The sequence below is a fragment of the Gemmatimonas sp. genome, assembly GCF_044344655.1.
Taxonomy (GTDB): domain Bacteria; phylum Gemmatimonadota; class Gemmatimonadetes; order Gemmatimonadales; family Gemmatimonadaceae; genus Gemmatimonas.
In genome coordinates this window covers 1-57,671 of sequence record NZ_JBIJCN010000013.1, presented here as the reverse complement: position 1 = coordinate 57,671, position 57,671 = coordinate 1, and the positions used below count along the sequence as shown (strand labels likewise).

Sequence of the window (57,671 nt, the reverse complement as noted above, 5' to 3'; positions counted from 1 at the left end):
GCTCTGGACGTACGCCAGCGCATCCTTGCGCTGGAACGCGTTGTTGTTCGTGAGCTGGATGCGCTGGTTGTCCGTGGTCAGCGCCCGATTGGCGGTGCCTTCGTAGTCGCGCCAGGCGGCATCGCCGATGGCGTCGGCTGCCTGTGCGAGGAGCCGGGTGTCACGGGTGGTGGTCGCCGCCTTCAGGGCATCGTCGAACTGCCCGCGGGCCGACGCCATGACGGAGGCATACCCGCTGCGCAGGTTGAACGCGGCGAGGGTGAGCAGGTAGCGCGCGCTGTCGGGCGCATACTGTGCGGCGAGCCGGAGGGACGAATCGGCGGCCGCCACGCGGCGCACCAGCTTCTGGTCCTTGTAGCGCCCGGGACGCATCCCCACGCCGGTCTGGTTCCAGAGCAGGGAACCGAGGTAGTACCACGACACGGCGTCGCGCGGATTGCGGCGGACCGCGTCCTCGAGCAGCGCGAGCGCCTGCGTGGTGTCACCCTGACCCGCGATCGAGTCGGCGCGGGCAGCCACGGACCCCGACGCCGCGCCAATGGGAGTGACCTGGCTGACCATCTGCGCCTGCACGGCGCCGGGCAGGCCGACGATGATGCTGCCAACGACCACGGCCAATCGGGGAAAACGGCGGGCAATGCTCACGGTGACGCTCGAAAAGCGCCGGTCATTCGCCGGCATTGAAAGAAGGGGATGCGGCTAGAACAGTCCTGGTTGCTCGGCGGCACCGATCGGCGGAACGAAGCCAAGGTGCCGATAGGCGTGCGCCGTGGCCACGCGCCCTCGCGGAGTGCGCTGGAGAAAGCCGTGCTGAACGAGGAACGGTTCATATACCTCTTCGATGGTCCCGGGATCCTCGCCGATGGCCGCAGCGATGGTGCCGAGGCCCACCGGTCCACCGTCGAACTTTTCGATGATTGCCTTGAGCAGCCGCGTATCCATGTCATCGAGCCCGAAGTGGTCCACGTCGAGGAGGGCCAGTGCCGCCTGCGCGACGTCGAGCGTGATCCGACCGTTGGCGCGCACCTGGGCGTAGTCGCGGACACGTCTCAGCAGGCGGTTCGCCACGCGCGGCGTGCCCCGCGACCGCTTCGCGATCTCGTGTGCCCCTGCGGCGTCCATCTCCACGCGCAGCACGTCACCGGTGCGGCGCACAATGACTTCGAGTTCCTCGACCGGGTAGAACGCCAGCTGGTGCACGAGCCCAAAGCGCGCCCGCATGGGGGCGGTCAGCATGCCGAGCCGCGTGGTCGCGCCCACCAGTGTGAACTTCTCGATGTTCATGGTGACCGTTTGCGCCTTCGGCCCTTCCGAGAGGCGGATGTCGATCTTGTAGTCCTCCATCGCGGGATAGAGGAACTCCTCGATCACCGGGCGCAGGCGATGGATTTCGTCGATGAACAGCACGTCGCCTTCGCGCAGGTTGGTGAGCGGGCCCACCAGATCGCCGGGCTTTTCGAGAGCGGGGCCGGAGGTGGTGGTGAGGTTCACTCCCAGTTCCCGCGCGATGAGGTCGGCGAGCGTCGTCTTGCCCAGCCCCGGGGGGCCGAAGAAGAGAATGTGGTCGAGCGGCTCACGCCGCGCCCGCGCCGCGTCGATGGCGATGGCGAGGCTTTCCTTGACCTTCTTCTGTCCGATGAACTCGGCGAGCCGCTGGGGGCGCAGCGAGAGCTCAACGAGGCCCTCCTCGGCCAGGGCTTCGGGCGTGGTGATTTCGGCGCGGGACATGACCCAATATATCCCGAAGAACCGAATGCTCCGATGACACCCGTTTTCTGTGAGCGCCCACCTAGCAACATTTGGGCACCCCGGGCGTATCTTTAGGTATCCCGTCCCAACCGAGAGCTTTCATGACGCGTCGTTCCAATTCGCTGTGGTCCATTGCCGGTCTGGCCACCCTCGTGGTGGTGGGGTCGGCGTTCACGTCGCCGGGCAAGCCGCTGCCGCGGGTGGTCAGGGTCACGACGCCGGCCACGTCGGCCACGGCGGAGGCGGGGGTGTCGCAGGCGCCGTCGAACATCGATTGGCGCGTGCTCGCCGGGCTCGATTACACCAACGGGAAAGCCACCGATACCCTCAAGAAGCTCGAGGGGAAGACGGTGCGCATTCCGGGGTTCGTGGTGCCGCTCGACGACTTCCAGGAGGAAGGGGCGGAGTTCCTGCTGGTGCCGTACTACGGTGCCTGCGTGCACACGCCGCCGCCGCCGCCGAACCAGATCGTGATGGTCGAGATGACCGGGAAGAAGGCGGTCAAGCTGAACCTGTTCGACGCGGTGTGGATGTCGGGCAAGCTCAAGATCGCGAGTGTGGAGAGCCCGTACGGGACCGTGGGCTACACACTCGAAGGGCTGAAGGTCGAACCGTACTCCTCCAAGTAAGGGCGCATGGTCACATCGTCGACGGCGCTGGCCGTCGAGCTGTCCAAGGTTCGTTTCGCCTACCGCACCGGGCATGACGTGCTGGCGATCGAGGCACTCGCGATCGGCCGAGGGGAAACGGTGTTCCTGCACGGGCCGAGCGGCAGTGGCAAGACCACGCTGCTCGGCCTTCTTGCCGGGGTGCTGCCGGCCACGTCGGGGCAGGTGAAGGTGCTGGGCGAGGATTTCGCCCGTATGTCGAGCGGCGCGCGTGATGCCTTCCGCGCCCGCCACCTGGGCTACGTGTTCCAGATGTTCAATCTCATCCCGTATCTCTCGGTGCAGGAGAACATCCTGCTCCCCATCCGCCTCGAGGCGGCGCGCCGCGAGCGGCTGCAGGGCCGTTCGTTCGACGACGCTGTGCGTGACGTGGCGTCGCAGCTCGACATCGAGCGCTATCTCGCCACGCCGATCGGCGAGTTGAGCGTGGGGCAGCAGCAACGTGTGGCGGCCGCGCGCGCCCTGATCGGCAGCCCCGACGTGGTGATTGCCGATGAGCCCACGAGTGCACTCGATACCGACCGGCGCGAACAGTTTCTCGAACTGCTGTTCCGCTCGTGCGAGAAGGCCCGCGCCACGCTGGTGTTCGTGAGCCACGACCACACGCTCATGCCGCTTTTTTCGCGTATCGTGGAGCTGGCGGAGATCAATACGGCGGCGGAGCGGTGGCGTCGCCCCACGGCGTCGCACGCGGCGCGCGGGGGGCGCGACTGATGCTCATCCTGCGTCTCGCCCTCGCCTCACTCCGAAGCCGCAAGCTCACCACGGCGCTTACGGTCGCGAGCATCGCACTGTCGGTCACGCTGTTGGTGGGCATTGAAACGGTGCGTGCCGGTGTGCGCGACAGCTTTGCCGGCACCATTCGCGGTGTGGACCTGATCGTGGGCGCGCGCGGCGGGACGCTGCAAGTGCTCCTCAGCAGCGTGTTCGGCATCGGCAGTCCCTCCGGGTCGGTGCAGCGGCGCACCATGCAGCGCTGGCAGCAGCACCCGGCGGTGAAGTGGGTTGTGCCGTATTCACTTGGCGACAGCCATCGCGGCTTCCGTGTGGTGGGTACCAGCACCGAGTTCTACGAGCGCTACCGGTTCCGCAAGGACGGTCGCATCACCTTCGCGGCCGGCCGTGCCGCGCAGGCCGACAGCGAGGTCGTGGTGGGGAGCGAAGTGGCCGAGCGTCTCATGTACGCGGTGGGGACGCCGGTGGTGGTCACGCACGGCTTGCGTGACATCGGCACCAGCAACCACGACGCGCATCCGTTCCGTGTGGTCGGGATCCTCGCGCGCACGTTCACCCCGATCGATCGATCGGTGTACGTGACGCTGGAGGGGATCGAGGCGATGCACGAGGAGGGAGAGCTGGGCGTCGCCCCGGCGGGCGGCGTTCAGGGCGCAGGGACCGGGAAGCAGGCAGCACGTGGCAGGAACGACGCGATCATTGCGGCCAACAGGCGGCGCGCGGCGGCGATTCCCACGGCGCCGCCGGCAGGTGTGCCAATGGCGATGCCGGGGGCAGAACCGCCGCCGGGGACACCCACGGTGATGCCGGGAGCTGCGCCGCCGCCGGGCACACCACTGGTCATGCCGGGGGCCTCCCCGCCGCCCGCCGTGGCGCCGTCACCGCCGCCGATTGCGCCGCCCGAGGCGCCACCCGAGGCGCCGCCCGTTCCCGACGACGCCGAGGTGGAGCACGACCACGGCGACGACCAGATCACGGCGTTCTTCGTGGGGACCAAGAATCGCTTCGAAGCGCTGATGCTGCAGCGCGAGATGAACACCGACCTCGTAGAGCCGCTCACCGCGATCATTCCCGGCGTGGCACTCGGTGAGCTGTGGCAGAATATCGGCAGCGCCGAAGTGGGGCTGCGTGTGATTGCCATCTTCGCCGTGGCGATCAGCATCACTGGTATGCTCGTGGCGCTCTATTCGTCGCTCGAGGCACGCCGCCGCGAAATGGCGATTCTGCGTGCGATCGGCGCCGGCCCGCGCACGATTCTCTCGCTGCTCGTGCTGGAAAGCACGTTGCTCGCGTTCCTTGGCTGCGTGATCGGCGTCGTGATCGTGTACGGCGGGCTGGCGATCGCGCAGTCGCCGATTGAACAGCGTTTCGGCATTCACCTCGCCTTTCGCGCTCTCGGCGAGACCGAATATGCGTACCTCGCGATGGTGATGGCCGCCGGCATGCTGATCGGCTTCGTGCCCGCGTGGAAGGCGTACCGGACCAGCCTCGTGGATGGGTTGTCGCCGCGGGCGTGAGATGGAGCGCCGACGCCAGCAGTCCCTCACTCGAAACCCGTCACCCGACACCCGACACTCCCCCATGGCCCGCCTCTCCCTTCTTACCCTCTCCCTGCTCGCGGCCTCGGCGTCTGCCTCCACGGCCAACGCCCAGCGCCCGGGTGGTCCCCAGCGTCCGCCGTCGGCCCCCAATCCGCAGGGGCTCCCAGTGTCGCTCGCACCCGAGTACGTACGCACGTCGGCGCCCACCGATCCGAACATCGTCACGCTGTTCGAGGAGGGGATGCAGCGATCACAGGCGCCGCGCTTCGCGCAGGCGCTGCTCGACTCGATCGGGCCGCGACTCACCGGCTCGCCCAACATGAACCGTGGGCAGGACTGGTTGCTGGCTACATACAAGCAGCTGGGCGTGAGGGCACGCAAGGAACAGTATGGCACGTGGAACTCGTGGAAGCGTGGCGCGGCATTCGCGCAGCTCACCGCGCCCCGCGTGAAGCCGCTCGAGGTCACGATGCTCTCGTGGAGTGGCAATACGGCGGGCAAGTGGGTGGACGGCGCCGTGGTCACCCTCGAGCCGTACCGCACGCCGGACGAGTTCAAGGCCTGGCTGCCCAGTGTGAAGGGGAAGGTGGTGCTGGCCAGTGCGCCGAGGCTGTCGTGCCGCATGGCGCAGCAGGTCGCGGAGTTTGCCACACCGGCCACGGCCGCAGCGCTTGATTCGGCCCAGCGCGACCTCACGGCCACATACCAGGGGCTCACACAGCGTGTCTCCACCTTCTACGCCGATCTCAAGGCGGCGGGTGCCGTGGCGGTGTTCGAATCGAACTGGTCGCAGTATCCCGGGGTCGACAAGATCTTCGGATCGCCGCGCAACAGTGCACTCCCCACGTTCGACATCGGCTGCGAAGACTACGGCATGCTGTTCCGTCTGGCGCAGAACAAGCAGGGCCCACAGGTGCGCCTGATGGCGGAGAGCGAGTTCCTTGGCGAGCAGCCGGTGTTCAACGTGATCGCCGAGATCAAGGGGTCGAAGAAGCCCGATGAGTACGTGATTCTGTCGGCGCACTTCGACAGCTGGGAAGGCCACAGCGGCGCCACCGATAACGCCACGGGTACCGTCACCATGCTCGAAGCGCTGCGACTGCTCAAGAGCGTGCTCCCCAATCCGTCGCGCACCATTCTCGTGGGGCACTGGAGTGGTGAAGAGCAGGGGCTCAACGGCTCCGGCGCCTTCGCCGCGGATCATCCCGAGGTCGTGAAGGGACTGCAGTTCGCCTTCAATCAGGACAACGGGACTGGCCGTATCGTGAGCACCGGGCCGAGCATCCTGCCGGAAAACGGACCGCGTCTCGCGCAGTACATGGCGCAGATGCCGTCGCAGCTCACGCAGTACATCCGCCTCGGCGGCCCCAGTGGCATTGGCGGTGGCAGTGATCACGCCAGCTTCCTCTGCTACGGCGCGCCCGCCGCCAGCCTCGGGGCGCTCTCGTGGGACTACAGCAATAGCACGTGGCACACCAATCGTGATTCGTACGACAAGGTCGTGCTCGATGATCTCAAGCACAACGCCACGCTCACGGCGATGTTCGCGTATCTCGCGAGCGAAGATCCGCAGCCCAGCTCACGCACGCTCATGACCCCGCTGCCGAACGGCCCGAACGGCCAGCCAATTACGATCCCGAGCTGCGGCAAGCCGCAGCGGGAGTCGACGGGGTACCGGCGGTAACCGTCTGCACTGCGTACTGACAACGTGTACGGAAAACAGAAAACTCCCTGCGCACTGCGGGGAGTTTTCTGTCTTCAATGACAGGGGTGAGTGGTCCGTGCCGACGGCCGTTCACCGTCCCGTCAGCTTCCCCAGCGCTGCCCTCACCACCACGCTCACGTCTCCGCCGCCACTCTCGAGCACGGCACGTACGGCGCGATCGGCCTCGGCCTGGTTGTAGCCAAGGGCGATGAGTGCGCGGATCGCATCATCGGCCACCGGGCTGCTCGTGCCGCTGGTGGCAGGTCCGCTGCCCACGCTGTCGACCTTGTCGGCGAGATCGAGGATGATCTGCTCCGCCTTCTTTCGCCCCACGCGGGGGACACGCATCAGGGTGGTCACGTCCTTCTCGCGCAGGGCCTTCACGACGCGCTCGGGGGTGAGGGCCGAGAGAATGCCGAGGGCGAGCGCGGGGCCCACGCCCTTGGCATTGAGCAGCTTCTGGAAGACCGCGCGTTCGTAGCCGTGTGAGAAGCCGTAGAGGTGCCACGCATCTTCGCGTACCGAGAGATGCGTGTGTAGCGTGACCTTCTCCCCCTCGGCGGGAAGCGCCTCGAATACGGAGAGGGGAATGAGGCATTCGTAGGCCAGTCCGCCCGCGGTCATGATTTCCACGCGGTCGAGGGCTTTCGAAACGATCGTGCCGGACACCTGGGCGATCATGGGCGGGGCTTCGGGGTGCGCAAGGCGTTCCTGCCACGGACATCGGCGAGCGTGGGCAGTGTGAAGTGCGGGAGCGTGGGGAGCGACGCGGAGAGACAGGCGCAGAGGGCAGCGGCCACCCCGTCGGCCGCATCGGCCGGCTCGGGGGCGGCCTTGAGCCGCAACAGCCGCGTCACCATGAACTGCACCTGCTCCTTGCTGGCGCCACCGCGTCCGGTGATGGCCTTCTTGATCTCCGAGGGCGGGTACTCGTGGATCGTGAGCGCCGCCTGCTGCGCCGCGAGGAGGATCACGCCGCGCGCATGCCCGAGCACGACGGTGGTGCGCACGTTCTTGGCGTAGAACACGTCCTCGATGCTGAGCGTATCGGGCCGGTGGCGGGCGATCAACTCGGTGATCCCCTCGTGTACGTCGTGCAGGCGCTGCGGCAGCGGATCGCGCGCCGTGGTGCGGATGACGCCGCACTCGACGAGGGAGGTGGCGCGTCCATCGAAGGCCACCACCCCGAAGCCCGTGACGGCCGTGCCCGGGTCGATGCCGAGCACCAGCCTCACGGTAGGTGCCTCACGCGCCGGCCATCGCGTCTTCATCCATCTCGAAGTTCGCATCGACCTTTTGCACGTCGTCGAGCTCTTCGAGCGCCTCGAGCAGCTTGAGGAGGTTGACGGCGTTGTCGCCTTCCACTTTCACGCTGCTCTTGGGAACCCACGCCAGTTCCGCGTCGTCGATCTTGTATTGCTTCGACTCCAGCCCTTCCTTCACGGCGTGGAGCGAGGCGGGTTCGGTCGTGATGACGAACACGTCGCCTTCATTCGCGACGTCGTCGGCGCCCGCCTCGAGGGCGGCCTCGATGAGCGTGTCTTCGTTGACACCGTCCGCCGGCACGGTCATCTGCCCCTTCCGGTCGAACATGAACGCCACCGAGTTGCTGGTGCCCATGTTGCCGTTGTTGCGCGAGAGCTTGTGGCGCACGTCGGCAACGGTCCGCGTGGGGTTGTCGGTGACCGCCTGAATCATGATCGCCACGCCGCCGGGTCCGTACGCCTCGTACAGCACCTCGGTGTAGTCGGCGCCTTCAAGCTCGCCGGTGCCCTTCTTGATGGCGCGTTCGATGTTGTCCTTGGGCATCGACACCGCCTTGGCGTTGTCGATGGCGGTGCGAAGGCGCGGATTGCCGCCCGGATCACCGCCGCCAAGTTTGGCGGCCATGGTGATTTCGCGAATGAGCCGCGTGAAGAGCGAGCTGCGCTTCTTGTCAGTCGCCGCCTTGGCGCGCTTGATCGTCTTCCATTTACTATGGCCTGCCATCGCTTGCCTCAGGGTCGTGGTCCGGCGGGAAAAATAACTGGACCGGGAGGTGGGCTGCAGGGTGCGGCGGATCAGGTCCCTGCGAGCTGCCGGGCGAGTTTCTCGAGCTCCTGAACGGACGGGCCGTCGAGGTGGGCGCCGGCGGCGGCCACGAGGGCGCGCAGGGCGCCGGCCACCTGCAACGTGGTGCCGGTGGTGGCCTCCACGCACCGCGCAAAGGGCACGCGCGTGGCGGCCGGCAGCGCCAGCGAGGCGAGCCACACCTTGGCTGCCGTGGCGCGGGTGGCCCGGTCGGCGGGAGGCAGCGCCTCGCCACTCGCCACGCCCTGCGACAGACGGGCCACGAGCAGCGCGGCCAGCGCCACTTCGCGGCCACCGCCCAAAGGCAGACGCCCGGCGAGGGTCGCCAGGGCAGGGAATGGGAACCGGAGGGATTCCACAGCGTAGGGGAGGGGATCGCTCAGCACGGGTGAAAACTATCACCGAACGGGCCCTCTCGAAATCGTGTATCTTCCCGGGATATGGCGCAACCGGCAAAGACCATCCTGTGGGTAGACGACGAGGCCGAGCTCCTCGAGCCGCATCGGCTCCTGCTGGGGGACAAGGGGTATGTGGTGCAGACCGCCACGAACGCCGACGATGCGCTGGAGTTGTTGCGCCGGCATCCGTACGATCTGGTGCTGCTCGACGAGCAGATGCCGGGCACCCGCGGGCTTGACGCCTACAAGGACATCCGGGAGCTGTGGCCCACGCTGCCCGTGGTCATGGTCACCAAGAGCGAGGAGGACGCCACGCTGAAGGAGGCGATCGGCGCCAACATCCGCGACTACCTGGTGAAGCCGGTCACACCGCGGCAGGTGCTGTCGGTCATCACGAAGATTCTCGATGGCCCCCTCATCCGCTCGCAGGCCATGGCGCGCGCCTTCGTGGAGCGCTTTCGGGCCATCGAGAGCGAGCGGTACGCCGCGCTCGACTGGCGCGGCTGGATCGACCGGTTCGCGGAGCTGATGCAGTGGGACGTAGATCTCGCCGAAGCGGGGGAGCTGGGCCTGCACGAATCCCTGCGCGGGCTCTACCCCGACATGCACCGCGCCTTCGCCGAATTCATGCGCACCGGGTATCCGCGCTGGTTACGTGAGCTCGATGGGGACCGGCCGCCGTTGTCGGTCGATGTCTTCCAGGAGTTCGTGTTGCCGGTGCTGGGGCGGGAGCGCAAGGTGATCTTCGTGGTGATCGATTGCCTGCGCCTCGATCAGTGGCGGGTGCTCGAGCCGCTGCTCGCGCCGCTGTTCGACGTGGAGACCACGCACTACTACTCGATCCTCCCCACCGCCACGCCGTACGCCCGCAACGCGTTGTTCAGCGGACTCTTTCCGGGAGAGATCGCGGCGCGCTTCCCCGATTGGTGGGGCGAGCGCGACGACGAATCGCTCAACGCGCACGAGAAGGATCTGTTGGTGGCCCAGCTGGAGGAGCTGCAGGTCCAGGCGCCGGTGCGCTACCAGAAGATCACCACGACCGCCGACGCCGATGATCTCGAACGGCATCTCCCCGCGGCGATCGCCGGCGACGGCGTGCATGCCTTCGTGTTCAATTTCGTGGACATGCTCACGCATGGCCGATCGGAGTCGATGGTCCTGTATGAAGTCGCGCGCGACGAGATCGCGCTGCGTGCGCTCACGCGGCAGTGGTTCGAGCGGTCGTCGCTGCTGTCGTTGCTCAAGGAGGCGTCGCGACGCCACGTGAGCGTGGTGGTGACCAGCGACCATGGCGCCCTGCACTGCAACACACCGGCCACGGTGTTTGCCAAGCGCGATGCCACGGCCAACCTGCGGTACAAGTTTGGCGAGGACATCCGCGCCGAGCGGAGCGAGCAGGCGTTGCTGTTCAGCAATCCCGATGACCTCCGGTTGCCGCACCGGGGGCCGGGCAGCAACACGCTGATGGCGGCGGGTGACACGTTTTTCGTGTATCCCACCAAGTTGCGGGAGTATCAGGGGCGCTATCGTGGCTCGTTCCTGCACGGGGGCGTGACGCCGGAGGAGTGCATCCTTCCGGTGTCGCTGCTCACCCCGCGGCGCTGAGCGCGAGCGTGTCGCCTACCGGAACCCATCGCGCACCGGCCTCCGTACTGTGGCGGCGGCTGTGGCGCTTCGTCGGACCGCATACGGGGAAACTGGTGGTGGTCGTGCTGCTCAACGCGGCCGCCGCCTTCGCCGACGTCTTCTCCTTCGCGCTGCTGGTGCCGTTCTTCAACGCCTTCTTCAAGGCGGACCAGCTGCTCCCCGCGAGTGGCACCATCGGCCGCGTGCTCGACGCCACCATCGGCTTCCTGCTGAACGAGCAGGACCGCATGGGCTCGTTGCGCAACGTGATGCTGATCGTGATCGGCGCCGTCACCCTCAAGAACACGCTGATCTGGCTCAGCGGGCAAGTCGGCGTGCAGCTGCAGGAGTACGTGGTGCGCGACCTGCGCAACGCGGTGTACTCGCACCTGCTGCGCCTGCCACTGCCGTGGTTCACCCGCAACAAGGTGGGACAGGTCATTTCCCGCGTGCTGTCCGATACGGCGACGGCCAAGACGGTGGTGACGGAGCTCGTCACGCGCACGATGTGGAGCGGCGCTCAGGTGATCGCCACGCTGGTGGCGATGTTCACCACGAGTTGGCGGCTCTCGCTGGCCGCGCTGGTGATCGCGCCGGTCACGATCGGCGCGATCCAGCCAGTACTGCGCAAGCTGCGCCGGGGGTACCGCCGCCTCGGCGACGAACAGGGCGAGATGACGAGTCTCGTCCAGGAAGTGGTGAGTGGGGTGCGGCTCGTGAAGTCGTACCGCGCCGAGGCGCGCGAGGAGCAGAAGTTCCACGAGCGCAACGGCGCGTTCGCGCGCGGGTTCGTCAAGGTGGGGCGCCTGGCGCTGCTCTCGGGCCCCGTGACGGAAACACTCGGCACCTTCACGGCCGTGGCGATCCTCTTTTACGGGGCGCAGCTGGTGTTGGTGCAGGGCACGCTGACGGGCGCGGAACTGCTGGTATTCCTCGTGCAGGTCATGCGCCTGCTGCAGCCGCTCAAGCAGCTCTCGCAGGCGCCGGCAGCGGCGCAGCAGTCACTCGCCAGCGCCGAACGGCTGTTCGAGATTCTCGACGCCGGCACCGAAACGGACACCGACCGCGGCACCCGCACCGACGTGCGCTTTGAGCGCGAGCTGGTGTTCGATCGGGTCACGTTCGCCTACGATGCCGATGCCACCGCACTGTCGGAGATCTCCTTCGTCGCAAAGAAGGGCGAAGTGGTGGCGCTGGTGGGGGCGAGCGGCGCGGGCAAGAGCACACTCGTCGATCTCATCCCACGCTTCCTCGACCCCACGGGGGGACGCGTGCTGGTGGATGGCGTGGACCTCCGCGAGATCCGTCTCGAGGCACTCCGGTCGCTCACGGGGATCGTGAGTCAGGACACGGTACTCTTCAACGACACCGTGCGCGCCAACGTGGCGTTCGGTCGGCCCGACGCCACGCGTTCGCAGCTCGACGCTGCGGCGCGCGCCGCCAATGCGCTGGGCTTCATCGAGGCGCTGCCGCAGGGGTGGGACACCAACCTTGGCGAGCGCGGCACCCGACTCTCCGGCGGGCAGCGTCAGCGCCTCGCGATCGCGCGTGCACTCGTAAGCGATCCACCCATTCTCATCCTCGACGAAGCCACCAGTGCGCTCGACGTGGAGAGTGAGCGGCTCGTGCAGGAAGCGATCGACCGTCTGCTGGTGGGTCGCACCGTCTTCGTCATCGCTCACCGATTGGCGACCATTCAGCACGCGGATCGGATCCTCGTGCTGGACGGTGGGCGGCTGGTGGAGGAGGGGACGCATGCGGCGTTGCTCACGAGCGGCGCCGTCTATGCGCGCCTGCATGCGCTGCAGTTCGACCCTCGCGGCGCCGACGAAGCCGCGCCGGCAGTTGACGCCGAACCCACGGGCTCGCCCAGCTGATGATGCCGTCGCTTGCTGCCGCCTCGCCCGCTCCCGCTCCCGCTCCGACGGCGAAGGACGGCTGGTCGCGGCTCCGCCGTGACGGTCGGAGTTGGGTCGGGCTGGGGGTGGTGGCGGTCATGATGCTGCTGGCGCTGGCCGCACCGCTGGTCACGCGGTACGAGCCGTCAGCGATCGACCTGCGCCACGCGCTCGAGGCGCCGAGTGTGCGTCACTGGCTTGGCACCGACGCGCAGGGCCGCGACGTGTGGGCGCGCCTCGTGTATGGTGCGCGCGTGTCGCTGCTGGTGGGTGTGGCCTCGCAGGGGATTGCGCTCCTGATCGGCGTGGCACTGGGGCTCGTGGCGGGCTATCGCGGTAAGTGGACCGACGACGCGGTCATGCGCCTGGCCGATGTCACGCTGGCCTTCCCGTCGCTGCTGCTGCTGATCGCGATGGCGGCGGCCTTCGAGCCCTCGCTCACCGTGGTGTGCGTGGTGATCGGCGTCGTTGGATGGGCGGGGATGGCCCGTCTCGTGCGCGGGCAGGTGCTGGTGGTGCGTGAGCTCGAGTACGTGCAGGCGATGCGCGCGCTCGGGGCGCGTGATGTGCGCATCCTGCTGCGGCACGTCCTGCCCAACGTGGTGGCGCCGGTCGTGATCGCCGCGACCCTTGGCATTGCCGGCGCCATCATGGCCGAAGCGGCGCTGTCATTTCTCGGACTTGGCGTGCAGCCCCCGACGCCCAGCTGGGGCGCGATGATCGCCGACGGCCGCGACCTGTCGCAGCTGCGCAATGCCCCCTGGACGTCGCTCGCGCCCGGGCTGGCGATCGGCGGTGCGGTCCTGGGTTTCAATCTGTTGGGCGACGCGTTGCGCGACGCGCTCGACCCACGGGGCTGAAGGCGGTGCGGCAGCGCGCCTGATGTCCCGCGCGCTCCCATGCGGCGTGCGCTCCGGTAAGTTCCTCGTGACGTCGGACAGTCAGGGTGCGGTTTCGGGTATCGGACCGTGATCGCCGACCGTCCCTGTGCGTCGGTTCTTCGCCCTTTGCCGTCCGACTCTGATTTCCGGGCCGTTTCCATGCGTCACGTCGCCGAGCTCCGCACCCGTGAGTTTCCCGGGCTGGTCGCCGATTCTGGCATTTATCTGAATGCCGCGTCGGTGGGCCCCATGCCGCAGTCGGCGGTCGAGGTGGCGAACCGTTGGAGTGCCCTGCGCGCGCAGCCGGATCGCATTCCGTTCCAGGCGCTGCTCGATGCGGCGGCCACGGCACGCGCGCAGTTTGCCGCGCTCGTGGGGGCAGAGGCGACGGAGATCGCGCTCATGCCCAACACCACGTACGGGCTGAACCTCGCGGCGCGCGCGCTGCCACTGCGCCCCGGCGTGATCCTCTCGTTCGACGGCGAGTTCCCGAGCTGCGTCTACCCGTTTCAGGCGCTGGGTTCGCGTGGGGTAGAGCTTGAGCTCATCCCGCGCGTAAACGGACTCCCCGATGAAGACGGGCTGGTGCAGGCGATCGAACGACGGACCGACGTGGTGGCCGTGGTCGTGAGCTGGACGCAGTTCGCCACGGGGTTTGTGGCGGATCTCGAGCGCATCGGCCGCGCCTGCTGGGCGCGCGGGGCGTTCTTTATCGTGGACGGTATCCAGTCGTGCGGTATCCGCCCGATCGACCTGCCGACGCTCCCGGTGGACATTTTCGCGAGCGGTGCGCAGAAGTGGCAGCTTGCACCGTGGGGGACCGGCTTCGTGTACGTGCGCAAGGGTCTGGTGACCGCGCTCGACCCGCACGACGTGGGATGGGCGTGCATGAAGAGCACGACCGACTACACCCGCCTCACCGAGTACGAATTCGATTTCTTTGACGACGCCCGCCGCTTCGAGGTGGTGACGTTGGCGTACCACGACTTCGCGGTGGCCAACGCATCGACGAAGATGCTGCTCGACACGGGGGTGACCAATGTCGCCGCTCATATCGAGGCCCTGGGTACTCGCATCGTGGACTGGATCGCTTCCCGTCGTGACGTGCGATTGGTCACCCCGGCGGACCCGTCGCGCCGGGCGGGTGTGGTGTCGTTCACCTCGACGACACTCGATGCCATGGCCGCGCGCCTGCAGGCGGCTCGCGTGAGTCACACGGTGCGCGAGGGCGCCATTCGGCTGTCGCCGCACCTGTACAACACGGTCGAGGAGATCGACGCCGTGCTGGCCCGTCTCGACGCCTGACCGGAAGCAGGGCGGACCGGGGCAATCGTGCGGCGGCACTGGTTCTGGCGGCCGGATCTTGCATGATTAAGGAGCGGACGTGTTCCTCTTCCCCCGCTCATGAGCCGACTCCCGAAGGATCGCCACCCGATGGCCCTGGCCGAGCGCACCGTGGCGGAAGCGCTGCGGTTCTTTGCGCGCCAGGCCCCCCGTGATGGGCATGGCCACGCGCCGGCACCGCTGCCACGGGAGTCTGACGACGGCCAGTTGATCGTGATGGCGGACGAGCGTACGCTCACCGCGACCCCACTCGCCCGCGCCATGCTGGTCCACGAGCCGGCCGCCATGCTGCTCGACATGATGCGCTTCGATGTGAGCCACGAGGAGTGGGCCCAGTACGCCACGGGCGGTGATCGCCACGTGGGCGCCATGCGCGGTGGTGTACTTGTGGCGCTGGCCACCGCCGATCGCGCTGAGGGGTGTCTGTCACGCGTGCGCGTGCTCGTGACCCCCACCTTCCGGCAGAAGGGATTCGGGCACCTCGTGCTGCACCGGGTAGTACAGCAGCTGCTGCGTGACGGCCTGCTGCCATACGCGCGCATGGCCGCCATGGATCTGGGAGCGAGAGCGCTGGCGAGAGCCGCGGGGTTCGTGAACGTGACGCGGAACCTGACGATGCCGCTCCAGTTCGCGCCGCTCTGAACGGCTCAGATCTCAGAGCTCACGGCACCCGCACCAGCCCGAATTCGCGCTGGCCTTTCTTCACCAGCAGGTGCCGCCCTCGCAGCAGCCGTTCTTCGCTGATTACGCGATCGGCTGCGGTCAACTTAGCGCCGTTGACGCTCACGCCACCCTGCTCCAGCAGGCGCTTCGCCGCCCCCCGTGAGGCGGCAATCCCCAACAGGGTGAGGCACTCGTACACGTCGATCCCCGACTCCGGGGCCTGCTCGGCTGGCGGGACGTAGTCGGCGAACGGGATCTCGGCGCGCAACGCGGCGAGCGCGGCCTCGGAGAGCTGCTGTGGGTCTCCCTTCTCGAACAGCAGCGCCGACACTTCCTGTGCCACACGGGCAGCCTCGGCGCTGTGCACGCGGGTCGTCACGTCGTGGGCGAGCGCGCGTTGCGCGGCGCGCTTTCCGGGATCGGTGCGCACCGCCTCGTCGAGCGCCGTGATTTCTTCCGGCGACAGCAGCGTGTAGAAGCGCAGGTAGCGCGACACGTCCCGGTCGTCGGCCCCCATCCAGAACTGGTAGAACTTGTACGGCGAGGTGCGCTCGGGGTCGAGCCACACTGACCCACCGCCGGTGCTCTTGCCGAACTTCGTGCCGTCGGCATTGGTGATGAGCGGAAAGGTGAGCGCATGCGCCTCCGTGCCCGAGGCCTTGCGAATGAGCTCGAGACCGGCGGTGATGTTGCCCCACTGGTCGCTACCACCCATTTGCAGCGTGACGCCCTCGCGCTTGTGCAGTTCGAGGTAGTCGTATGCCTGCAGCAGCATGTACGTGAACTCGGTGTACGAAATGCCGTTCTCGAGACGGCTCTTCACCGAGTCCTTTGCCATCATGTAGTTCACGGAGAAGTACTTCCCCGTGTCGCGCAAGAAGTCGATCAGCGACACCGCGCACAGCCAGTCGGCGTTGTCGACCAGTTTGGCCGCGTTCGGACCTTCGAAATCGAGGAACTTGGCGAGTTGACGGCGGATGGCTTCCGCGTTGACGCGGATGGTGTCGAGGTCCTGCAGGTTGCGCTCGCTGCTGCGGCCGCTGGGGTCGCCGATCATGCCGGTCCCGCCGCCCACCAGCGCGATGGGACGATGGCCGGCGCGCTGCAGGTGCACCAATCCCATGATGGGAATGAGGTTGCCCACGTGCAGGCTCGACGCGGTGGGGTCAAACCCCACGTACGCGGTGACCTGACCGGCCAGAAACGCCGCAGGCAGCCCTTCGGTGTGCTGGTTGAGGAGCTCGCGCCAGGCGAGCTCCGCGAGTGGCGCGGGGGGATTGGTGAGCTCGGACATACCTGCAAGATACACGGACCGGCGACCGGTACCGATCCCTCGCCTGAGGTGTAGCTTGCACAGGTTATGGCATTCCTTTCCGGCCTGATGCGCCGCCCCTGGGTGGGGTGGCTTCTGATTCTCGGGATTTTCGGCGGCGCGCTGGGTGCCGGCACCCTCGTGGGGGCCTGGGCCGTCATCTGTCGCGACGGTCGCTGCCCGTCGATCGCCTCGCTCGAGGCCTACGTGCCGCGGCAGACCAGCAAGGTCTACGCGGCCGATGGCCGCTTCCTGACCGAGCTTGGGCTCGAGCGCCGGACGCTCACCAAGCTTTCCGACATCCCCAAGCACGTGCGCGACGCGGTGATCATCACCGAAGACAAGCGCTTCTACTCGCACGACGGGATCGACTACTTCCGCATCTTCGGCGCGCTGGCCCGCAACGTGAAGGCGGGGAGCTACGTGCAGGGTTTCAGCACGATCACCATGCAGCTCGCCCGCAACGTGTTCTCCGACCGCATTTCGCGCGAGAAGACGCTGCTGCGCAAGATCAAGGAAGCGCGCGTCGCCCGGGCCATCGAGCGTCGCTACAGCAAGGACAAGATCCTCGAGCTGTACCTCAATCAGGTCTACCTCGGCAACGGTGCGTACGGCGTGGAGACGGCGTCGCAACGCTATTTCGGCAAGTCGGTCCGTGACGTGACCGTGGCGGAGGCCGCCGTCCTGGCGGGGCTGCTGAAGGGCCCGGAGCGGTACAACCCGCGCCGTTTCGCCGACCGCGCCATTCTGCGTCGCAACACCGTCCTGGAGCTCATGCGCCGCGGCGGGGTCATCACCAACGCCGACGCCTCGCTCGCCAAGGCCTACCCGCTGCAGCTCGCCGAGCGCACCGAGTCGGGCGACGTGGCACCGTACTTCGTGGAGTGGGTGCGGCAGGAGCTCGAGCAGCACTTCGGGAAGCGGCTCTACGACGAAGGGCTCAAGGTGTACACGACGCTCGATGTCGACATGCAGACGGCGGCCGAGCGTTCGCTGGAGAACCAACTGCAGGCGATCGAGGCTGGCCGGCATGGTGTCTTCAAGCACCTCACATACGAGGCGTATCTGGCGCGCAGCGCCGAAGGGGGCGAGACCGGGGCGGCCAACACCCCATATCTGCAGGGCGCGTTCGTGGCGCTGGACCCCCGCACCGGTGCCGTCCGGGCGATGGTCGGGGGGCGCGACTACGGGGACAGCAAATTCAACCGCGCCACCCAAGCGATGCGCCAGCCGGGCAGCACCTTCAAGCCGATCGTCTACGCGGCCGCGGTGCACGAAGGCTTCGGCCCGGCGCAGGTGGTGGATGACTCGCCGATCTCGCTCGATCAGGTGAGCGGCGAATCGTGGACCCCGCAGAACTACGACATGAAGTTCCAGGGCGCGATGCCCATGCGGAAAGCGCTCTATCAGTCCCGCAATCTTGCGGCCATCCGGACCGGCCTCGCCGTGGGCAGCGACGCGGTGATCGCGATGGCGCGCCGTTTCGGCATCACCACGCCCATCCCGCCGTATCCGTCGATCTTCATCGGGTCGGCCGACACCTACCCGGTGCAGATGATCGGGGCCTACTCGGTCTTCGCCAACCTCGGACTGCGCACCACGCCGCACAGCATCAGCAAGGTGGAAAACGCGCAGGGGAAAGTGGTGTGGCAACCAGAGCTCGTGCGCGAAGCGGTGCTCTCGCCCGAAGAGTCGTGGCTGATGGTGAACATGATGAAGGACGTGGTGATTCGTGGCACCGGCGCGCGCGTGTGGAGCAGCGGGTTCCGCGTGCCTGCCGGCGGCAAGACCGGCACCACCAACGACGGCGCCGACGTGTGGTTTATCGGGTACACCGCCGACCTCGTGGCCGGCGTGTGGATGGGGTTCGACAAACCGCAAAAGATCAAAGCCAACGCGCAGGGGGGTGAACTCGCCGTGCCCGCATGGGCCGCGTTCATGACCGAGGTCTACCGGCGGAAGCCGCAGCCGCCAGATTGGCCACGCCCCGACGGGGTGGTGGTGCGCGAAATCGATCTCGCCACCGGTCGCCTCGCCAACAGCAGCTGCATGGGCAACATCGCCACGGAGTTCTTCGTGCAGGGGTACGAACCCACGAAGACGTGTACCGATGCGCCGGGCCCCTCGCCGTTTGGGTTGGATAGTGCGCGCGCGATGGTGAAGCGCGACACGGCCAATCCCTTCCGTCTGCCGCCGCAGTAAGGCGTCCACCGACCGGCCCGCTCGCCTCGTGCCCCTCCACGCTCCGCGTACGCTGTATACGGCAGACTGGGTGCTGCCCATGAGTGGCGCGCCGATCGAGTACGGTGCGGTGCTGGTGGAGGGCGATCGCATTGTCTGGGTGGGGCGCGCGGTGGACTTCCCGACCGACGCCCCGGTCCACGCAGACGCGTCCCTGCGGACGGAGGCGCTGGGGTGTGCGGCGCTCATGCCCGGGCTCGTGAATGCCCACTCGCATCTCGAGCTCACGGTGATGCGCGGCTTCCTCGAGGGGCTGGAGTTCGGCAGCTGGCTGCGCACACTCACGGTCGTGCGGCGTGACCTGCTCTCGGAGCAGGACCTGCTCGATAGTGCGCGCCTCGGCATCGTGGAGGGGCTGCGGCATGGCATCACCACCTACGCCGATTGTACCGATTCCACCCTGCCAATCGCCGCCATGCGCGAGTTGGGGGTTCGCGGCATCGGCTACGTGGAAGTATTCGGCCCTGATCCGGCGCAGTGCCGCGACTCGCTGGCCGGTCTGCAGGCGCGGGTGACGGCCTGCCGCGCCGAAGACACCGAGCTGGTGACGACCGGCGTCTCGCCGCACGCGCCATACACCGTGTCCGCACCGCTCTTCCGCGCCACGGCCGACTATGCGCGCGCCGAGCAGTTGCCCATGGCGGTGCACGTGGCGGAGAGTGCGGCGGAGACGGCCTTCGTCTGCGACGCGGGAGGGCCGTTTGCCGAGCGCCTGCGTGCCCGCGGCATTGCGGTGGCCGCGCAGGCCCGCTCGCCCATTGCGCTGCTCGAGGAGGCCGGCGTGCTCGCGGCGCACCCGCTCCTCGTGCACGTGATTCGCGCCGATGAGGACGACTTTGCGCGGATCGCCGACCATGGCGCGACGATCGTGCATTGCCCCATCAGCAACGCCAAGCTGGGGCAGGGGATCGCGTCGCTGGACCGCATGCTGGCGCACGGCATTGCCGTGGGGCTCGGCAGCGACTCGGTCGCGAGCAACGATCGAATGCATTTGCTCGACGAAGCGCGTCAGGCCACGCTCTTTCACGCCATTCGTTCCGGCATCCCGGATTCATTGACCGCACACGACGCGCTGTGCCTGGCCACCCGGGGAGGCGCGGCGAGTCTCGGTCTGTTGGGCACGACCGGCACACTCGAGCCGGGAAAGGCGGCCGATCTAGCGGCGTTTCCGCTGGGGGGGGCCGATGCGCAACCGGTCCACGATCCGGCCGTCGCGCTGGTCCACGCGCTCGCCGGGCGGGCGCGGGCCGTGCTGGTCGCGGTGGCGGGGCGGGTGCTGGTGCGGAACGGCGTGGTCCTGTGCGACGACCCGCTCTGGCACGAACGAATCGGTGTGACCGGCGCCCGCTTGAGGGAGTGGCGGCGACGAGGTCACTCATGATATGCTTCGATATGCGCACCCGTGATGAGTTGGCCGTCTTCAGGAGTTGCAGATCCCGCAGGGTGAGCGGGCGGCCTGCCGTCGTCTCCAGGACCCAGCGCATGTGACGTCGACAACTTCCCCGCTGCATGCAGACCGACCTCGCGTCGGCGCATCAGCGGGGATTTTGTTTGCCGTCAGGGGTAGCACGAACGTACCACGGTCCCGTTTGGTCTTTCACGATTCAGCGGAGGGTAGGGCGTGATTGCCGGATGTCTCGCACTGAATGCGTCGTACGAACCCCTTACCATGGTGCCGCTGCGGCGCGCCCTGCGTCTGGTCATCGACGGCAAGGCGGAGATCGTCGAGGCCGATCGGCACGCGCCGGTGCGCTCCGAGCGCCAGGCGTTTCCGCGGCCGGCGGTGATCCGCCTGACGCGCTATGTGCATGTGCCGCGGCGCTTCCGGCGCCAGGTGACCAACACCTTCCTGTTCGCGCGCGACGACTATCAGTGCCAGTACTGCGGGCGCAAGGCGAATGAGCTCAAGCCGCGTGAGTCGCTCACGCGCGATCACCTCATTCCCATGTCGCGCGGGGGCACCAACGAATGGTCCAATGTGGTGACGGCCTGCAGCTCGTGCAACACGCGCAAAGCGAACCGCATGCCCAGCGAAATCGGGATGCAACCGCTGCATGCACCCGTGGAACCGCACTTCGTGCACCTCTCGTGGGCGGTGCGCCGCCTCACCCCCATCCAAGCGCAGTACATCCGCACGTTCTACGGTGAGGACACGCTGCGGGAGCTGGAGAAGATCGAGAGTAGTGGCGTCAAGAACTGACGCTAGAACACCATCGTCCCACTCCGCGCCTCGAGCTGCCGCACTTCCCCTCCCAGGATTCTCGACGCGAGCGTGCGGACGCCGCGGGTGAGGGCACTGGCGGGACTGCGCTTGCCACGCACGGCGGGTTGCGCTTCGCCACGGAGCCAGCGCGCCACTTCATCCAGATCGCTCACCTCGAGCGTCTGCAGCTCGGCCTGCACCAGCACGTACCCCTTCTGGCCGCGACGCGGGGTGGGCAACACGGGGAGGAATGGCAATTCGCTCGCCGCCCGTGCATCGGCGAAGCGCAGGTAGCTCCCGAGCGGCGTCACGCGGTCCCCCACGAGGCGCGCCACGTCGTAGCTCTTCTCGAGCACGTTGTACTGCACGATCACGTCCCACTCGGCACGGCCACGAATGTCGTCGAAGTAGCGGCCCACCGTCCAGAGCTCGGCGCGCACATGCAGGCGCGCCGGGAAGCCGTTGCGCAGCAGCTCGTCGAATTCGCGCTCCAGCAGCACGTTGCGCACGGCCACCAACGGCGGGTACGACTGCGCGGTCACGCGGATATCGATTTCCGGTCGCGCCGACGCCGGTGTTTGTGGCTGCGTTTGCGTCTGCACCGGCGTCTGTGCCCAGGCGACGCGGCCGCCGCTCATGATGAGCGGCAGCGCGATGCACCAGGCGATCAGACGGCGGCGTGGCATGGCGGGACGCCGGGTCAGAAGCGACGGCCGAGGCGCACGTAGACGTTGGGCTTGAGCCCGCGTTGCGAGACGGCCTGTGCCACGTACACGCCGAAGTCACCGAAGTCGAAGCCCCCGCCGATGTCGGTGCGCCACGTATTGAGGTCGGGGACGCGGTTGCGCCCGAACCGCAGCGGATCTGCGGATATCACTTCGGCGGACCGCGGGCCTGTAAAGCGCGGCGGATGTTCCATCAGCCAGCCACGACCGGAATTGGCGAACACCACCCACGTGCCGTCGGCGTTGTCGCGGCCGAGCCGCCAGCGACGATCATCATCGCCGTCGTCGTTGCCGAAAAGATTGATGCGGAAATCGCCCTTCCACTCCACCTGCAGCAGCGCCATGCGTTCGCACTGGGCGGGGCGGCCCAGCGCCACGTATGCGGCGGCGTCGCCCGTGGCGCACGTCCCCACATCGTTGGCCGCGAGTGACCGCCGGAAATCGAACCCCGGAAGCGCATCGATGCCGCTCACGGCGAGACGCCGCTGCGCGGGCAACGGATCCCCGTGGACCCAGCCGCCAGTCACCACGCGGAAGTTGAGCTGGGCGTTGGGGCCGAGGCGGTTGTAGCGGCGCAGGTCGAAGAGCGCGCGGCCATACGCCAGCGAAAGCTCCGCGAGGCTGTTGGTGGTCACGGGCACGGGGCGGGCGCCGAGGGTCAGGGAGCCCGTGGGGGAGAACTCGTTACTGCTGCCCCGCTCGTACTCACCGCGCAGATACCACCCCGAACGCGGATGCTTCACGTTGGTGCGCGTATCAAAGGTGCCGCTCAGCGTGAACAGGCGCACAACCCCTTCATCGCCCAGCGGGTTGTTGCGCAGTGTGATGTCGTCGTTGAGGCGCCACACATCGCGCGCACGGCGGGCATTCCACCGTTCCTCGCCGAAGGAAGCGCGCAGTTCACTGCCGCGCCCTGCGAAGAGTGACACGTATCCCATCGCCCCGTGCCGCTCCCAGTAGTCGCGGTAATCACGCGAGAACAGGAAGGTGTTGAGCCCCACTTCGGCGTCGGTCAGCTGCCACTTCTCCACCGCGTCCACTTCGTCGAAGTGGCGGGCACCCACCACAACGCCCCGGCTGTTGCCATGGCGGACTTCGATGAGGGCACGATGCCCAAGGTTCTCGTCGCGCCACGTGAGCCCGTCGCCGGTCCGGAAGATGCCGAACAGCTCGGTGTAGACGCGCGTGTCGCCGCTGCGGGCGCGAAAGCGCGGGCCGATGAAGATCGGCAGCCCTTCCACCCGGTTGTAGGTATGGGCCGTGGTCACGAAGAGCTGGCTCAGTGAATTCCCCCTGTCGTCGTCGCGCACCCACTGGGCGAAGCGCGTGCGGAGGTCCGTCTCGGCAACGAGCGTATCGCTCTCCTCGCGGTAGTGGTAGCGCGCACTCCAGACGCGGATCTCGCCAATCACGACCGGACGATCGGGCGCTTCGAGTGTGCCACCCAGGACAGTGAGGTTGCGCTCCACGCGGGCGCCGTCTGCGAGGAAGGCGTCACCATTGAGTACGACCACCTCGCCGTTGACCACGCCGGCCAGTCGTACGTTGCCGTTCAGGACGGCGAGGTCACCCTTGACGGTGTCGGTGGCGGCGAGCGCAAAATCTCCGCGCACGCGCCGCGTGCCGGCGGCATTGAAGAGGCGCGTGACGTCGAGCGAGACCTCGCGAGGCACACCGCCCACGCGGCGGTTCTGGTCGCGTTGTGCGCCGGCTTCCTGCACGGGTCCCGCCGCGAGCATGGCCAGCCCGATCGCTGCCATGGCGCGCCGCGCCGCTGTGCCGAGTGTCACATGACCGCGCGCGGTCATGGGTGCCTTCATCTGGAGACTCCTGCTGAAGTTCGCGCCCCGGGAGGGCAGGTCACGTCACACGCGTAGTCACCCGTCACCATTCGCGGCCAGTCCGAGCCGGCGCATGCGGCGGTAGAGGTTGGGGCGGTCGGTCTGCAGGCGGCGAGCCGCCTCCGCCACGTTGCCGTCGCTCAGGGCCAGCGCCGCCGCGATGAGGCGCCGCTCGTAGGCATCGAGCGCATCGCTGAGCGGTCGCGCGTCGCCGGGATCGGCGGTGCCGTGGCTCCCGGTCTCGGGGGTGACGGATGGCAACCCCCCAAGGGTGGCGGCGGGGAGGACCTGCAGCACCTCGACGCGCGTGACTTCACTGCCGGCGTGCAGGATGGCCAGCCGCTCCACGACATTGGCGAGTTCCCGGACATTGCCGGGCCAGCGATAGAGGGCGAGGGCTGCGAGCGCATCGGCGTGCCACGACACGAGCGGTCGTCCCGTGCGTGAGCGGTGACGCGCCGAAAAGTGCCGCACGAGTGCCGGCAGATCACCGGGGCGATCACGCAGTGGAGGCAGCTGCATGGGAATCACGTTGAGCCGGAAGAACAGATCTTCGCGGAACGACCCGTCGGCTACGGCCTTGGTGAGATCCTTGTTGGTGGCCGCGAGGATGCGCACGTCGATCTTGATTGGTTTGCCCCCGCCGACCCGTTCGATCTCGCGCGCCTCGATGGCGCGCAGCAGCTTGGCCTGCGCCTCGGCGCCAAGGTCGCCGACTTCGTCGAGGAGGAGCGTGCCGGTATGCGCGAGTTCGAAGCGCCCGAGTCGGCGATCGGTGGCGCCGGTGAATGCCCCGCGCTCGTGCCCAAACATCTCGCTCTCCACGAGATCGCGCGGAATGGCGGCGCAGTTCACGCGCACGAATGGCTTGTCGCGGCGCGGACTGGCCTCGTGTAGCGCGGCGGCCACGAGTTCCTTGCCGGTGCCCGATTCGCCGGTGATGAGCACGCGCGCGTCGCTGGGGCCCACGCGGGCGATGAGCGCGCGCACGTCGCGCAGGACGGGCGAGTCGCCCACCATTTCACCGGAGATGCCGAGGTCTTCGCGCAGCGTGGCGGCGGTGCGGCGTGCCTGGCGTAGCTCGAACGCCGACGCGAGCGCCAGCAACACCCCTTCGGGGGTGAGCGGCTTTTCGAGAAAGGTGAAGGCGCCGAGCTTGGTGGCGCGCACGGCATCGGTGAGTGCGGCGCGGCCGCTCATCATCACCACCGGGACGTCGGGGCGGCGCTCGCGCAGCTTTTCGAGCAGCCCGAGGCCATCGAGGTCACCGGGCATCATGAGGTCCACGAGCGCCACGTCGGGTTCGATCGTTTCGGCGAGCGCCAGGCCGGTCCTGCCGTCAGCAGCATCGCGCACGTCGTAGCCTTCGGCGCTGAGCAGCGCGCCGACCATGCGGCGGATGTTGGGTTCGTCGTCGACGATGAGGACGCTGGGCATGGCGCGGTTGGCTCGGTGACGGCTAGTGCTGCTGCACGTTCACGGGCACGCGGTCGGCGCGCTCGGCGAGCAGTTTCGTGGTGAAGCGCTGTGCCTCGGAGAGCTTCTCGACCTCGATGGCGACGGTGTCGATATTGCGCTCCATCGCGGCGAAGCGGTCCTCGACCTGCTGCCCGAGCGCGTTGGTGCTGCGGCCGATCTGCGCCCTGCGATCGATCCAGCGGGCAATGGCACGCGCAATGGGCCACCCTACCACGAGGAAGAAGATCGAGGCGGCCACGGCCTGCGCCACGTCGACGGCGCCACTCGGCACCACCCGATCCCATGGGATCTGCTTGGTGGTGCCATCCTGCGTGATGATCAGATTGCCGTCGCGGAAGTCGATCGTGACCGGTTGGCCGTTGTCTGTGGTGAAGACAATCGGCGCATTGCCTCCCGCGCGCGCCGGCCCCACGGCCCGCTCTGCGTCCTGCATGGCGGTCTCGATGATGCGGTCGGCGTTGGTACGCGCCTGCTCGGCGTTCTGGCTCATCGTACCTGCTCCATCTCCGCCGGCGCACGGTCGGCCAGCAGCTTGGTGGTGAACCGCTGTCCCTCGCTGATGCGCTCCACTTCCACCGCGACCGTTTCGATGGCCTGCTCGATGGCGGCGAGGCGCTGTTCGATCTGTGCGTTCTGCTGCACCTCGTATCGGCGCTCGAACCGGCGGGCCCACGCCTTCACGAGGGGTGTGCCGAGCGACATCACGGTGACGGCGCCGAAGATGATGCCCATCATGTCGACGAGGCCGTCGGGGAGCTGCTTGCGGCGCACGGGGGCTGGGATCGGCGGCGGCACCAGCGTGGCCGTTGCGCCCTGTGCCGTCGACGTGATCACGTCGCCGGCCTCCGAGAGCTCGATGCGCTGCTCGGTACCATCGCTCTTCCGGATCAGGATCGACTTGCCTCCGTCGGCCCGCGGCTGGATCTGCATGGTCGCTTCTTGCTGCTGCATCGTCTCTCCCGTCATGCCGTGACCGGCAGTCGTAATGTCATCGTGGTGCCGCGTCCGACGTTGCTTTGCACCTCGATCGTGCCCCGATGCGCCTGCAGCGTCTGCAGGGCGATCGCGAGTCCCAAGCCGGTCCCGCCCGGCTTGGTGGTCACGTAGGGATCGAAGATGTGCTCGAGCGCGTCGGGGGCGATGCCACACCCGCTATCCCGTACGGCGATGACCACCTGGTTGGTGTCAGCATCGGGCGGGGAATTTTCCGGGGTCCCCACGGTGACCGCGATCGTCCCCCCGGTTGGCGTCGCGTCGACGGCGTTGAGGAGCACGTTGGTGACCGCCCGCACGAGCGGTTCGTGGTAGCCGGTCACCAGCGGCAGCCCTGGTTGGCAGCGGAGCTCGAGGGTCAGCCGTTCGGGGACGGTATGGCGGGCCACCCGCGTTACGAGCTCCGCCACATCGATCTCGGCGGCGGGACCATCGGGCAGACGGCCGAACTGGGCAAAGCTCTTGGCCATCGTTTCGAGGCGGGCGGCCTCCTCGGCCAGGACTTCGACGGTATCGCGGAGCTCCTCGGGGGCGGAGCGTCGCAGGCGGTCGACCGCGAAGCGGATGGGGGTGAGCGGGTTCTTGAGCTCGTGGGCGAAGCGGCGGGCGGACTCGCGGAACGCTTCGGCGCGTTCGGCCTCGAGGGCCTGCTGACGCCCGCTTTCGAGTTCGGCGGCCATGGTGCGCATGCCGGTGCGCAGCACCTCGAACTCGGGGGCGCCGCGCCGCTGCGCGTGGGCCGGAATGGGGCGGCCCAGGCGGATGAGCCCCGTCCATCCCACCAGTTCGTCGAGGGGCCGGCTCAGCTGGCGACTGAGGTGGCCGGCCACCCGGGAGGCGCCGAGGGCGACCAGCGCGACCACCAGCAGGGCGCCGATGAGGACGAGGCGCATGGAGCGGCCGGTCACGAAGTCGAAGCGCCGGGCCAGCTGCACCGACTCGCGGAGCTCCGCCTGGTGCCGCGACAGTGCGGATGCCTGCTCCGGCGTGAGCGGGGCGGTCCCCACGATGCGCACCGTCTGTTCTCCGCTCTCGGCGATCCGCTCCCACGCCGACCGGGCGGAGAACAGCGACAGCGTCCGGGCGGCGACGCCGGTCCAGAGGAGCGTGACCGTCACGGTGGGAATGACGGCGAAGAGCAACAGCATGGCAAACAGGCGCGTGCGGAATGGCGCGCGCGATCCGGTTTTCCCCACCGTCAGCTTCCGCATCTCGTTCATATTCGGTAATTTACGTGGCTATACCGAATCCCGGACCCGTTTTCACGGAGTGAGATGGCATTGCCGGTGGCAGCCTCGTGGTCCTTGGCTCCCCTGGTCGAACAGCGCGCGCACGACGATCCCAATTGTGTGCTCGCGACCGACGGCGAGAAAACATGGACGTTCAAGCAGGTGGATGCCAACGCGTCCGCCCTGGCTGCTGCCTTCTCTGAACTGGGGTTGGGTGCTGGCGATCGTCTCGCCGTGAATCTGCCGAACGGCGTCGAGTGGATCATCGCCACACTGGCCGCGGCCAAGCTGGGCGCCGTGCTGGTGCCGGTGAGTCCGCAGTTGGGCGTGCACGATCTGCGCTATCAACTGCGCCATGCGGAAGTGAGTGCCGTGGTCACCATCGAGCGATGGAACGGCGTGGACTTTCTGCAGCGCTTCGAGGAGTTGCTGGGGGACCTGCCCGACCTGCAGTACGTGGTGACGGTGGGAGAGGAGGACCTCTGGTACGACGACCGGATCTTCGCCTTCGAGGATCTGGTGTCGAGCGGGGCGGCCAAGGCGGCCCCGCGCCCCGATGTCTCCAACGACGACGGCGATCTGGCTGTCGTCTATACGTCGGGAACGATGGGCAAACCGAAAGGGGTGCAACTGTCGCACCGTGCCCTCGTCGAGAACGCCGTCCGCACCTCGCAGCTCCTCGCATTGTCTTCCGAGGACCGAGTGCTGACGGCGATTCCGTTTTCGGCCGTGTTTGGCTTCAGCGCGATGCTGGGGGCCATGGCCACGGGGGCCACGCTCGTGCTGCAGCCCACCTTCGACGCGGCGGGTGCGCTCGCACTGATCGCCGACGCGAAGGTCACGGTGCTGCACGGCGTGCCCACGCAGTACCACCTCCTCATGCGTGAGGAGGCGTTTCACCCGTCACGCCTGTCATCGCTGCGCACCGGATTGCTGTCCGGCAGTGCGGTGAGCGAGGCGCTCGTACGCAAGGTACGTCGCTGGTGCGACGTGCTGGTGGCGTACGGGCTCACCGAGACCGGCGGCGTGGTGACCATGACCCGCTTCACCGATGGAGACGTGACCCGCCGCGAGACGGTCGGTGCCGCGTTGCCCGGGGTGGAGGTGATGGCCATGGACATCATGACGGGCCAGCTGCACGGACCCGAGGCGGTCGGCGAGATCGCCGTCCGCGGGTCCAACCTCATGCGGGGCTATCTCCGCATGCCGGCCGAGACTGCCAAGGTCCACTCGCCGGACGGCTTCTTCCTCACCGGTGATCTTGGGATCATCGACGAGGACGGCACCGTGAGGATTCTCGGACGTCGCCAGGAAACGATCACGCGCGGGGGCACCCAGCTCTATCCGCGCGAACTCGAAGATCGCCTGCGCGCACATCCAGCCGTGGACGATGTCTGCGTGATCGGCGTTCCCCATGATGTGCTGGGGGAACTGGTCTGCGCGTGCATCGTGGCAGTGGAAGGGGCCGTCATCACGGGCGACGAAATCAAGCGTTTCGCCCGGGACATGATGTCGGCCGACAAGGTCCCCGACCTCGTCCGCTTCCTCGACGCGTTCCCCATGACGGGGAGCGGCAAGGTGCGTCGGCGAGAACTCGCGCGTGCGATCGCGCTGAGTGCGAACTCCATGAGCGCCATGGCGCTCCACGCGAACGCGCTCGATCACCCAGTTTCGTATCCAGGCTAGTTCAGCATGAGTCGTAATCCATCCCGGTCGGGCAATGCCCCGACCCGTTCCATCGCGCCGTTTCATCGCGGCCCCGCCTCCGTGGCGCCGATCGCGCCGGTGGCCCAGCCCAACGTCACCCCGCCGGCGCACGCGCCGAACGCGGCGCTGCTCATCGACTTCGACAACGTCACGATGGGCATCCGTTCCGACCTGCAGGAGGAGCTGAAGAATCTCCTCTCGTCGGACATCATCAAGGGGAAGGTTGCGGTGCGCCGCGCCTACGCGGACTGGCGCCGCTATCCGCAGTACATCGTGCCGCTCACCGAAGCGAGCATCGACCTCATTTTCGCGCCGGCCTACGGGTCGTCGAAAAAGAACGCCACCGACATCCGCCTCGCGATCGACGCGCTCGAACTCGTGTTCACGCGCCCCGAGATCGGGACGTTCGTGCTGCTCAGCGGCGACTCCGACTTCTCGAGCATGGTCATCAAGCTCAAGGAGTACGGCAAGTACGTGATCGGCGTCGGTATCCGCGAGTCATCGAGCGACCTGCTGGTGATGAACTGCGACGAGTACTACTCGTACAATGCGCTCGCGGGGTTGGTGCGCAGCGGCGAAGACGAGTCCACCCGCTGGGATCCGTGGGCGCTTGTCACCGAAGCGGTTGGGCGCATGAAGCGCAACGGCGACGTGATGCGCTCCGACCGCCTCAAGCAGGTGATGCAGGAGATCGACGCGTCGTTCGACGAGAAGAACCTCGGCCACCCGAAGTTCTCGCGGTTCGTGCAGGAAGCCCAGCAGCGCGGATTGCTCACGGTCACGAAGCTCGAGAGCGGACAGCTCGAGATCGACGTGCCGGAAGGTGGCCTGCCGCCGGTGACCCCGCCTGCCGCGGCCGAGGTGCCCGCCGACGGCGAGTCGCGTGAAACCCGTGAGGCGCGAGAAGATCGCGATCGTCGTGGCCGTCGTGGCCGTCGCGGCCGTGGACGTGATCGTTTCGACCGCGACCGGGAGCCGCGTGAGGGCGATGCCGCCGCGATGGATGGCGCCGAGCCGGCCGCTCCGGGCGACGCGGTCGACGCGGCGCTCGAGGTGACGGCGGAGATCCCCACGCCCGTGTTCGACGCGACGGGTGCGGTGATCGAGCCGGAAGGAATCCGTCCGCTGCCGGGCGAGGAAGGCACACGTGAGGAGCGCGACGATCGCGGCCGTCGTCGTGGCCGCGGTCGTGGGCGTGACCGCTTCCGCGATCGCCGTGAAGGGGAGCGCGCGGGTGCCGAGGGGGATGCCCCGGCGGTGGCGTTGCGTCGCGAGGAGGCGCGCCCCGACGTGGCGCCGGCGTTCCAGAGCACCGAGGTGTCGGACGAGATCGGCCGCAGCGGCGAGCGGCTCACGCGCGGCGATGCCTTCGACCTCGTGCGGCGTGCGGTCGAGGCGCTGGTGGAAGGCGACGCCTGCACAACGGCGAGCGCCACACGTCAGCGTGCGTTCGAGCTGCTGGGTCGCGACAGCGAGTCGCTGGCGTCGCGCATGTTCGAGCGCATTCTCCAGGATGCGCACGACGCGAACATGATCGACCTGCGCCGTCGCGGGAACGACTGGGAAGTAGCGCGCGCGGCGGATGCGGCGAGCATCGTGGAGCAGCTCAAGACGGTCGATGAGGCGCAGAAGGCCGAAGCGAAGGCGGCCGCCGCTCTGCTTCCCGCTGCGCCGCGCGGCATGGGCGCGCGTGGTATCGGCGGTCGTGGCAAGGGGCCAGGCGCACCGCCGCCGGGTCTCCTGATGGTGGGTGTTGTGGGTGCGGCTAAGCCGGCGGCGCCGGTCGCGGCGCCGGTCGCGGCCGAGGTGCGGGACACGGCCGCCCCGGCGGCGAAGACGGGCGCCAAGGCCCCGGCGAAGAAGGCCGCGCCGGCGGTCAAGAAGACGGCGCCGGCGGCCAAGAAGGCCGCGCCGGCGGCGAAGAAGGCCGCGGTCAAGGCGCCGGCCAAGAAGGCCGCTGCCCCGGCCAAGAAGGCCGCTGCCCCGGCCAAGAAGGCCGCTGCCCCGGCCAAGAAGGCCCCTGCACCAGCCAAGAAGGCGGCTGCGCCGGCCAAGAAGGCGCCGGCGAAGAAGGCAGCCAAGAAGCGCTGAGCCAGAGATCGGCGTGAGAAGGGGAGGCCAGAGTGCTCTGGCCTCCCCTTTTCATTTCCCGCAGGGCGGGTCCTCAGAGCAATCCGGCCACCTTGCCCGCGTCCTTGAACGCCGCCACCACGGCGTCGAGGTCGTCCTTGGTGTGGGCGGCGCTCACCTGACAGCGCACGCGCGCCTCGCCCTTGGGGACCACGGGGAAGCCGAAGCCGGTCACGAACACGCCGCGCTCGAGCAGCAGGTCGCTCATGCGGATGGCCAGCGCCGTTTCTCCCACGATGATGGGGACGATGGGTGTTTCGCCGGGGAGCGGCTTGAAGCCGGCCTCCTGGATGGCGCCGCGGAAGTAGCGGGCGTTTTCGTGGAGGCGCGTGACCAGCTCCGGATGGGCCTCGGTGTACTGCACGGCGGCGAGCGCGCTCGCCGCCACGGTGGGCGGCAGCGCGTTGGAGAAGAGCTGGGGCCGCGAGCGCTGTGTCATGATGTCGCACAGCGATGCGGGCCCCGCGATGAAGCCACCGGCCGCCCCGCCGAGCGCCTTGCCGAGGGTGGAGGTGATGATGTCCACCTCACCGAGCACGCCGAAGTGTTCAGCGGTACCGCGTCCCGTCGTGCCAAGCACGCCCGTGGCGTGCGAATCGTCCATGACGACGATCGCACCTTCGTCGCGGGCGATCTGCAGAATGTCGGGGAGCTTGGCGATGGCGCCTTCCATGGAAAACACGCCGTCGGTCCAGATGATCTTGCGCGGCGCACTCTTGTTGGCGCGGAGCTTCTCGCGTAGGTCGTCCATGTCGGCGTGCTTGTAGACCGCCGTCGTGCATTTGGTGATGGCCTTGGCGAGGCGCACGGAGTCGATGATCGACGCGTGGTTGAGGGCGTCGGAGATGACGAAGTCGCCTTCGCGCGCAATGGTGGGGGTGAGGGCCTCGTTGGCGTTCCACGCCGACACGTAGCTCATGCTGGCTTCGGTGCCGACAAACCGCGCGAGGGCAGCCTCCAGCTCGCGGTGCACGGTGAAGGTGCCGCAGATGAAGCGCACGCTGGCGGTGCCGGCACCGAACGTGTGGAGGGCATCCACGCCGGCCTGCACCACACTCGGCTCGTTGGCGAGCCCGAGATAGTTGTTGGACGAGAGCACGATGACTTCGCCGCGCCCCTCCATGTGCACGCGCGCACCCTGCGGCCCCTCGATGTGGTTGAGGCGCTTGTAGGTCCCGGCCTCTTTGAGCGCGTCGAGTTCCTGCTGGAGTTCGGTGGAGAGCGACATGGGTCGTGGTCTTGGTCGTAGTCGTGGTACGGCAAAAACGGTCGTGGTACAGCCACTACGGTCTGCGCACTGCAACGACGGTCGGGGTCTTCCCACCGTCGGAGTCGCTGCTCGGGTCGGGGTCGCCCACGGTCGAGGTGAGGTCGAGGGGCGGCGCTGCGCTGGCCGGTCGTCGTCGAAGTCGTCGTCGTGGTCTGCGTTTGAGCCCAGACCTTTAGCGCCACCCCCGACCCCGACCCCGACTACGACGCGCCAGCAAAGCGCCGCGCCACCCCGAGCAGCGACTCCGACCGTCGGACGACTCCGACCGTTGTTGCAGTGCTCAGACCGTGGTGGCAGTGCCAAGGCCGTGGTGGCAGTGCCGCGACCCCGACCCCGACCCCGATCCTCAGGCGATCGAGAAAATGATCTTCCCCGCCTCTCCCGACTTGATCAGGTGCATCGCTTCGTCCACCGCTTCGAGCGGCAGCCGATGCGTAATGACCGGGGTCGGATCGAACATCCCCGACCGCACGAAGCGCGACATTTGATGCCACGTGTCGTACATGCGCCGTCCCACTACGCCGTAGATCGTGAGTCCCTTGAAGATGATCTCGGTCGCGAAGTCGATGTCGATCGTGCGGGAGGGAATGCCGAGCATGTTCACCCGTCCCGCTGGGCGCGCCAGCGCGAATGCCTGATGCACCGCGCTGGGTACGCCGCTCATCTCGAGCACGACGTCGGCGCCGTGGCCGTCGCTGGCGGCCATCACGGCCGCGCGCGCCTCGTCCGGGTGGACGGCCGAGTGGGCGCCCATCGTACGCGCGAGCGCGAGCCGCTTCGGGTTCACGTCGGTGGCGATGATGTGCGCCGCGCCCGCTGCCTTGCAGATCCCCACGGCAAAGGCGCCGATCGGGCCGCAGCCGGTGATCAGCACGACACTGCCCGGGATGTCGGCGGTGAGGGCGGTGTGGAAGGCGTTGCCCATCGGGTCGTGGATGCCGCCGATGTCGTAGCTGATCGCCGGGTCGAGGTGCCACACGTTGGAGGCGGGCATGGCGATGTACTCGGCGAAGCAGCCGTCGCGGTCCACGCCGATGATCTTGGTGGACGGGTCCACGTGGGCGTTGCCAGTGCGGCTGAAGAGCGAGCGGTCGTCGACGATGTGCCCCTCGGCGGTGACGCGGTCGCCGACCGCCACGCTCTGCACGAGCTGGCCCACGGCGACGACGTCACCGGCGAACTCGTGCCCGCAGATGAACGGTGGCTTGCAGCGACCCGAGGCCCAGGCGTCCCATTCGTAGATGTGGACGTCGGTGCCGCACACGCCGGCGCTGCGTACGCGAATGAGCACTTCATCGTCGCGGATGGTCGGTTCCGGGACTTCCGTGAGCGTGAGGCCGCGGTCCGCGGACTGCTTCACGAGCGCTTTCATGGGACTCCGAAGAAAAATCCGGCGCCGCGGCGGTCTTGCCGTGTGGCGAGTAGCGGCGGCCGCCGGAGGAAAGACAATGGGCGGAACGACAAAACTCGCATGGTGTCGAGGGCGGTGGAAGGTGATCGCGCGGCCGATCTGCGCGGGCAATCGGCGCCCCCGATCGCCCGCGCCGACGCGGGACGAACCGGGCCTCCGGTGATGTAGTCGCGCGCGTTCTTTATACGCACTATTGCGCGTTTGAATTATCCACGCGTATATTCGCGGTAATTCAACGACTTGCGCGCGCTTTCCACATCCGACTTTCTGGGTCGACGCAGTTCACATCGATTCGGGACGCGCAGTCCTCATCGGCAACGCGTGGCGATAAAACGGCACGAGTTCCACCCGCAGTCTGACGTCGCCTCGGCGACCCCCTCGTTTGAGGCCAGCCCCGGTTCGGTGGCGGCTTCCGCTTCGCCGTCGTTGATCGCGCCCTTGCGCGGACCGACGGCTCGCTCCGCTGTCGCCACGGCACAGCGTCCGAGCGTCCCCGCCCCGGTGGCTGCTGTCGCGGCGGGTGCCACGTCTTCCCACGTCCAGATTTGCGTGATTGCTGCCGACGTCCGGGCAGTGACACGGTTGGCCTGCCTTGCAACGCCGCGTTTCGCGGTTGTGCAAGCACCCCACTACGCGTGCCTCCTGGAGGCCGCGTAGTACAACGCGACGCGGTGCATGCGCCGCCCGTGTTGTGCGCTCACCTTTCCACCGGGGGAAAGTGAGCATTCCACCTCTCGTGAGAGGGTTGTTCAAATGGCTCCTGCCAAGAAGGCCGCCAAGAAGGCGGCGAAGAAGGGTGCGAAGAAGGTTGCGAAGAAGTCCGCGCGTAAGCCGGTGAAGAAGGCGGCCAAGAAGGCCGCGAAGAAGGGCGCGAAGAAGGTTGCCAAGAAGGCGGCCAAGAAGGGCGCGAAGAAGGTCGTGAAGAAGGCCGTGAAGAAGGCTGCCAAGAAGGGCGCCAAGAAGACGGCCAAGAAGACCGCCAAGAAGACCGTGAAGAAGGCCGCGAAGAAGACGGCCAAGAAGACGGCCAAGAAGGCGGCCCGCAAGCCGGCCAAGCGCGCCAAGAAGGCGCCGGCTGCTCCGGCTCCGGCCGCGGCGTAATTCGCCTTCAGGCGACGCTGCAGCACCTCTACACGCGAAAGGCGCCGGCTTGTCTGCCGGCGCCTTTCACGTTTCCTGCCGGCGGCCACCTGCGCCGCCAGGCGCGCATGTCTCGCCCTTACGCGTGCGCGGCGACCAGCGCCTTCGGTTCGTCGACCTGCTCAAGGTCGTCGGGCACGGGGCCCCAGACGAACGCGGAAAAGCGCGTCGGCCGATCGCCGCGGCCGCCGTCGGCGATGACGATGCCCACCGGCTCGTTGGAGGTGGCAGGGGGCAGCAAATTCTTGAGACGCATAGTGGGTGATCCTCCACCCGGATGATGACGTGCGCCGGTGACGGTGGCGCCATTGGGAATCACCGCAACCTGCGGTGCCGCCCCGCCACTACTGCAGGGCGGATGCCACGCGGGCAGTTCTCAGTAAGTCATTGTTCGCGAAGGGCTTGCGTGGGAATCGCCGCCCTTGGGGCCGCTGCGGGGTGTCCCCCTGACACGTCACGACTGGCGCGCCCGTGTCGTTTCGATACGCAGCGTGCCCTACGCTACGGCGTCCTTGCGCGCCATGAACGTTTCCCGGCGGCCCGCACTGCGCTCCACCGAGATGGTCCACCCGCGATAGCGGTGCGCCAGCTCCTCGATCGGGAGCGCCTCCGCCAGGCTGTCGGCGCCGGCAGCAATCGTTTCCACGAGATGCACGCCACCGTCGACCGTGGCGCTCTGCAGCACCTCAATGACCCGCGCCCGGTCGGCCACATCCAGCCCGGCAAAGGCGCTCGGCGTGCACACCACGGCATGCAGGGCGATGTCCGGGGCCCAGCCGCCCAGCCCCGCGCAGTAGCCCCGAACGCGCTCGGTGAGCCCCGCGGCATGGGCCGCCTTCACCACGCGCTCCACGGCGTCTTCCTCCGGCTCGACGGCCGTCACGGCAGCACCGCGTGCTGCCAGATACAGCGCCGGGCCCTCCCGCTCTGCGCCCGCCACCAGCACGTGGAGGTCGCTCGAGTCGGCCAGCTCGCGCACCAGCACCGCGTTGGGATCGATCCCCCAGTGCTCCGGCTTGCGGTACTCCTCGAGCATCTTCAGCCGGCGACGCTTCCACGTGGCGTACGTGGCCAGCCGCAGGCGACGCGCAATGATCCGGTCCACTTCCTGCCACACGAGGATCTCGGTGAGCGCGATCTGGTCGGCCGTGCGCAACGCCTCGACCGCCTCATCACCGATCTTCAGGAGCGCGCTACGCGACACCGAGTCCTTGTAGTCCTCGATCTCGCGCTCGACGTAGAGCTCGTACTCGTATTTGAGGGACCGGGGCGAACTGATAACGCTACCCCTCGGGGTGTGGAAGGAATGTGGATAAGATACAAACGTTTTGTGATTGCGCAAGGGAAAGTTTTGTGATCGATCCGGTCGTAAGTGGATGTTCTGTCAACTGTTCAGCGCATCGCCCACGGCATCGCCCACGGCATCGTCCACGGCATCGTCCACGGCAATGCCGCCGGCGTCGACCCGGGGATCACAAAGCCACCAGAAACCGGCACGCAACAAACCGATAATCCCGCGGCGCCGGCGCCGCGGGACGCCTCGTACAGGACTGCGGGGGGCGCGTTCCGGGGGGCCGGCCTATGGTCGATCGGGATCCGGCGCCCACCCCCCGCCGTTCACGCCTACATGCCCGAACTCCCCGAAGTCGAACACGCGGCCCAGCGGCTCCGTGATGCCGTGCTCGGACACACCATCGCCAGCGCCAGCACCTACCACCCCAGTCAGGCGCGCGGATTTCCGCCCGCAGCGCAGCAGGCCGTAACAGGACAGCGCATCGCACGCATCGAACGACGCGCCAAGGTGCAGCTCCTGCACCTCGCCAACGGTGCGGTGCTCGAAGTGCACTTTCGCATGACGGGTGACTGGGAGTTCACCGCGGTGCACGACGCCCCGCCGCGCTTCGAGCGCGTGCGTTTCCAAACGCGTGAAGGGACGCGCGTAAGCCTCGTCGATGGGCGCGCGTTCTGCGTCGTCACGTTGCACGCGCCAGGCGCGTTTCCCGGTATCGATGCCGGCCCCGAACCGCTCACCGATGACTTCACGGTCGACGGGTTTGCCGCGTCGCTCGCGCGCCGCTCGGGACCCATCAAACCCACCTTGCTCGATCAGAAACTCGTGGCAGGGGTGGGGAACATCTATGCGAGTGAAGCCTGCTGGGAAGCGAAGATCCACCCCGCCACCCCCGCCAATCGTCTCTCACCACGGCGCGTGGCTCGACTGCGCGACGCGGTGCGCCTCGTACTCGACACGGCGCCACGTGGGCGCTACTACGCGCGCACGGCGGAGCGTGAGCGCGCGATCTGGCGCGTGTACGGCAAGGAGGGCGAGCCGTGCCAGCGCTGTGGCTCGATGATCGCGCGTCTCGAGCAGGCCGGGCGCAGCACCTTTTACTGCAAGCGCTGTCAGCGCTACTGAACCGGGCGCACTGCGGTCTGCACCGCGGTGCGCCCCGGACCTATTCCATCGCCTCCAGCAGCGCGCCCTTGAGATATCCCGTTTCCGGCACATTGATCAATTCGGGATGATCGAGCGGCTGCCCTGTGATGCTGCGCAGCGCGAACCGGCGCCCGCTGTCGGCCACGGCGTCGCTGAGCATGTCGAAGAACAGCCCACGGGACAGATGGAAGCTGCAGCTCGCCGTGAACAGCAATCCACCCGGCGCCAGCAGCTTCATGGCCTGCAGATTGATGTCCTTGTAGCCACGTATGGCGCCGTCGAGCGCCCCGCGCGTCTTGGCGAAGGCCGGCGGGTCCACCACGATGGTGTCGAACTGCTGCCCGTCCCGGTGCCACGCGCGCAGCACCTCGAACGCATCGCCCTGGACGGGTTCAATGTTGCGCAAGCCGTTGCGCTCCGCGTGTTCGTTCACGCGCGCGAGCGCCGGCGCCGAGATGTCCACGGCGCTCACCTGCGTAGCGTGGCGCGCGAGGTGCAGGGCAAAGCTGCCGTGGTAGGCGAAGCAGTCGAGCGCGCGCCCGCGTGCCAAGGCGCCGATCATTACCCGGTTCTCGCGCTGATCGAGAAAGGCGCCGGTCTTCTGGCCATCCCACGGCGCGGCCAGGTAGCGCACGCCATGCTCGTTCACCTCGATCGTGCGCGGCACATCGCCGTACAACAAGCGGACCTCACGCGGCAAGCCTTCTCGATCACGCGCCGCGGGATCGTTCCGCGCAAGAATGCCTGTGCACCCGGTCAGCTCGCGCAGGCTCTCCACGATCGTATCGGTCCACGCGTCCATGCCGGCCGACAGCAACTGGATGACGAGGGAGTCGTCGTAGCGGTCCACCACCAGGCTCGGCAGGCCATCCCCCTCGCCGTGCACGAGGCGGTAGGCATTGGCCACGTTGGCCAACGGCGCACGCCGCGCGATGCTGCGCGCGAGTGCCGTATGCCACCATGAGGCATCGATCGTCTGCGAGGGATCAACCTCGAGGCGACGGAGCGAGATCTCCGAGCGCGGGCTCCAGAGGGCCCAGCCGAGTGGGGTGCCATTCTCTTCCTCCACCCGCACCACGCCAGCTGGAAGCGCCGGCGCCTGCACCACGTCGGAGCGAAACACCCACGGATGCCCGCCACGCAGGCGCTGCGCGCCACGTCGGTTCACAAGGGCGGTGTCCCCGTGCACCCGCGGTCCTTCCTGGGAAAGCGAACGGGCGGGCCGGTGGCCGCGTGGGCGGCCACCGGCGCGATCGCCAGCGCGGTCTCCGCGCGATGGGCGCTGCGGACGATTCATGTGGAACGCTCGACGTACGGAGTGAGAGAAGGCTTACGAAACCTGCGCCGACGGCGGCAGGTACTGGTCGATACCGCGCTCGCAGCGCGTGCGCCCGTCGCGCACCGTGCGAAGCAGGATCTCGTGGTTGCGGCCGATGCTGTCGACATTGGCCTGTTGGTGCCACAGGTGATAGCAGATGGCGGCAAACTTGACGTTGCGACGCGTCACGCCCGCGTTGAGCAGGCGCGTGGCGAGTTCACTGTCCTCGCGTCCCCAGCCTTCGATGTGTTCGTCGTACCCGTTCGCGCGCAGCAGGTCGTCGCGCCAGAAGGCCATGTGTGCGCCGCGCACGCGGCGCAGGCCGTCGGTGGGTCCGCGCACGAGACGGGACAGGAACGGCAGGTAGAGCGCGTTCTGCCGGTTGCCCAGGCCGCGGAGGACTGGCGACAGTCTGACCGGTTCACCGTCGAGCATCCGCTGCGTCGTCGCCTGCGAGAGGAGGCAGCGGGATCCTTGCACCCACGTGCCGCGCGCCGCGAACGCCGCGTGGGCGGCCACGAACTTCGGGTGCAACACGATGTCGCCGTCGATCTGCACCACGTAGTCGCCACGGGCCTGCGCGATGGCCCGATTCCGGATGGCCGCCAACCGAAATCCCGTGTCCGCGTGCCACACATGCACGAGCGGCACGGGAAAGGTGGCCGCTTCGCGCGCCACGAGTTCGCGCGTCTCGTCGCGGGAGCCATCGTCGGCGATCACCACCTCGTCTGGCAGGGTACGCTGTGCTCGCACGCTGCGCAGCACCACGGCAAGCGCCGAGGGCCAGTTGTAGGTGGCAATAACTAACGATACCGGCGGCGAGGTCACCGCGCGGTCCGCCGCGCTGCCCTGATCTCGGCGATCGCCTTCGTGTGCTGGGCGAACGTTTCGGTGAACTGATGGCTCCCGTCGGGGCGCGCCACGAAGAACAGATACGGCACCTCGGCCGGCGCCAGCGCAGCCGCGATGCTCGCTTCGCCCGGGTTCGCGATGGGGCCGGGGGGGAGGCCGGGGTACTTGTAGGTGTTGTACTTCGACTCCACGGCGAGATCCTTGTACAGCACTCGCGCCACATGCTGCGGCAGCGCGTACTGCACCGTGGGATCGGCCTGCAACAACATGCGCTTCTTCACGCGGTTCCAGTACACCGCGCTGATCAGCGGTCGTTCCTCCGGCTTGCGCGCTTCCTTCTCCACGATGCTCGCCATGGTGATGGCGTCGTGACGCGAAATGGCCATGGCCTTCAGGCGCGCATCCCACGCGGGCTGCCAGACGTCGAGGAACCGTTCGATCATCGCGTTCACCGCCGCACGCGCCGACGTCCCGTCGGGGAAGGCATACGTCGCGGGGAAGAGATATCCTTCGAGCGATGGCACGGGGATGTCGAGCGCACGCATCCAGGCCGTATCGGCCATGGCTGCCCGCACGGAATCGGCGGGCACATCGAGGGCCTTGGACAGCACCGGCACGATGTCGCGCAGGTCGAACCCCTCCGGAATGACGACGTACGTCACGAGCCCGCGCCCGGTCACGAGTGCATCGAGCACGTCGCGGTACCCTGCATCGGCGGCAAACTGATACGTCCCCGGCTTGATGGCCGTCTCCGCACCGGTGAGGCGGGCAAAGAGACGGAACAGGCGCGGTGCGCCGATCACGCCGCTGGCTTCCAGTGAGTCCGCCGCCACCCGCAGGCTCGCCCCCTTGGGCACCACCACCCGCGCCGGCTGTCCGGTGGGGCTGCTCGCGCCGTTCACTTCGCGCCAAATCCATGCGAACAGCACGATCGCCACGGCGGTCACGCCGAGGGAAATGATGCGGTTGGGTTTGGAGCGCTTACGGGGCATGGGGGCGGTTCGGTGGGGGGAACAGCTCGTCGGGGCGCGTGGTCAGACTCACTCCGAGGCTGCCACAACGGCCTCGCCGAGCGCTACGCCCTGCGACGCCGCGCGGAGCACGCTTTCCAGCAACACGCACGCCGCCATGGCATCCACGTCGCCTTTGCGGCCGCGCGTGGAGCCGCCCTGTTCGCGGATGCTGCGCAGCGCCGAAGAGGTCGTGAACCGTTCGTCCACCAGGCGGATGGGAAGCGGCTGGCGCGCCGCAAGCTTCGCCGCGATCTCGCGAACTTCCCGCGTGCGGTCCGTCTCGGCGCCGGCGGGGTCGAGTGGGAGCCCGAACACATAGCCCGTGGCGCCGAGCGCCTCGGCCTGCCGCATGAGTTCCGCCAGCGGGGGGCGCTTGCCGACGCGGCGGGTGAGGATCCCCACGGGTGAGGCGAGCATCCCCAGTTCGTCGCTGATGGCGAGGCCGATCCGCTTATCGCCCCAGTCGACGGCGAACAGCCGCCCGGCGTTGGCCATCACGGCCAGCGCCATCAGGCCTCCGCCATCTGTTCGAAGAACTCCTGGTTGTTCTGCGCGCGCTCCATGCGCTTGAGCAGAAACAGCATGGCGTCGTCGCTTGGCATGTCGGCGAGGAAGGTGCGCAGCAGGAAGATGCGTTGCTGCTCCTTCTGGGAGAGGAGCAGCTCTTCGCGGCGCGTGCCGCTCTTGTTGATGTCGATCGCGGGGAAGATGCGCTTTTCCGCGAGCTTGCGATCGAGCACCAGCTCCATGTTGCCCGTGCCCTTGAACTCTTCGAAGATCAGCTCGTCCATGCGCGAGTTGGTTTCGATGAGCGCGGTGGCGACGATCGTGAGCGAGCCGCCTTCGGTGAGGTTGCGCGCGGCGCCGAAGAACGCCTTGGGCTTCTGCATGGCGGTGGCTTCCATGCCGCCCGACATCAGTTTGCCGCCCTGCGGCGCCACGGCATTGTGGGCGCGGGCGAGGCGGGTGATGGAGTCGAGCAGGATCACCACGTCCTTGCCGCTCTCCACGAGGCGCTTGGCCTTCTCGAGGACCATACCGGCCACCTGCACGTGGCGTTCGGCGGTCTCGTCGAAGGTGGAGCAGATCACCTCAGCGCCGGGACAGCTGGCCTGCATGTCGGTGACCTCTTCCGGGCGCTCGTCGATCAGCAGGACGATGAGCGTGATTTCCGGATGGTTCTCCGCAATGGCATTGGCCAGTTGCTGCATGAGGATCGTTTTGCCGCCCTTGGGCGGGGCCACGATGAGGGCGCGCTGGCCCTTGCCGAGGGGCGCGATGATGTCGCAGATGCGGGTCGCGACTTCACCGTTCTTCCGTTCGAGGTGGATGCGCTCGTCGGGATACTTGGCGGTCAGGTTGTCGAAGGCGCTTCGCAATTTGGACTGCTCGGGGTCACCACCGTTGATGCGCTCCACTTTGAGGAGCGCGAGGTACCGTTCCCATTCCTTGGGCGGGCGGACTTCCCCCATCACCGTGTCACCGGTGCGGAGGTCGAAGCGCTTCACCTGGGACGGGGAGACGTAGATGTCGTCGGGGCCGTGCAGGTAGTTGAAGTCCTGAGCCCGGAGGAAGCCGTAGCCTTCGGGGAGGACTTCGAGCACCCCTTCGCCGTAGAGCGTGGTTTCGGTTTCGAGCAGGGCCTGCTCGATACGGAAGATGAGCTCCTGTTTGCGCAGCCCTGTGACGCTCGAGAGCTGCAGCGACCCGGCGAATGCGAGGAGTTCAGGAACCGACTTCCGCTTCAACTCGGAAACGTGCACGTGGCGAAGAAAACGAGGGGAGCGGGGCCGTGACCCCGGAAACCGCGTGGGCCACCGCCATGCGCGCGGCAGGACTCGAACCTGCGACCTTCGGCTCCGGAGGCCGACGCTCTATCCAACTGAGCTACGCGCGCAATGCGGCCACCAGCGCCAGCGATACCCTGCCGGCGGCAAACCGCCCGAGAGGCGCTCGGGCCACAAAGCCGCCCGAGTGCGTCAGACCGGGGAACCTAACCGGGCAGGGGGTGGGGCGGCAAGGAAACGGACCATATGGCTGTGGGCACGGTGACGGTGTGTGGGCGAGCGGGTATTGCGTCGCTGCGTACAAACGATGACACACCCTGCGAGGGGCACTGCTAAGGTGGCGAGTGCATGGTTGCGGGCTTCCCCGCGGCGCCGGTCCTCGATTCTCCCGCGTCATGATCTCTCTCTCCTACGAACGCACCCTGTGGTCGGCTCTGGTCGGCGTCGTTGTGGCCGTGCTGGTGGCCGCGGGTGGCTGTCGCACAGCCGATCGGTCGCGGGCGCCGTCGGATGCGTCGGCCGATGGTCCGCCGGCGAGTGTCGGTGATTCGGCGGGTCGCATCGCGCTTCCCGTGTCGATCGGCCATGTGCGCGATGGAGATCTGGTGCTGCACGTGATCACCACCGGGCAGGTGCATCCGGAGGCCCTGGTGCCGTTGCGTGCCGAGGTGGCGGGCACGGTGCAGCAGGTGGCGGTGCAGCCGGGACAGCGCGTTGCGGTAGGGGCCGTGCTCGTGTCGCTCGATCCCTACCCGTTCGACCTCGCGGAGCGCGAGGCGCAGGTGCGCGCCGACGAGGCAGAGCAGCGCTACCGCGAGGGCTTCATGCCGGAGTCGCTCGTGACGGGGCGGGGGCCGTCGCCGGAACAGCGGCGCGCGCTCCTGATCAGGGCCGGACTTACCGGCGCCCGCCTGCAACTGGAGCGCGCCCGCTACGAGCGCGCGCGCGCGACCGTGCGCAGCCCCCTGAGCGGCGTGGTGCAGGCGGTCGCTGTGGCGGACGGCGAGAAGCTCGCCCCCGGTCAAGCAATCGCCACGGTGGTCGACACACGCCGTCTGCGCGTGGAGGCGCAGGTGCTCGAGCACGATTTGCCGCTGGTGCGCGCCGGCGGCGATGCGCTGGTCACGAGCGCGGGTGACCCCGGGCGGCCCCTGCGTGGGCGTATCGACGCACTGCTGCCGATGGTGGACAGCCTCACCCGCGCGGGGCGGGCCATCGTGCGCCTCACCCACGTCGGTACGCTGCGCCCCGGCATGTACGCCGACGTGCAGCTCGAGGCCACCCGCCTCCGCCACCGGCGCCTCGTGCCTGCCCGCGCCGTGATCGAGCGCGACGGTCGCCCGCTGGTGTTCGTGGTGAAGGACGGTCGCGCGCAATGGACGTACATCGTGCCGGGGCGCAGCAACGGGATCGATACGGAGGTGCTCCCCGACAGCAGTACCGGCGAGATCCCCGTGCGCGCGGGCGATGCGGTGATCGTGGACGGCCACCTCACGATCACGCACGATGCGCCGGTGAAGGCCGTTCAGGCCGTATCGTCGTCGGCCCGCCGAGCCCGTCCGTGAGTCTCGCTGCCGCTGCCGTTCGCCGCCCGGTGGCGACCGTGGCGGCGCTACTCACCGTACTCCTTCTGGGGGCGGTGTCCCTCACACGCCTACCGGTGTCGCTGCTCCCCGACGTGGCGCTGCCCGTGCTCACGGTGCGCACCGCGTACCCCGGCGCTGCCGCTCCCGAGGTGTCGCGGTTCGTGGCGGAGCCCATTGAACAGGCTATCGGAGCCACGCCAGGGCTGGTGGAGCTGCGGAGCGTGAGCCGCAACGGCGAGGCCACTACCACGGCGCGCTTCGCATGGGGCACCGACATGCGCACCACCGTGCTGGCGGTGCGCGAACGGCTCGATGCGTCGCGCAGTGCGCTGCCGGAGAAAGCCGAGCGTCCCACGCTGCTCACCAGCGATCCGGGGGCGCGCCCGATCGCGGTGGTGGCGCTTACGGCGCGGGCGACCGGTCACCCCGCTACCACCACCACCCCCGACCTCCGCACGCTTGCGCGCACGGCCGCCGAGGTGCATGCGCGGCGGTTGGAGCAGATCGACGGCGTGGCGAGTGTGGCGGTGGCTGGGGCGCCGTACGACGCCGTGCGCGTCTCGGTCCATCCCGATCGGCTCCGCGCGCTGGGGCTCACCACCGCCGATGTGGCCGATGCCATCGTACAGCAGAACGTGACCGGCGCCGGCGGCACCATCCGCCGTGGGCAGTTCCGCTTTGCGGTGCGTGCGCTCACCGAGTTCCGCACCGCGAGCGAACTGCTGCCCACACCCATCGGTTCCCCCGGCCGCGGCGTGCTGCTCCGCGACGTGGGCGCGGTGGAGCTGGCGCTGGCCGAGCCCGAGACTCGCACACGGCTGGATGGTGCCGATGCCATCGGGCTGGTGGTATACAAAGACGCGGGCAGCAACACCGTGGCGGTGACCGCGCGCCTCACTGCGCAGATCGCGCAGCTCGAGCGCGAACACCCGGGGCTCGCGCTCACGGTGGTGGCCGCGCAGGCGGATTTCGTGGTGGATGCGCTCTCCAATTTGGGGCAGGAGATCGTGGTGGGCGGCGCACTGTCGCTGCTGGTGATCCTGCTCTTTCTGCGCGATTGGCGGCTGTCGCTCGCGATCGGGCTCACGGTACCGTTGTCGGTGCTCATGGCGCTGGTGGCGCTGCAGGCGCTCGAGGTGTCGATCAACGTACTCTCGCTGGGGGGACTGGCGCTGGGCACGGGGCTGCTGGTCGACACGGCGATTGTGGTGGCCGAAGCGGTGGGCCGTCGCCGCGAGGAGGGGATGCCGCTTCCCGAGGCCGCCGTCACGGGCACGAACGATGTGGCGGCGCCGCTCTTCGCGGGCACGCTCACCACGGTGCTGGTGTTCGGGCCCGTGGTGTTCGTGGAGGGGCTGGCGGCGGCGCTCTTTCGCGATCTGTCCTTGAGTGTCGTAGCGACCACGGCGGCGAGCCTGCTGGTGGCGTTGACGTTGATGCCAGTGATGATCGTGGGGCGGAAGCCGCGTGTGGGCGGGAACAGCGCCTATACGCCAGTGGTGACGGCGCCAGCACGGGGGCGCCACGGTGAGACGCGGCTGGAGCGGGTCGGGGCCTCGCTGGCGCATCGGTATGAACGCGGGGTGGTGTGGTCATTGGGGCATCCTCGCCATGTCTTCACCATCGCGGGTGGGGCCGCGCTGGCTTCGGGGCTGCTCGTGTGGCAGCTCCCCAAGGAGATTCTGCCGCGTGTGGACGAAGGCGTCCTGGTGGCGCAGCTGTCGCTTTCCGAGGGTACGACGCTCGACGTGACCACCGCGCAGGCGATGCGCATCGAGCGGGCGGCGCGGGCGCTTGGCGCGCGGGATGTCTACACGCGCGTGGGCAAGGCGACCGACGAAGAGATACTGGCGGGCACGGACCCGGGATCGAGTGCGCGGGCGCAGCTCATCGTGCGGGTGCCGCGCACCATGTCGGCGAGTGATGCCGCGCAGCGCGTACGGACCGCGCTCCCGGACCTGGCGCAGGGGGCGCTAGCGATCGACCTTGCCGGGCCATCGGAGTTCGGCGCGCTGATCGGGCGCGAGGGACGTACGGTGCGGGTGGAGCTGTCGGCACCATCGCTCGCGGCGTCGCAGCGGTGGAGCGACTCGGTGCGCCTGTGGTTGCGTGGGGTGCCGGGACTGGCCGACGTGCGCGAGGCGTACGCGGCCACGCAGCCGGTGACCGAGCTGTCGCTGCGCCGCGCTCGACTGGCCGATCGCGGTCTGGTGCCGCAGCAGGTGATCGGGGCGCTGGCAGGGGCACTGGGTGGTGTGCCGGCCACAGAGCTGCGCGAAACGGACCGCCGCACGCCGATTGCCGTGCGCTATGCGGGGCTCGCCAACGAGAACCTCGACGCGGCGCTGCGCACGCCGATACGTGGGGTGCCGCTGGCGCAGCTGGTGGCCGTGCGCGAGGTGCGCGCACCGCTCGAGGTGGTGCGCGTGGATCAACGGCCCGTGCACCTCGTGGACGCGCTGGTGGAAGAGGGGGGCACCGCCCGCGCCACGCAGGCCGTACATGAGCGCATGGCGAAGGCCACGCTGCCCCCCGGCATCACGTGGCGTGTGGCTGGCGCCGATACCGAACGCGCGCGCACCACGCGTGCGCTCACGCTGGTGCTGGTGCTCGCGGCGGCGCTGGTGTTTCTCGTGCTGGCGGCGGAGTTCGCGAGCTTCACAGTGCCGCTGGTGGTCATGCTCACCGTGCCGCTCGCGGGCGCCGGAGCCGTGTGCTTTCTGTGGCTCACGGGGCAGTCGCTCAACGCCGTGAGCCTCATCGGCATCGTGGTGATGATCGGGATGGCCGACAACGAAGCGGTGGTCAAGCTCGACGCCATCCGCACGCTACGTGACCAGGGCGTGCCGCTGCACGACGCCATCCTGCAGGGCGGCGCGCGCCGGCTGCGCGCCATCGCCATGACCAGCATCACCACCATCACCGGGGTGCTGCCGCTGCTTATTGGCGTGGGGAGCGGCGGCGCACTGTACCAGCCACTCGCGGCCGGGATCATCGGCGGCAGCATCTCCGCGCTGCTCGTCACGTTCTTCCTGTTGCCCACGGCCTACGCCGTGCTGGAAGGGCGCACGGCGCGCGTGGCCGTACCCCCCGGCTCCGCCCCTGCGTGATCCGCGCCGTCATCCGCGCTGCGGTGCACCGGCCCGCGGTCATGTGGGCGCTGGCCGTGGCCCTGCTGCTCGCCGGCGGGATCGCCTGTATGCGCGTGCCGCTCGCCACGCGCACCACCGTGGAGCTCCCGCGCCTCGCGGTGAGCGCCTACTGGCCCGGCGCATCACCGGACGTGATCGAAACCTACCTCACTGCACCGATCGAACGTGCGGTGCAAGGCGTGCGCGGTGTGAAGCGTGTGAACAGTACCAGCGTGGACGATCTCGCCATGCTGGAGGTGCATCTTGAGCCACGTGCCGACGGGCAACTCACGCGGCTCGCGATGCTCGAACGGCTGGCACTGCTGCGCACCGCACTCCCTCCCGGTGCGGACGCGCCGCAGGTGGCCACCTACGTACCCGACGGCATGGAGGAGGCACCGCTGCTGTCGCTTGCGGTGTCGGGGTCGTACACCCAGGGCACGTTGCAGCGGCTGCTGGTGGAGCGCGTGCAGCCGCGTCTCGCGAGCGTAGCCGGTGTGGCCGGCGTGCGCGGGATCGGTGGCGCGGCACCGGGGGTGACGATCAGCTACGCTGCCAATCGACTGCGGCAGCTGGGCATTCCCCCCGAGCGGCTGGCGCAGGCAGTGGGCAGTGCGCGCCTGGTCCAGTCACTCGGCGCGCTGCATGGCGTCGGTACCGTGCGCGCGGTGGTGCTGCGTGACCAGCCGGCGGCGCTCGATTCGCTCGCGTACCTGCCGGTTATGGGCGCTGGCGGCCAGCGATTTTGGTTGGGGGAACTGGCCACGGTACGCGCCGAGGAGGACACGCGCGGGCGGTTCTACCGGATCAACGGTCGGTCGGCAGTGGCGCTCGACATCACACGCCATCCCGGCGCCGACGCGATCTCAACGGCCGCGGCGCTGCGCCGCGAAGTCTCGCGTGTGCAGTCGGTACTGCCCGTCGGGGTGCAGCTGCGCATAACGGCCGACGAGAGCGAGGGGCTGTCGCGTGATCTCCGCGACTTCGCGGAACGCGGCGTGGTCGCGTTCGGTGCGGTGCTGGTGGTTCTCGCGCTGCTGCTGCGAAACGCGCGCGCCGTGGTGCTGGTGATGGGGACCACCGTGGTGGCGATCGGCGGTACCGCACTCACCCTCTACCTGCTGCACATTCCCGTCACCCTGCTCTCCCTCGCGGGACTGGGCATGGGCGTGGGCATTCTCGTGCAGAACGCCATCGTGGTGGCGGAGCGGCTGATGGTGTCGCGCAACGCGGCCGATGCGCGCGCGACCGCCGCCCGCCGCATCGCCCCCGCCGTGCTGGGGAGCACGCTCACCACCGCTGTGGTGCTTCTGCCGTTTCTCTATCTGCAGGGCAACGCCCGTGCGGCCTTCGCGCCGTTCGCCATGGCGTTCGTGATTGCGCTGGCGTGGAGCGTATTCACGGCACTGGTGATGCTTCCCGCACTGGCCCGAGGTGTCGGCACCGCGGGCCACTCGACCCCCGTCCAGCCTATACGCGATCCCCTCCGGGGCTCCGCCGCGCTCCGTGCCTCCGGGCGCCGTGTATACGCGCGCACCGTCATCGCCACACTCCGCTGGCGGCACGTTACGCGATCGGCCGCTCTCGCACTCGTCGTCGGCGTCACGTGGCTGTTCGTGGCCACGGTGCCGCGAAACAGCTTCGGCCGCTGGGGCGATCGTCGCAGCACGTTGAGCGTAGGCCTCACCTTCCCGAGCGGCTCCGATCCTGCCACCCTCGATGCCACCATGCGGGCCTTCGAGCAGATCGCCGTGGGGCGCCGCGGCGTGGAGGAGGTGCGCAGCAGCGGCGGTGGCAGTAGCGCGCAGATGCACGTGCGCTTCACGCGCAGCGGGGGTACCGGTCGCGATCCCCTGGTGTTGCAGGCATTGCTCACGCAACGCGCGGTGCTGGTGGGAGGCGCGAGTGTGTACGTGAGTGGCGACGGCCCCGCCTTCTCGAACGGCGGGGGGAATGCGTCGGTCAGCACCTTCCGCCTGCAGGTGAAAGGGTTCGCGTACGATCGCGTGGCGCGGCTTGCGGCCGACGTCGCGAAGCGTCTCGAGCGCATGCCGCGCGTGCGCGAGGTGCGGATCACCAGCGGTGGCTGGTTCGGCCGCGAGCGCACGTCGCAGGTCGTGCTGGAGCCCGATCGCGCCGCGCTGGCGCGGCACGGGCTCACCGCCGCGCACTACGTGGCCGCCGTGGCGCGCGAGGTGCGCGGACCGGTGGGGCGGCAGCGGATCGAGATCGGTGGGGAAGAGCTCCCCGTGACCGTGAAGGGCATCGGTGCCAACGCGCGCACGCTGGGCGAGCTGCAGCAGGCGCTCATTCCGTCGAGTGCCTCCACCGTGCGCGTGGGCCACGTGAGCATGGTGGCCGAGCGTGACGCGCCGGGAAGCGTGGTGCGGGAGGACCAGCAGTACCTGCGCGAGGTGCGCTACGAGTTCCGCGGGCCGGCACGCCTTGCTCGTCGCACCCACGCATCGCTCATGCAATCACTCGCCGCGCCGGCGGGCTACCTCTTCACCGATCTCAGCGAGGGTTCCGACTTCGGCAACGACGGCAGCGAGCGCGGGCTGTGGTTGGTGTTCGCGCTCGGCGTGGCGCTCGTGGTGTTGAGTGTGGCACTGGTGTTCGACAGTGTGTGGGGCGCCTTCATGGTGCTGCTGTCGCTGCCGCTCGCGCTCACCGGGGTGCTGGCCGCGTTTGCCCTTACCGGCACCGCTTTCACACGCGAAGCCGCCGTTGGGGGGATTCTCGTGGTGGGGTTGGCGGTGAATCAGGCCATCCTGCTGGTCGACGCCGCCCTCGAGAGCCGCCGCCGCGCGTGGCGGCTCTCGGGGTGGCACGTGGCGCGCGCGGCGTTGGACCGTGCGGGCATGATCACCACCGTCACCCTCGCCGCACTCGCGAGCCTCGTGCCCCTCAGCGTGGGTACACCCACCGACACGCTGTTCGGCTCCGTCGCTCTCGCCACGGCCGGCGGCACCATCGCGGGAACGTTGGGCGTGCTGCTGGTCATGCCGGCGCTCATGCTTGGTCGTGCGGGGCCCGGCTAGCGGATTACTTCGTGTGCGACAGTGTCCAGACGTAGGCCGCCACCGCTGAGATCTGATCGTCATTGAGGTTCATGCGCCCGCCGCGTGCGCCCATGGCGTTGGGGCGGGTGGTGACCTTGATCTTTTCCTTCGGCACGCCGCTTACGATGAGCGCACGAATTTCAGCATAGCTGCCGGAGGCGAGCTGGTCCCACTGGCTGTCGTTGAGCGCCGGACCGTTGGCGGCCCCGACTCCCTTGGCGCCATGGCAGCGCATGCATCCGCCATTGTTGAACAGCGAGTCGCCGAGTGCGACGGCGGCGGGCGTCACTTCGGGGGGAGTGGCGACCTTGGCGGCGGCACCACCGCCGGCGCCGTTGGCACCGGCACCACCGGTGCGACAGGCAGCGAGCACGAGCACTGCGGAAAGAGCGAGCAATCGACGCATGGGCAGAGACGGCTGAAGGTGGGAGGGGGCGACCGGGAACGGAGCCGGACGGTGGCTCGCTCACGAAATTGCACTCCGGTCCGCCGGCCGGCCATGAATCCGGGCAGGTTCTGGGCTTCCCCGAGTATCTTCCCCTGCATGACTGCCATCGCCTATCTCGGCACGGGGCTGCTCGGCAGCGGCTTCGTGGAGGCCGCGCTCTCGCGCGGCGACAGCGTCACGGTGTGGAACCGCACCCGTGACAAGGCCACCGCGCTCGCCCCGTTCGGGGCAACCGTGGCCGATACACCCGCCGCCGCCGTGCGGGGAGCGGAGCGCGTGCATCTCGTGCTCAAGGACGACGCCGTGGTGGAGGAGATCATCGCCGCCCTGCGCCCCGGCCTCGCGCCCGACGCGATCATCTGCGACCATACCACCACCCAGCCGGCGCTCACGGCGGAACGCGCAGCCCGGCTCGCGGCCGAGGGCGTGCACTACCTGCATTGCCCCGTGTTCATCGGGCCCGCCGCGGCGCGGCAGGCGCAGGGGATCATCATGGTGAGCGGCCCGCAGCCGGTCTATGCGCGTGTGCAGGCGGCGCTCGAGCAGCAGGCGCAGAAGGTCGTGTACTGGGGGGATCGCACCGACCTGGCCGCTGCCTACAAGCTCATGGGTAACGCCTTCATTATCGGCCTCGGCGCGCTGATCAGCGACGTGTTCACGATCGCCGCGGGGAGCGACGTGAGTGCCCCCGACGCGCTCAAGCTGCTCGAGTTCTTCAACCCCGGCACCATCCTGCAGAACCGCGGTCGCAAGATGAGCGATGGCGACTTTGCGGCGAGCTTCGAACTGGTCATGGCGCGCAAGGATATCCGTCTGATGTTGGAGACGGCGGGGGCTCGGCCGCTGGCCACCATCCCGGGGATCGCGGCCCGGATGGACGCGGTGATCGCCCAGGGGCACGGACAAGACGACTTCGGCGTCATCGCCAGGGATGCGGTGGCCGAGTTGGCGGCACGCGGCCGCTGACGGACGCTGCCGGAGGCCGAGGAACGGCTCCCTGGGGTGGCCGGGACAGACTTCCAGCCAACGCCCGGACTTGCTAGCATTCGAGCGAACCCTAACGAGGCCAATTCATGCCGTTCTTCGATTATCCGGCCAACGCCGATTTTCTCCTCCCGATCGTCAAGATTCCGCTGCTGCTGATCTCGTCGATCTTCAAGGTGATCCTCGCGGTGGGCCCGATCGGCCAGATCGCCATCATCGCCGCGGTGATTGCGATCTACTCGAAGAACATCATGGGTCCTGCCCGCCCGTAATGCGGGCGTGGCGTGAGATCGAGCAGCCCGGTGCGACGATGTCGCACCGGGCTTTTTCATTGCCCGATGTTGACGGGCTCGGTGACGGCGCGTGGCGTGCCCGACCCCCACGGTTGATTTCGAGAGTCCGAACCTGCTCCACGAGTCATATCGGGATTAGGACTCACTGGTTCAAGTGCAGTGGTCGTCGTGTACAAAATACAACGGCTTGTCACGTGATAAGTCGCACTTGTGCAAAGCGTTGGTCCATGCATTAGCATGCGGTTTCGGACCTCCCCATCCGTATCACCGAACCGCTTATCTGCGTGCAGCGCATGTGCGCAGGGACCACCCACCGGAGCGCAGTTGCACACCCAGGATGACATTGGACACGAGTCTCGATCCGAGAACGCGTTCGTCTCATCGGACGTCAGTGATCTTCTTCCCGAAGCCCGTCGCCTGTTGCGCGAGGTGCTTCCCAAGACCGTACGCCTGGCGCATGAGTGGGCGGCGTCGCTGCTGCTGCTCGAAGGCACGGCCGAGCAGCTCCTGCGCGCCCTGCAGCTGCAGTCAGGGTTGACGCTGCCGAAGAATGTGCATGACGACGACCGGGTGAACGTGCATGTGCATGAGCTCTACCTGAGCATCGCGGGTGTGGTGGGACTGATCGATGACGGAGCGCGGCCGGACAGCAACATGCCGCTCCATACCGGCCGCTACGTGCGTGTGACCGTCGCCAACGGCCGAAAGCGACTGGCTACGATGTGGCTCCCTTCGGTGCCGGTCTTCCGCGTGTCGCCCAGCCTGATGGCCTGACTGCGGCGCTGAGCAGAGCCCACGTCGAACGCGGGCATGAACGCGACGTCACGGTGATGTGATGTCGGCGTTCATGCCCGTTGTGCGTGCTCGATGGACAGGAACGCTGCGCTCGGCCTCGTGGCAGCGTCATCGATGTCGGGGTAATCCTCACGCGATGGGAGGTTTTCGCCGCTGATCACGGGCGCGACCAATGTGCAGACTAGGGGTACATGCTGCCCGTCGTTCGCGTGTGCGTGCTCGCCCTGTGTGGGCCACTGCTGCTGATCGCACCCGTGCGTGCGCGGGCGCAGCCTATGGCGCAGCCTATGGCGCAGCCTATGTCGCAGCTTTTGGTGCGGGACTCCACCGTGGGCCCCGATTTGCCGTTTCCCGTGGGCGAAGTGCTCGATTATCAAGTGCGCGTCTCGCTCGGGGGCACCATCGGACAGGGCCAGATGCGCGTGGAAGGACCGGTGACGGAGCGCGGGGTGGTGACGTGGCGGCTCGTCTCGGAAATGAACGCCAAGCGCGCCTTCGTGAAGGCCACGGATCGGACGGTGTCATGGCTCGATCCCGTGCGCTTTGCGAGTACACGCTTCGAGAAGATCGAGCGCCATCCGCTGTCGAACGCCGAGGAGCGCGTGGAGATCGACGCCGCGGCAGGGACGTACCGTGACGCGAAGGGGGCGCCGCGCGCCTTGGGCTCCACCCTGCCACTCGACGAACTGTCGTTCCTGTACTTCCTCCGCACGCTGCCGATCGGCAAGGACGGCACGTACCACTTCCATCGCCACTTCGACGACGCGCGCAACCCGACCATGGTGAGCGTGGGCGGCGAGGAAGTCGTCGACACGCCGCTCGGATCCTTCACCACGCGGGTGGTGATCATGCACGTCCGGGACCCCAAGCACTACAAGGGTGTGGGGCTCATCAAGCTGAATATCGATACGTCGGCGTGCCGTCTTCCGGTGCGCATCACGAGTCGCATGCCGATCGTGGGCACCACCACGCTCACGCTCGTGGGGCGAACGCACCCCGGTCACCGCTGCGAGCCATGAGAAGACGGTCACGCGTTCCAGACCACCAACTGCCCGTGCCGGAGTTCCCATGATGCGCTCCCCGCTGTCGCATCTTGCCGTGGCCGCCACCCTCGTCTGCATCGCCGCCACCCCAATGGAGAGCGGTTCGCTCAGCCTGCGGGACGGGAGCCGGCTGTGGTTCGACGGCACGTCTACGATCCGCGCCTGGCGCTGCACCGCCGACAAGATCGACGCCACGCTCCACTCACCCGACAGCGCGGTCATCGCCAACACGCTCGAGGGGAAGAAGGTCGCCGGTACCGTTCAGGTGGACTTTCCCGTGGCCACGCTCGAATGCAAGAACGGCACGATGAACGAGCACATGGCCAAGGCGCTCAAGGCCACTGCGTTTACGACCATCCGCTTCACGATGCATTCCTACGAGCTCACGAAGGGCAGTGCCGTCTCCGGCACGCTCCACGGCACGCTGCAGCTCTCCGGGAAGACGCTCCCGATCTCTGTCCCGGTCACGTTCGGTGCCGCGGCAGACGGTGGCCTGCGCGTCACCGGGAAGGTGCCGGTGCAGATGACCGACTGGGACGTGAAGCCCCCCACGCTGATGATGGGCACCATCAGGGTCGGCCCAGTCGTCACGGTGAACTTCGACCTGCAATTGCAGCAGGGAAGAGCGGTGGCCGCGCAGTAACCACATTGGCAACGCCCCTCCAATCACTCTCGGAGCCCCACAATGAATCGTACCCGCCTCCTATGGATCGCTACCGGCCTCCTGAGCGCCGTCACCCCGATGGGTGCGCAGTCCGTGACCGACAGCGTCGGCACCGCGCAGCGCACGCTCGATATCCAGTACGTTCGTCCGCAGGATCAGCGCGGCATCAATATGTTCGAAACGCCGAAGGTGGCGGGTGTGGCGTATGATGGCTTCAGGATTCAGTGGGGCGCCGCTTTCGCGCAGCAATTTCAGGGGCTCACGCACGAGAACACCGCGCAACCGCTGTCGCAGGCTGCGGGCAATCCGAGCCCCGGAAACGCGGGGGCCGCATCGGTGGCCAATCGGAATCAGCTGCAGAGTATGGGCAACGGCTTCAACAACGCCGTTGCCAACGCCTACCTGCATGCGCAGCTCGCCAAGGGCATTCGCATCCAGCTCACGAGCTACCTCTCGGCGCGTCACCATAACGAAACCTGGGTCAAGGACGGCTTCATCCAGATCGATGCATCGCCGATTGATGTACCGATACTGCATGACATCATGAAGTTCACAACAGTGAAGATCGGGCACTTCGAAGTGAATTATGGTGACTTCCACTTCAAGCGTTCCGATAATGGGCAGGTGCTCTACAACCCACTCGTCGGCAACCTGATCCTCGATGCCTTTACGACGGAGGTCGGTGCCGAAGCGATCGTGCAGAAGAGCGGCTTCCTCGGCGTGCTGGCGCTCACGAACGGAGAAGTGCGGGGGCAGACGCTGCGCGCCTCCGATCGCTCACCCGCCTTCATGGGCAAGGTCGGCTTCGACAAGCAGCTCACCCCCGACGTGCGCGCCCGTCTCACCGCGTCGTTCCGCAATCAGGGCTCGGCGGCCAACGGTACGCTCTACAGCGGCGACCGTGCAGGCTCGCGCTACTACTACGTGATGGAAAATGTCGCCTCCACCGAGGCCGCGAACTTCACCTCGGGCATGATCAACCCGGGCTTTACCGACAAGAACAACGCCGTGATGGTGAACCCGTTCATCAAAGTGCGGGGCGTGGAACTCTTCGGCCTCTGGGAGCGTGGCAAGGGCCGCTCGGCATCGGAAACCGATACGCGTGAAGTGAGGCAACTCATGGGTGAGGCAACCGTCCGCTTCCTCAAGGGCGACAGGCTCTACCTCTCGGCTCGCTACAACACCGTCACCGGCAACCTCGGCTCCTATCGCGTGACCCCGATCACCGGCGCGGCCGTCACGGTGAGCAACCCCGACGTGGACGTGACCCGTCTCAACGCCGGCGGCGGCTGGTTCATCCTGCCGACGCTGCTGCTCAAGGGCGAGCTCGTGACGCAGGAGTACAAGGGTTTCAACGCACTGGATATCCGCAACGGCGGCAAATGGCGTGGCTTCGTGATCGAAGCGGCGACCAGCTTCTAACCCGCCCTCGGTCATGCTGACGAAATCGACGGCCTCCGCGCTCCGTTGCGGGGGCCGTCGTGCACCATGGGCGGCGGCGCGATAACTTCGCGGCATGATCCCTCCCACCGCCATCAGGCGCGGCCTGTGCGCCGCCATCGCGCTGCTGTTCTCCGCCACCCCTGGCCAGGCGCAGGTCGTGCGCGCGCCGAATCCGGCGCGCCCCATCACGGTGCGTCACGGTTTCGCCGTCGACCGACTGGCGCGCATCGACACCATGCTCGCCGAGGCTGTCCGGCGGGAAGAGATCGGCGGACTCGTCGCACTCGTGTTGCGTGACGATGCGGTCGTGTACGAGCGCGCCGCGGGATGGCGTGATCGCGAACAGCGCGTGCCAATGACCACCGACGCGATCTTCCGGATCGCGTCGCAGACGAAGGCCCTGACCAGCGCCGCGGTGCTGATGCTCATGGAGGAGGGGCGCCTCGCCCTTGGCACGCCGGCCAGTCGCTTCATGCCAACCTTCGCGCGCACCACCGTCGCACAGCGCACCGACACGGGCGTGGGAATCGTCCCGGCGCGCCGGCCGATCACCATCAAGGACCTTCTCACGCACACCGCCGGCATTTCGTACGGCACGGATGCCATCGTGGCGGATCGGTACCGCGCCAAGGGGCTCGGCCCGGCGGCCGGCTTCGGATGGTACACCGCCGACAAGACGGTGCCTGTGTGCGTGAGCATGGACACGCTTGGCACCTTGCCGTTCGTGGCGCACCCCGGCGAGCGGTTCGTGTACGGCTACAATACCGACGTCCTGGGATGCATCGTGGAGCGCGCCAGCGGGCGACCGCTCGACGAGTTCATTCGGACGCGGATCACCGGCCCGCTCGGGATGAACGACACGCATTTCTTTCTTCCAACACGTGATCGGGCCCGCCTGGTCACGGTGTACCGGAGCGATTCCGGTCGCACGGCACGCGCCGAAGACGGGGCGCGAGGGCAGGGGCACTACGTCGACGGCCCACGTGTGAGCTTCGCCGGCGGTGCAGGACTGGTGTCGACCGCTCGCGACTACGCGCGGTTCCTGCAAATGATCGCCCACCGGGGGGAATGGGCTGGGCGCCGCTTCCTCTCACCGCACACGGTGGGGCTCATGACGTCGCACCAAATCGGCGGCCTGTACGGGCCGGGGCTCGGCTTTGGGCTCGGCTTTGAGACCGTCGAGCAGTACGGGGCCTCGAACCTCGCGTCGCAGGGGACGTTCGGGTGGGGCGGAGCCTACGGCTCGAACTACAAGGTGGACCCCGCCGAGGGGCTGGTGATCGTGGTGATGATGAACCAACTCCCCAACAGCAGTGACGTGGTCGCACGACTGCAGACGATGGTGTACGCCGCGATGGTGGACAGTCGCATCCAACACTGACCGAGGCCCGACCGCTGACGGTCGGCCCTGACACAACACGGCCCGCGTCCGGAATTTCCGGACGCGGGCCGTGTTGCGTCAGGCGTGGTGCCCGTCAGCGCGAGGAACTTAGAGCGAGTACCCCATGCGCAGATACAGGAACCGGCCATTGAAGCCGAACGGCGACAGGCCCGAGAAGCGGTAGACGCCGAACGTGCCCTGGCCGCTGTAGCCCGTGGCCACGTCACCGAGGTCCGTGATGCGATCCGGGTACACGTCGAACACATTGTCAGCACCCATCGTGACCTGCGTGCGCTTGAAGAGCTTGTACGAGGCGCTCACATCGGTGATGAACTTCGGGCTGAGCTGGAGGTCGGGCACCTGGCGGGCGCCAGCGGCCGCCGTGGCCTGACGGCCCGTCACGGCCCCGAAGCGCTGACCGCGCAGGGTGAACGTGAAGTCGCCCTTCTCGTACGAACCGTTCATCACGAGGTTG

General features: G+C 68.0%; 49 protein-coding genes, 1 tRNA gene and 1 pseudogene (1 of these 51 running past the window's edge). 26 read left to right on the top strand and 25 right to left on the bottom strand.

The features are described 5' to 3' along the window. Together ACIQ51_RS05790 and ruvB are read right to left on the bottom strand one after the other, a co-directional pair. On the bottom strand, positions 1–681 hold the start of the coding sequence (locus ACIQ51_RS05790; protein WP_396204069.1) for a GWxTD domain-containing protein. The gene continues 1,617 nt to the left of window position 1, outside the view; only the first 681 of its 2,298 coding nucleotides appear in the window; the start codon lies at positions 679–681; its stop codon lies off the left edge, out of view. An 18-nt stretch (positions 682–699) separates the two neighbouring features. Further along, positions 700–1,728, bottom strand: coding sequence for a Holliday junction branch migration DNA helicase RuvB (gene ruvB / locus ACIQ51_RS05785; protein WP_396204068.1), 1,029 nt, complete (start codon positions 1,726–1,728; stop codon positions 700–702). A gap of 122 nt (positions 1,729–1,850) precedes the next feature. Here ruvB and ACIQ51_RS05780 point away from each other — a divergent pair, with 122 nt between their 5' ends. The 4 genes from ACIQ51_RS05780 (at position 1,851) to ACIQ51_RS05765 (ending at position 6,377) form a co-directional block, all read left to right on the top strand. Then, on the top strand, positions 1,851–2,378 hold the full coding sequence (locus ACIQ51_RS05780) for a DUF3299 domain-containing protein (protein WP_396204067.1): 528 nt from the start codon (positions 1,851–1,853) through the stop codon (positions 2,376–2,378). Positions 2,379–2,384: 6 nt separating this feature from the next. Beyond that, the gene (locus tag ACIQ51_RS05775; protein WP_396204066.1) at positions 2,385–3,131 is read left to right on the top strand and encodes an ABC transporter ATP-binding protein; all 747 of its coding nucleotides are present in this window, start codon (positions 2,385–2,387) and stop codon (positions 3,129–3,131) included. Continuing rightward, positions 3,131–4,669 (top strand): ABC transporter permease, encoded by a 1,539-nt coding sequence (locus ACIQ51_RS05770; RefSeq protein WP_396204065.1) that lies wholly within the window; start codon positions 3,131–3,133, stop codon positions 4,667–4,669. The genes ACIQ51_RS05775 and ACIQ51_RS05770 overlap by 1 nt, the downstream gene beginning before the upstream one ends. Before the next feature lie 64 nt (positions 4,670–4,733). After that, the gene (locus ACIQ51_RS05765; RefSeq protein WP_396204064.1) at positions 4,734–6,377 is read left to right on the top strand and encodes a M28 family peptidase; all 1,644 of its coding nucleotides are present in this window, start codon (positions 4,734–4,736) and stop codon (positions 6,375–6,377) included. A 111-nt stretch (positions 6,378–6,488) separates the two neighbouring features. Here ACIQ51_RS05765 and ruvA read toward each other — a convergent pair whose 3' ends face one another. From ruvA to ACIQ51_RS05745, 4 genes are all read right to left on the bottom strand, one after another. Beyond that, positions 6,489–7,079, bottom strand: coding sequence for a Holliday junction branch migration protein RuvA (gene ruvA / locus ACIQ51_RS05760; RefSeq protein ID WP_396204063.1), 591 nt, complete (start codon positions 7,077–7,079; stop codon positions 6,489–6,491). Further along, positions 7,076–7,633 (bottom strand): crossover junction endodeoxyribonuclease RuvC, encoded by a 558-nt coding sequence (gene ruvC / locus ACIQ51_RS05755; RefSeq protein WP_396204062.1) that lies wholly within the window; start codon positions 7,631–7,633, stop codon positions 7,076–7,078. The genes ruvA and ruvC overlap by 4 nt, the downstream gene beginning before the upstream one ends. 10 nt (positions 7,634–7,643) lie before the next feature. Next, the gene (locus tag ACIQ51_RS05750) at positions 7,644–8,387 is read right to left on the bottom strand and encodes a YebC/PmpR family DNA-binding transcriptional regulator (RefSeq protein ID WP_396204061.1); all 744 of its coding nucleotides are present in this window, start codon (positions 8,385–8,387) and stop codon (positions 7,644–7,646) included. Between the two features lie 71 nt (positions 8,388–8,458). Further along, on the bottom strand, positions 8,459–8,854 hold the full coding sequence (locus tag ACIQ51_RS05745; protein ID WP_396204060.1) for a hypothetical protein: 396 nt from the start codon (positions 8,852–8,854) through the stop codon (positions 8,459–8,461). Positions 8,855–8,908: 54 nt separating this feature from the next. On the opposite strand from ACIQ51_RS05745, the gene ACIQ51_RS05740 reads away from it, so the two are divergent. The 5 genes from ACIQ51_RS05740 (at position 8,909) to ACIQ51_RS05720 (ending at position 15,257) form a co-directional block, all read left to right on the top strand. Then, positions 8,909–10,471, top strand: coding sequence for a response regulator (locus ACIQ51_RS05740; protein WP_396204059.1), 1,563 nt, complete (start codon positions 8,909–8,911; stop codon positions 10,469–10,471). Positions 10,472–10,479: 8 nt separating this feature from the next. Then, on the top strand, positions 10,480–12,369 hold the full coding sequence (locus ACIQ51_RS05735; RefSeq protein WP_396204058.1) for an ABC transporter ATP-binding protein: 1,890 nt from the start codon (positions 10,480–10,482) through the stop codon (positions 12,367–12,369). Between the two features lie 2 nt (positions 12,370–12,371). After that, positions 12,372–13,250: an ABC transporter permease gene (locus ACIQ51_RS05730; protein ID WP_396204071.1), complete on the top strand. Its 879-nt coding sequence runs from the start codon at positions 12,372–12,374 to the stop codon at positions 13,248–13,250. Positions 13,251–13,430: 180 nt separating this feature from the next. Further along, entirely contained in the window at positions 13,431–14,576 is a 1,146-nt protein-coding gene (locus tag ACIQ51_RS05725) for an aminotransferase class V-fold PLP-dependent enzyme (RefSeq protein ID WP_396204057.1), read from the top strand. A 99-nt stretch (positions 14,577–14,675) separates the two neighbouring features. Further along, complete coding sequence (locus ACIQ51_RS05720) at positions 14,676–15,257, top strand: GNAT family N-acetyltransferase (protein WP_396204056.1); 582 nt, start codon at positions 14,676–14,678, stop codon at positions 15,255–15,257. A gap of 19 nt (positions 15,258–15,276) precedes the next feature. Here ACIQ51_RS05720 and tyrS read toward each other — a convergent pair whose 3' ends face one another. Beyond that, positions 15,277–16,572, bottom strand: a complete 1,296-nt coding sequence (tyrS, locus tag ACIQ51_RS05715; protein WP_396204055.1) for a tyrosine--tRNA ligase — start codon at positions 16,570–16,572, stop codon at positions 15,277–15,279. Positions 16,573–16,638: 66 nt separating this feature from the next. Here tyrS and ACIQ51_RS05710 point away from each other — a divergent pair, with 66 nt between their 5' ends. From ACIQ51_RS05710 to ACIQ51_RS05700, 3 genes are all read left to right on the top strand, one after another. After that, entirely contained in the window at positions 16,639–18,792 is a 2,154-nt protein-coding gene (locus ACIQ51_RS05710; RefSeq protein WP_396204054.1) for a penicillin-binding protein 1A, read from the top strand. Between the two features lie 28 nt (positions 18,793–18,820). After that, a complete protein-coding gene (locus ACIQ51_RS05705; protein WP_396204053.1) occupies positions 18,821–20,212 on the top strand; it encodes an amidohydrolase family protein in 1,392 nt (463 codons plus the stop codon). 240 nt (positions 20,213–20,452) lie between these two features. Beyond that, positions 20,453–21,031 (top strand): HNH endonuclease, encoded by a 579-nt coding sequence (locus tag ACIQ51_RS05700; RefSeq protein ID WP_396204052.1) that lies wholly within the window; start codon positions 20,453–20,455, stop codon positions 21,029–21,031. 2 nt (positions 21,032–21,033) lie between these two features. Here the strand turns inward: ACIQ51_RS05700 and ACIQ51_RS05695 are convergent, their stop codons facing one another. The 6 genes from ACIQ51_RS05695 to ACIQ51_RS05670 are packed head-to-tail and all read right to left on the bottom strand — an operon-like array spanning position 21,034 to position 27,292. Next, on the bottom strand, positions 21,034–21,720 hold the full coding sequence (locus ACIQ51_RS05695) for a hypothetical protein (RefSeq protein WP_396204051.1): 687 nt from the start codon (positions 21,718–21,720) through the stop codon (positions 21,034–21,036). Between the two features lie 14 nt (positions 21,721–21,734). Continuing rightward, positions 21,735–23,579 carry a hypothetical protein gene (locus tag ACIQ51_RS05690; RefSeq protein ID WP_396204050.1) on the bottom strand — a complete coding sequence of 615 codons (1,845 nt, stop codon included), beginning with the start codon at positions 23,577–23,579 and terminating at the stop codon, positions 21,735–21,737. Positions 23,580–23,636: 57 nt separating this feature from the next. Continuing rightward, a complete protein-coding gene (locus ACIQ51_RS05685) occupies positions 23,637–25,037 on the bottom strand; it encodes a sigma-54-dependent transcriptional regulator (protein ID WP_396204049.1) in 1,401 nt (466 codons plus the stop codon). A gap of 22 nt (positions 25,038–25,059) precedes the next feature. Next, positions 25,060–25,569 carry a hypothetical protein gene (locus ACIQ51_RS05680; protein ID WP_396204048.1) on the bottom strand — a complete coding sequence of 170 codons (510 nt, stop codon included), beginning with the start codon at positions 25,567–25,569 and terminating at the stop codon, positions 25,060–25,062. Beyond that, entirely contained in the window at positions 25,566–26,030 is a 465-nt protein-coding gene (locus ACIQ51_RS05675) for a hypothetical protein (protein WP_396204047.1), read from the bottom strand. Before ACIQ51_RS05675 ends, ACIQ51_RS05680 begins: the two co-directional genes overlap by 4 nt. An 11-nt stretch (positions 26,031–26,041) precedes the next feature. Continuing rightward, positions 26,042–27,292 (bottom strand): sensor histidine kinase, encoded by a 1,251-nt coding sequence (locus tag ACIQ51_RS05670; protein WP_396204046.1) that lies wholly within the window; start codon positions 27,290–27,292, stop codon positions 26,042–26,044. Between the two features lie 84 nt (positions 27,293–27,376). Here ACIQ51_RS05670 and ACIQ51_RS05665 point away from each other — a divergent pair, with 84 nt between their 5' ends. Together ACIQ51_RS05665 and ACIQ51_RS05660 are read left to right on the top strand one after the other, a co-directional pair. Beyond that, positions 27,377–28,987, top strand: a complete 1,611-nt coding sequence (locus ACIQ51_RS05665; RefSeq protein WP_396204045.1) for a class I adenylate-forming enzyme family protein — start codon at positions 27,377–27,379, stop codon at positions 28,985–28,987. Between the two features lie 6 nt (positions 28,988–28,993). After that, the gene (locus ACIQ51_RS05660; RefSeq protein WP_396204044.1) at positions 28,994–31,099 is read left to right on the top strand and encodes an NYN domain-containing protein; all 2,106 of its coding nucleotides are present in this window, start codon (positions 28,994–28,996) and stop codon (positions 31,097–31,099) included. 73 nt (positions 31,100–31,172) lie between these two features. On the opposite strand, the gene ACIQ51_RS05655 is transcribed toward ACIQ51_RS05660, so the two are convergent. Both ACIQ51_RS05655 and tdh read right to left on the bottom strand, forming a co-directional pair. Continuing rightward, the gene (locus ACIQ51_RS05655) at positions 31,173–32,366 is read right to left on the bottom strand and encodes a glycine C-acetyltransferase (protein ID WP_396204043.1); all 1,194 of its coding nucleotides are present in this window, start codon (positions 32,364–32,366) and stop codon (positions 31,173–31,175) included. Between the two features lie 388 nt (positions 32,367–32,754). Beyond that, positions 32,755–33,780, bottom strand: a complete 1,026-nt coding sequence (gene tdh / locus ACIQ51_RS05650; protein WP_396204042.1) for an L-threonine 3-dehydrogenase — start codon at positions 33,778–33,780, stop codon at positions 32,755–32,757. Between the two features lie 792 nt (positions 33,781–34,572). Here tdh and ACIQ51_RS05645 point away from each other — a divergent pair. Continuing rightward, on the top strand, positions 34,573–34,920 hold the full coding sequence (locus ACIQ51_RS05645) for a hypothetical protein (protein WP_396204041.1): 348 nt from the start codon (positions 34,573–34,575) through the stop codon (positions 34,918–34,920). A 118-nt stretch (positions 34,921–35,038) separates the two neighbouring features. On the opposite strand, the gene ACIQ51_RS05640 is transcribed toward ACIQ51_RS05645, so the two are convergent. Then, positions 35,039–35,215 carry a hypothetical protein gene (locus ACIQ51_RS05640; protein ID WP_396204040.1) on the bottom strand — a complete coding sequence of 59 codons (177 nt, stop codon included), beginning with the start codon at positions 35,213–35,215 and terminating at the stop codon, positions 35,039–35,041. A 240-nt stretch (positions 35,216–35,455) separates the two neighbouring features. Beyond that, a complete protein-coding gene (locus tag ACIQ51_RS05635) occupies positions 35,456–36,163 on the bottom strand; it encodes an SAM-dependent methyltransferase (protein ID WP_396204039.1) in 708 nt (235 codons plus the stop codon). 423 nt (positions 36,164–36,586) lie between these two features. Here ACIQ51_RS05635 and mutM point away from each other — a divergent pair, with 423 nt between their 5' ends. Continuing rightward, complete coding sequence (gene mutM / locus ACIQ51_RS05630) at positions 36,587–37,375, top strand: bifunctional DNA-formamidopyrimidine glycosylase/DNA-(apurinic or apyrimidinic site) lyase (RefSeq protein WP_396204038.1); 789 nt, start codon at positions 36,587–36,589, stop codon at positions 37,373–37,375. A 40-nt stretch (positions 37,376–37,415) separates the two neighbouring features. On the opposite strand, the gene ACIQ51_RS05625 is transcribed toward mutM, so the two are convergent. From ACIQ51_RS05625 to ACIQ51_RS05600, 6 genes are all read right to left on the bottom strand, one after another. Continuing rightward, entirely contained in the window at positions 37,416–38,564 is a 1,149-nt protein-coding gene (locus tag ACIQ51_RS05625) for a class I SAM-dependent rRNA methyltransferase (RefSeq protein ID WP_396204037.1), read from the bottom strand. A gap of 162 nt (positions 38,565–38,726) precedes the next feature. After that, positions 38,727–39,542: a glycosyltransferase family 2 protein gene (locus ACIQ51_RS05620; protein ID WP_396204036.1), complete on the bottom strand. Its 816-nt coding sequence runs from the start codon at positions 39,540–39,542 to the stop codon at positions 38,727–38,729. Further along, positions 39,539–40,558, bottom strand: coding sequence for an endolytic transglycosylase MltG (gene mltG / locus ACIQ51_RS05615; protein ID WP_396204035.1), 1,020 nt, complete (start codon positions 40,556–40,558; stop codon positions 39,539–39,541). Before mltG ends, ACIQ51_RS05620 begins: the two co-directional genes overlap by 4 nt. Positions 40,559–40,606: 48 nt before the next feature. Then, a complete protein-coding gene (ruvX, locus tag ACIQ51_RS05610; protein ID WP_396204034.1) occupies positions 40,607–41,089 on the bottom strand; it encodes a Holliday junction resolvase RuvX in 483 nt (160 codons plus the stop codon). Further along, positions 41,089–42,342 (bottom strand): transcription termination factor Rho, encoded by a 1,254-nt coding sequence (gene rho / locus ACIQ51_RS05605; RefSeq protein ID WP_396204033.1) that lies wholly within the window; start codon positions 42,340–42,342, stop codon positions 41,089–41,091. The genes ruvX and rho overlap by 1 nt, the downstream gene beginning before the upstream one ends. 60 nt (positions 42,343–42,402) lie before the next feature. Next, positions 42,403–42,476 (bottom strand) — tRNA-Arg (locus ACIQ51_RS05600). A gap of 285 nt (positions 42,477–42,761) precedes the next feature. Between ACIQ51_RS05600 and ACIQ51_RS05595 the strand changes: the two genes are divergently transcribed. The 3 genes from ACIQ51_RS05595 to ACIQ51_RS05585 are packed head-to-tail and all read left to right on the top strand — an operon-like array spanning position 42,762 to position 50,124. After that, positions 42,762–43,931 (top strand): efflux RND transporter periplasmic adaptor subunit, encoded by a 1,170-nt coding sequence (locus ACIQ51_RS05595; protein ID WP_396204032.1) that lies wholly within the window; start codon positions 42,762–42,764, stop codon positions 43,929–43,931. Continuing rightward, positions 43,928–47,062, top strand: a complete 3,135-nt coding sequence (locus ACIQ51_RS05590) for an efflux RND transporter permease subunit (RefSeq protein WP_396204031.1) — start codon at positions 43,928–43,930, stop codon at positions 47,060–47,062. The genes ACIQ51_RS05595 and ACIQ51_RS05590 overlap by 4 nt, the downstream gene beginning before the upstream one ends. After that, a complete protein-coding gene (locus ACIQ51_RS05585) occupies positions 47,059–50,124 on the top strand; it encodes an efflux RND transporter permease subunit (RefSeq protein WP_396204030.1) in 3,066 nt (1,021 codons plus the stop codon). Before ACIQ51_RS05590 ends, ACIQ51_RS05585 begins: the two co-directional genes overlap by 4 nt. A 4-nt stretch (positions 50,125–50,128) precedes the next feature. On the opposite strand, the gene ACIQ51_RS05580 is transcribed toward ACIQ51_RS05585, so the two are convergent. Further along, positions 50,129–50,551 (bottom strand): c-type cytochrome, encoded by a 423-nt coding sequence (locus ACIQ51_RS05580; RefSeq protein ID WP_396204029.1) that lies wholly within the window; start codon positions 50,549–50,551, stop codon positions 50,129–50,131. Positions 50,552–50,689: 138 nt separating this feature from the next. Here ACIQ51_RS05580 and ACIQ51_RS05575 point away from each other — a divergent pair, with 138 nt between their 5' ends. From ACIQ51_RS05575 to ACIQ51_RS05545, 7 genes are all read left to right on the top strand, one after another. Then, on the top strand, positions 50,690–51,559 hold the full coding sequence (locus ACIQ51_RS05575; protein WP_396204028.1) for an NAD(P)-dependent oxidoreductase: 870 nt from the start codon (positions 50,690–50,692) through the stop codon (positions 51,557–51,559). Between the two features lie 107 nt (positions 51,560–51,666). After that, positions 51,667–51,849, top strand: coding sequence for a hypothetical protein (locus tag ACIQ51_RS05570; protein ID WP_396204027.1), 183 nt, complete (start codon positions 51,667–51,669; stop codon positions 51,847–51,849). Between the two features lie 450 nt (positions 51,850–52,299). After that, a complete protein-coding gene (locus ACIQ51_RS05565; RefSeq protein ID WP_396204026.1) occupies positions 52,300–52,644 on the top strand; it encodes a hypothetical protein in 345 nt (114 codons plus the stop codon). A 212-nt stretch (positions 52,645–52,856) separates the two neighbouring features. After that, entirely contained in the window at positions 52,857–53,684 is an 828-nt protein-coding gene (locus ACIQ51_RS05560) for a DUF3108 domain-containing protein (RefSeq protein ID WP_396204025.1), read from the top strand. A gap of 49 nt (positions 53,685–53,733) precedes the next feature. Further along, on the top strand, positions 53,734–54,351 hold the full coding sequence (locus ACIQ51_RS05555) for a YceI family protein (RefSeq protein ID WP_396204024.1): 618 nt from the start codon (positions 53,734–53,736) through the stop codon (positions 54,349–54,351). Positions 54,352–54,393: 42 nt separating this feature from the next. Then, positions 54,394–55,794 (top strand): hypothetical protein, encoded by a 1,401-nt coding sequence (locus tag ACIQ51_RS05550; RefSeq protein WP_396204023.1) that lies wholly within the window; start codon positions 54,394–54,396, stop codon positions 55,792–55,794. A 94-nt stretch (positions 55,795–55,888) separates the two neighbouring features. Then, complete coding sequence (locus ACIQ51_RS05545; RefSeq protein ID WP_396204022.1) at positions 55,889–57,196, top strand: serine hydrolase domain-containing protein; 1,308 nt, start codon at positions 55,889–55,891, stop codon at positions 57,194–57,196. Positions 57,197–57,304: 108 nt separating this feature from the next. On the opposite strand, the pseudogene ACIQ51_RS05540 reads toward ACIQ51_RS05545, so the two are convergent. After that, positions 57,305–57,671: pseudogene (locus ACIQ51_RS05540) on the bottom strand (hypothetical protein); the annotation flags it as partial.

Coding starts and splice junctions, on each gene's coding strand:
- ACIQ51_RS05725 (WP_396204057.1), top strand. CDS start 13,431: ATGCGTCACGTCGCCGAGCTCCGCACCCGTGAGTTTCCCGGGCTGGTC.
- ACIQ51_RS05655 (WP_396204043.1), bottom strand. CDS start 32,366: ATGTCGCTCTCCACCGAACTCCAGCAGGAACTCGACGCGCTCAAAGAG.
- ACIQ51_RS05560 (WP_396204025.1), top strand. CDS start 52,857: ATGCTGCCCGTCGTTCGCGTGTGCGTGCTCGCCCTGTGTGGGCCACTG.
- ruvX (WP_396204034.1), bottom strand. CDS start 41,089: ATGGCGCTGGCCGTGATGGCCAACGCCGGGCGGCTGTTCGCCGTCGAC.
- ruvA (WP_396204063.1), bottom strand. CDS start 7,079: ATGATCGCCCAGGTGTCCGGCACGATCGTTTCGAAAGCCCTCGACCGC.
- ACIQ51_RS05695 (WP_396204051.1), bottom strand. CDS start 21,720: ATGCCACGCCGCCGTCTGATCGCCTGGTGCATCGCGCTGCCGCTCATC.
- tyrS (WP_396204055.1), bottom strand. CDS start 16,572: ATGTCCGAGCTCACCAATCCCCCCGCGCCACTCGCGGAGCTCGCCTGG.
- ACIQ51_RS05730 (WP_396204071.1), top strand. CDS start 12,372: ATGCCGTCGCTTGCTGCCGCCTCGCCCGCTCCCGCTCCCGCTCCGACG.
- ACIQ51_RS05670 (WP_396204046.1), bottom strand. CDS start 27,292: ATGAACGAGATGCGGAAGCTGACGGTGGGGAAAACCGGATCGCGCGCG.
- tdh (WP_396204042.1), bottom strand. CDS start 33,780: ATGAAAGCGCTCGTGAAGCAGTCCGCGGACCGCGGCCTCACGCTCACG.
- ACIQ51_RS05690 (WP_396204050.1), bottom strand. CDS start 23,579: ATGAAGGCACCCATGACCGCGCGCGGTCATGTGACACTCGGCACAGCG.
- ruvB (WP_396204068.1), bottom strand. CDS start 1,728: ATGTCCCGCGCCGAAATCACCACGCCCGAAGCCCTGGCCGAGGAGGGC.
- ACIQ51_RS05710 (WP_396204054.1), top strand. CDS start 16,639: ATGGCATTCCTTTCCGGCCTGATGCGCCGCCCCTGGGTGGGGTGGCTT.
- ACIQ51_RS05575 (WP_396204028.1), top strand. CDS start 50,690: ATGACTGCCATCGCCTATCTCGGCACGGGGCTGCTCGGCAGCGGCTTC.
- ACIQ51_RS05750 (WP_396204061.1), bottom strand. CDS start 8,387: ATGGCAGGCCATAGTAAATGGAAGACGATCAAGCGCGCCAAGGCGGCG.
- ACIQ51_RS05765 (WP_396204064.1), top strand. CDS start 4,734: ATGGCCCGCCTCTCCCTTCTTACCCTCTCCCTGCTCGCGGCCTCGGCG.
- ACIQ51_RS05545 (WP_396204022.1), top strand. CDS start 55,889: ATGATCCCTCCCACCGCCATCAGGCGCGGCCTGTGCGCCGCCATCGCG.
- ACIQ51_RS05660 (WP_396204044.1), top strand. CDS start 28,994: ATGAGTCGTAATCCATCCCGGTCGGGCAATGCCCCGACCCGTTCCATC.
- ACIQ51_RS05580 (WP_396204029.1), bottom strand. CDS start 50,551: ATGCGTCGATTGCTCGCTCTTTCCGCAGTGCTCGTGCTCGCTGCCTGT.
- ACIQ51_RS05555 (WP_396204024.1), top strand. CDS start 53,734: ATGATGCGCTCCCCGCTGTCGCATCTTGCCGTGGCCGCCACCCTCGTC.
- ACIQ51_RS05780 (WP_396204067.1), top strand. CDS start 1,851: ATGACGCGTCGTTCCAATTCGCTGTGGTCCATTGCCGGTCTGGCCACC.
- ACIQ51_RS05550 (WP_396204023.1), top strand. CDS start 54,394: ATGAATCGTACCCGCCTCCTATGGATCGCTACCGGCCTCCTGAGCGCC.
- ACIQ51_RS05680 (WP_396204048.1), bottom strand. CDS start 25,569: ATGAGCCAGAACGCCGAGCAGGCGCGTACCAACGCCGACCGCATCATC.
- ACIQ51_RS05720 (WP_396204056.1), top strand. CDS start 14,676: ATGAGCCGACTCCCGAAGGATCGCCACCCGATGGCCCTGGCCGAGCGC.
- ACIQ51_RS05740 (WP_396204059.1), top strand. CDS start 8,909: ATGGCGCAACCGGCAAAGACCATCCTGTGGGTAGACGACGAGGCCGAG.
- ACIQ51_RS05685 (WP_396204049.1), bottom strand. CDS start 25,037: ATGCCCAGCGTCCTCATCGTCGACGACGAACCCAACATCCGCCGCATG.
- ACIQ51_RS05675 (WP_396204047.1), bottom strand. CDS start 26,030: ATGCAGCAGCAAGAAGCGACCATGCAGATCCAGCCGCGGGCCGACGGA.
- ACIQ51_RS05770 (WP_396204065.1), top strand. CDS start 3,131: ATGCTCATCCTGCGTCTCGCCCTCGCCTCACTCCGAAGCCGCAAGCTC.
- ACIQ51_RS05640 (WP_396204040.1), bottom strand. CDS start 35,215: ATGCGTCTCAAGAATTTGCTGCCCCCTGCCACCTCCAACGAGCCGGTG.
- ACIQ51_RS05570 (WP_396204027.1), top strand. CDS start 51,667: ATGCCGTTCTTCGATTATCCGGCCAACGCCGATTTTCTCCTCCCGATC.
- ACIQ51_RS05595 (WP_396204032.1), top strand. CDS start 42,762: ATGATCTCTCTCTCCTACGAACGCACCCTGTGGTCGGCTCTGGTCGGC.
- ACIQ51_RS05645 (WP_396204041.1), top strand. CDS start 34,573: ATGGCTCCTGCCAAGAAGGCCGCCAAGAAGGCGGCGAAGAAGGGTGCG.
- mutM (WP_396204038.1), top strand. CDS start 36,587: ATGCCCGAACTCCCCGAAGTCGAACACGCGGCCCAGCGGCTCCGTGAT.
- mltG (WP_396204035.1), bottom strand. CDS start 40,558: ATGCCCCGTAAGCGCTCCAAACCCAACCGCATCATTTCCCTCGGCGTG.
- ACIQ51_RS05775 (WP_396204066.1), top strand. CDS start 2,385: ATGGTCACATCGTCGACGGCGCTGGCCGTCGAGCTGTCCAAGGTTCGT.